At 66.9% G+C, this 57,671-nt stretch carries 48 protein-coding genes, 1 pseudogene and 1 riboswitch (1 of these 50 cut by a window edge); of the genes and pseudogenes, 41 read left to right on the forward strand and 8 right to left on the reverse strand.

What is annotated here, in order from left to right:
- Positions 1–155 precede the first annotated feature (155 nt).
- The 14 genes and pseudogenes from ACCQ13_RS02600 (at position 156) to ACCQ13_RS02665 (ending at position 14,799) form a co-directional block, all read left to right on the forward strand.
- Positions 156–2,033, forward strand: a pseudogene (locus ACCQ13_RS02600) (S8 family peptidase).
- Positions 2,034–2,163: 130 nt separating this feature from the next.
- Positions 2,164–3,891 carry a type II secretion system ATPase GspE gene (gene gspE / locus ACCQ13_RS02605; protein ID WP_167526817.1) on the forward strand — a complete coding sequence of 576 codons (1,728 nt, stop codon included), beginning with the start codon at positions 2,164–2,166 and terminating at the stop codon, positions 3,889–3,891.
- Between the two features lie 175 nt (positions 3,892–4,066).
- Entirely contained in the window at positions 4,067–5,284 is a 1,218-nt protein-coding gene (gene xpsF / locus ACCQ13_RS02610; protein WP_159406588.1) for a type II secretion system protein XpsF, read from the forward strand.
- 129 nt (positions 5,285–5,413) lie between these two features.
- On the forward strand, positions 5,414–5,845 hold the full coding sequence (gene gspG / locus ACCQ13_RS02615) for a type II secretion system major pseudopilin GspG (protein ID WP_104602293.1): 432 nt from the start codon (positions 5,414–5,416) through the stop codon (positions 5,843–5,845).
- A gap of 10 nt (positions 5,846–5,855) precedes the next feature.
- On the forward strand, positions 5,856–6,365 hold the full coding sequence (xpsH, locus tag ACCQ13_RS02620; protein WP_104602294.1) for a type II secretion system protein XpsH: 510 nt from the start codon (positions 5,856–5,858) through the stop codon (positions 6,363–6,365).
- Positions 6,362–6,778, forward strand: coding sequence for a type II secretion system protein XpsI (gene xpsI / locus ACCQ13_RS02625; protein ID WP_159406589.1), 417 nt, complete (start codon positions 6,362–6,364; stop codon positions 6,776–6,778). The genes xpsH and xpsI overlap by 4 nt, the downstream gene beginning before the upstream one ends.
- Positions 6,775–7,410 (forward strand): type II secretion system protein J, encoded by a 636-nt coding sequence (locus ACCQ13_RS02630; protein WP_104602296.1) that lies wholly within the window; start codon positions 6,775–6,777, stop codon positions 7,408–7,410. The genes xpsI and ACCQ13_RS02630 overlap by 4 nt, the downstream gene beginning before the upstream one ends.
- The gene (locus ACCQ13_RS02635) at positions 7,407–8,258 is read left to right on the forward strand and encodes a type II secretion system minor pseudopilin (protein ID WP_159406590.1); all 852 of its coding nucleotides are present in this window, start codon (positions 7,407–7,409) and stop codon (positions 8,256–8,258) included. Before ACCQ13_RS02630 ends, ACCQ13_RS02635 begins: the two co-directional genes overlap by 4 nt.
- Positions 8,255–9,376, forward strand: a complete 1,122-nt coding sequence (locus tag ACCQ13_RS02640) for a PilN domain-containing protein (protein ID WP_104602298.1) — start codon at positions 8,255–8,257, stop codon at positions 9,374–9,376. The genes ACCQ13_RS02635 and ACCQ13_RS02640 overlap by 4 nt, the downstream gene beginning before the upstream one ends.
- Entirely contained in the window at positions 9,360–10,007 is a 648-nt protein-coding gene (gene gspM, locus ACCQ13_RS02645) for a type II secretion system protein GspM (protein ID WP_159406591.1), read from the forward strand. The genes ACCQ13_RS02640 and gspM overlap by 17 nt, the downstream gene beginning before the upstream one ends.
- Positions 9,997–10,791 carry a type II secretion system protein XpsN gene (gene xpsN, locus ACCQ13_RS02650; RefSeq protein WP_159406592.1) on the forward strand — a complete coding sequence of 265 codons (795 nt, stop codon included), beginning with the start codon at positions 9,997–9,999 and terminating at the stop codon, positions 10,789–10,791. Before gspM ends, xpsN begins: the two co-directional genes overlap by 11 nt.
- A complete protein-coding gene (gene gspD / locus ACCQ13_RS02655; protein WP_159406593.1) occupies positions 10,788–13,112 on the forward strand; it encodes a type II secretion system secretin GspD in 2,325 nt (774 codons plus the stop codon). Before xpsN ends, gspD begins: the two co-directional genes overlap by 4 nt.
- Before the next feature lie 145 nt (positions 13,113–13,257).
- Positions 13,258–13,914 (forward strand): hypothetical protein, encoded by a 657-nt coding sequence (locus ACCQ13_RS02660; RefSeq protein ID WP_159406594.1) that lies wholly within the window; start codon positions 13,258–13,260, stop codon positions 13,912–13,914.
- Positions 13,915–13,965: 51 nt separating this feature from the next.
- Complete coding sequence (locus ACCQ13_RS02665) at positions 13,966–14,799, forward strand: glycosyltransferase family 2 protein (RefSeq protein ID WP_372372401.1); 834 nt, start codon at positions 13,966–13,968, stop codon at positions 14,797–14,799.
- Between the two features lie 94 nt (positions 14,800–14,893).
- Here the strand turns inward: ACCQ13_RS02665 and ACCQ13_RS02670 are convergent, their stop codons facing one another.
- The 4 genes from ACCQ13_RS02670 to ACCQ13_RS02685 form a co-directional block, all read right to left on the reverse strand.
- Positions 14,894–15,622, reverse strand: a complete 729-nt coding sequence (locus ACCQ13_RS02670; RefSeq protein WP_159406595.1) for a UTRA domain-containing protein — start codon at positions 15,620–15,622, stop codon at positions 14,894–14,896.
- Positions 15,623–15,727: 105 nt separating this feature from the next.
- On the reverse strand, positions 15,728–16,303 hold the full coding sequence (pnuC, locus tag ACCQ13_RS02675; RefSeq protein ID WP_159406596.1) for a nicotinamide riboside transporter PnuC: 576 nt from the start codon (positions 16,301–16,303) through the stop codon (positions 15,728–15,730).
- Between the two features lie 253 nt (positions 16,304–16,556).
- Positions 16,557–18,725 carry a TonB-dependent receptor gene (locus ACCQ13_RS02680; RefSeq protein WP_159406597.1) on the reverse strand — a complete coding sequence of 723 codons (2,169 nt, stop codon included), beginning with the start codon at positions 18,723–18,725 and terminating at the stop codon, positions 16,557–16,559.
- A gap of 29 nt (positions 18,726–18,754) precedes the next feature.
- A complete protein-coding gene (locus tag ACCQ13_RS02685) occupies positions 18,755–19,915 on the reverse strand; it encodes a phosphotransferase enzyme family protein (protein WP_159406598.1) in 1,161 nt (386 codons plus the stop codon).
- Positions 19,916–19,992: 77 nt separating this feature from the next.
- On the opposite strand from ACCQ13_RS02685, the gene ACCQ13_RS02690 reads away from it, so the two are divergent.
- The 13 genes from ACCQ13_RS02690 to ACCQ13_RS02750 all read left to right on the forward strand — a co-directional run bounded on the left by ACCQ13_RS02690 (position 19,993) and on the right by ACCQ13_RS02750 (position 39,331).
- Complete coding sequence (locus tag ACCQ13_RS02690; protein ID WP_158251430.1) at positions 19,993–20,139, forward strand: hypothetical protein; 147 nt, start codon at positions 19,993–19,995, stop codon at positions 20,137–20,139.
- Positions 20,140–20,350: 211 nt separating this feature from the next.
- Positions 20,351–21,190: a glycosyltransferase family 2 protein gene (locus tag ACCQ13_RS02695; protein ID WP_159406599.1), complete on the forward strand. Its 840-nt coding sequence runs from the start codon at positions 20,351–20,353 to the stop codon at positions 21,188–21,190.
- A 267-nt stretch (positions 21,191–21,457) separates the two neighbouring features.
- Positions 21,458–22,342: a hypothetical protein gene (locus ACCQ13_RS02700; RefSeq protein WP_372372337.1), complete on the forward strand. Its 885-nt coding sequence runs from the start codon at positions 21,458–21,460 to the stop codon at positions 22,340–22,342.
- A 12-nt stretch (positions 22,343–22,354) separates the two neighbouring features.
- Positions 22,355–24,262 carry a glycosyltransferase family 2 protein gene (locus ACCQ13_RS02705; RefSeq protein WP_159406601.1) on the forward strand — a complete coding sequence of 636 codons (1,908 nt, stop codon included), beginning with the start codon at positions 22,355–22,357 and terminating at the stop codon, positions 24,260–24,262.
- A gap of 49 nt (positions 24,263–24,311) precedes the next feature.
- Complete coding sequence (locus tag ACCQ13_RS02710) at positions 24,312–25,568, forward strand: hypothetical protein (RefSeq protein ID WP_208800570.1); 1,257 nt, start codon at positions 24,312–24,314, stop codon at positions 25,566–25,568.
- Positions 25,550–26,518: a glycoside hydrolase family 113 gene (locus ACCQ13_RS02715; RefSeq protein ID WP_167526818.1), complete on the forward strand. Its 969-nt coding sequence runs from the start codon at positions 25,550–25,552 to the stop codon at positions 26,516–26,518. The genes ACCQ13_RS02710 and ACCQ13_RS02715 overlap by 19 nt, the downstream gene beginning before the upstream one ends.
- Positions 26,519–26,728: 210 nt before the next feature.
- Positions 26,729–27,928, forward strand: coding sequence for a nicotinate phosphoribosyltransferase (pncB, locus tag ACCQ13_RS02720; protein WP_159406603.1), 1,200 nt, complete (start codon positions 26,729–26,731; stop codon positions 27,926–27,928).
- Positions 27,929–28,098: 170 nt separating this feature from the next.
- Positions 28,099–28,554, forward strand: coding sequence for a cellulose biosynthesis protein BcsD (gene bcsD / locus ACCQ13_RS02725; protein WP_104602310.1), 456 nt, complete (start codon positions 28,099–28,101; stop codon positions 28,552–28,554).
- Positions 28,555–28,582: 28 nt separating this feature from the next.
- Positions 28,583–29,050 (forward strand): hypothetical protein, encoded by a 468-nt coding sequence (locus ACCQ13_RS02730; RefSeq protein ID WP_104602311.1) that lies wholly within the window; start codon positions 28,583–28,585, stop codon positions 29,048–29,050.
- Positions 29,051–29,140: 90 nt separating this feature from the next.
- Positions 29,141–31,285, forward strand: coding sequence for a UDP-forming cellulose synthase catalytic subunit (gene bcsA / locus ACCQ13_RS02735; RefSeq protein WP_104602312.1), 2,145 nt, complete (start codon positions 29,141–29,143; stop codon positions 31,283–31,285).
- A 44-nt stretch (positions 31,286–31,329) separates the two neighbouring features.
- The gene (bcsB, locus tag ACCQ13_RS02740) at positions 31,330–33,630 is read left to right on the forward strand and encodes a cellulose biosynthesis cyclic di-GMP-binding regulatory protein BcsB (RefSeq protein WP_104602313.1); all 2,301 of its coding nucleotides are present in this window, start codon (positions 31,330–31,332) and stop codon (positions 33,628–33,630) included.
- A complete protein-coding gene (bcsZ, locus tag ACCQ13_RS02745; protein WP_104602314.1) occupies positions 33,627–34,808 on the forward strand; it encodes a cellulose synthase complex periplasmic endoglucanase BcsZ in 1,182 nt (393 codons plus the stop codon). Before bcsB ends, bcsZ begins: the two co-directional genes overlap by 4 nt.
- Positions 34,790–39,331 (forward strand): cellulose synthase subunit BcsC-related outer membrane protein, encoded by a 4,542-nt coding sequence (locus ACCQ13_RS02750; RefSeq protein ID WP_159406604.1) that lies wholly within the window; start codon positions 34,790–34,792, stop codon positions 39,329–39,331. Before bcsZ ends, ACCQ13_RS02750 begins: the two co-directional genes overlap by 19 nt.
- 194 nt (positions 39,332–39,525) lie before the next feature.
- Here the strand turns inward: ACCQ13_RS02750 and ACCQ13_RS02755 are convergent, their stop codons facing one another.
- A complete protein-coding gene (locus tag ACCQ13_RS02755) occupies positions 39,526–41,184 on the reverse strand; it encodes a PA domain-containing protein (protein ID WP_159406605.1) in 1,659 nt (552 codons plus the stop codon).
- Positions 41,177–41,599 (reverse strand): post-PEP-CTERM-1 domain-containing protein, encoded by a 423-nt coding sequence (locus ACCQ13_RS02760; protein WP_104602317.1) that lies wholly within the window; start codon positions 41,597–41,599, stop codon positions 41,177–41,179. Before ACCQ13_RS02760 ends, ACCQ13_RS02755 begins: the two co-directional genes overlap by 8 nt.
- Before the next feature lie 442 nt (positions 41,600–42,041).
- Between ACCQ13_RS02760 and def the strand changes: the two genes are divergently transcribed.
- Positions 42,042–42,557, forward strand: coding sequence for a peptide deformylase (def, locus tag ACCQ13_RS02765; RefSeq protein WP_104602318.1), 516 nt, complete (start codon positions 42,042–42,044; stop codon positions 42,555–42,557).
- A 95-nt stretch (positions 42,558–42,652) separates the two neighbouring features.
- Here def and ettA read toward each other — a convergent pair whose 3' ends face one another.
- Entirely contained in the window at positions 42,653–44,314 is a 1,662-nt protein-coding gene (gene ettA, locus ACCQ13_RS02770; RefSeq protein ID WP_039408257.1) for an energy-dependent translational throttle protein EttA, read from the reverse strand.
- A gap of 226 nt (positions 44,315–44,540) precedes the next feature.
- Between ettA and ACCQ13_RS02775 the strand changes: the two genes are divergently transcribed.
- From ACCQ13_RS02775 to ribD, 5 genes are all read left to right on the forward strand, one after another.
- On the forward strand, positions 44,541–45,053 hold the full coding sequence (locus ACCQ13_RS02775) for an RcnB family protein (RefSeq protein WP_104602373.1): 513 nt from the start codon (positions 44,541–44,543) through the stop codon (positions 45,051–45,053).
- A 187-nt stretch (positions 45,054–45,240) separates the two neighbouring features.
- A complete protein-coding gene (gene glyA / locus ACCQ13_RS02780) occupies positions 45,241–46,494 on the forward strand; it encodes a serine hydroxymethyltransferase (protein ID WP_104602319.1) in 1,254 nt (417 codons plus the stop codon).
- A 94-nt stretch (positions 46,495–46,588) separates the two neighbouring features.
- The gene (gene nrdR / locus ACCQ13_RS02785; protein ID WP_104602320.1) at positions 46,589–47,113 is read left to right on the forward strand and encodes a transcriptional regulator NrdR; all 525 of its coding nucleotides are present in this window, start codon (positions 46,589–46,591) and stop codon (positions 47,111–47,113) included.
- Positions 47,110–47,595 carry a GNAT family N-acetyltransferase gene (locus ACCQ13_RS02790; RefSeq protein WP_159407920.1) on the forward strand — a complete coding sequence of 162 codons (486 nt, stop codon included), beginning with the start codon at positions 47,110–47,112 and terminating at the stop codon, positions 47,593–47,595. The genes nrdR and ACCQ13_RS02790 overlap by 4 nt, the downstream gene beginning before the upstream one ends.
- 41 nt (positions 47,596–47,636) lie before the next feature.
- Positions 47,637–48,701 carry a bifunctional diaminohydroxyphosphoribosylaminopyrimidine deaminase/5-amino-6-(5-phosphoribosylamino)uracil reductase RibD gene (gene ribD, locus ACCQ13_RS02795; protein WP_104602374.1) on the forward strand — a complete coding sequence of 355 codons (1,065 nt, stop codon included), beginning with the start codon at positions 47,637–47,639 and terminating at the stop codon, positions 48,699–48,701.
- An 87-nt stretch (positions 48,702–48,788) separates the two neighbouring features.
- Here ribD and ACCQ13_RS02800 read toward each other — a convergent pair whose 3' ends face one another.
- Entirely contained in the window at positions 48,789–49,412 is a 624-nt protein-coding gene (locus tag ACCQ13_RS02800) for a hypothetical protein (RefSeq protein WP_104602322.1), read from the reverse strand.
- A gap of 220 nt (positions 49,413–49,632) precedes the next feature.
- A riboswitch (FMN riboswitch) is annotated at positions 49,633–49,803 on the forward strand.
- Between the two features lie 167 nt (positions 49,804–49,970).
- Here ACCQ13_RS02800 and ACCQ13_RS02805 point away from each other — a divergent pair.
- From ACCQ13_RS02805 to kdpB, 8 genes are all read left to right on the forward strand, one after another.
- Positions 49,971–50,573 (forward strand): riboflavin synthase, encoded by a 603-nt coding sequence (locus ACCQ13_RS02805; protein ID WP_104602323.1) that lies wholly within the window; start codon positions 49,971–49,973, stop codon positions 50,571–50,573.
- Entirely contained in the window at positions 50,570–51,709 is a 1,140-nt protein-coding gene (gene ribB, locus ACCQ13_RS02810; protein ID WP_104602324.1) for a 3,4-dihydroxy-2-butanone-4-phosphate synthase, read from the forward strand. The genes ACCQ13_RS02805 and ribB overlap by 4 nt, the downstream gene beginning before the upstream one ends.
- Before the next feature lie 219 nt (positions 51,710–51,928).
- Positions 51,929–52,393, forward strand: coding sequence for a 6,7-dimethyl-8-ribityllumazine synthase (ribH, locus tag ACCQ13_RS02815; RefSeq protein ID WP_104602325.1), 465 nt, complete (start codon positions 51,929–51,931; stop codon positions 52,391–52,393).
- Positions 52,390–52,869: a transcription antitermination factor NusB gene (gene nusB / locus ACCQ13_RS02820; RefSeq protein ID WP_104602326.1), complete on the forward strand. Its 480-nt coding sequence runs from the start codon at positions 52,390–52,392 to the stop codon at positions 52,867–52,869. The genes ribH and nusB overlap by 4 nt, the downstream gene beginning before the upstream one ends.
- A gap of 115 nt (positions 52,870–52,984) precedes the next feature.
- Positions 52,985–53,959: a thiamine-phosphate kinase gene (thiL, locus tag ACCQ13_RS02825; protein WP_159406606.1), complete on the forward strand. Its 975-nt coding sequence runs from the start codon at positions 52,985–52,987 to the stop codon at positions 53,957–53,959.
- 461 nt (positions 53,960–54,420) lie between these two features.
- Entirely contained in the window at positions 54,421–54,513 is a 93-nt protein-coding gene (locus tag ACCQ13_RS02830; protein WP_006452907.1) for a potassium-transporting ATPase subunit F, read from the forward strand.
- 15 nt (positions 54,514–54,528) lie between these two features.
- Entirely contained in the window at positions 54,529–56,316 is a 1,788-nt protein-coding gene (gene kdpA, locus ACCQ13_RS02835; RefSeq protein ID WP_372372338.1) for a potassium-transporting ATPase subunit KdpA, read from the forward strand.
- Between the two features lie 9 nt (positions 56,317–56,325).
- Positions 56,326–57,671, forward strand: partial view of a potassium-transporting ATPase subunit KdpB gene (gene kdpB / locus ACCQ13_RS02840; protein ID WP_104602329.1) — the 5' portion only. Its footprint extends 703 nt past the window's final position; 1,346 of the gene's 2,049 nt are visible here — the first part of the coding sequence; its start codon is at positions 56,326–56,328; its stop codon lies off the right edge, out of view.

Raw genomic sequence — 57,671 nt, forward strand, 5'->3', positions numbered from 1 at the left:
GCAGGGACCGTGGCTAGGCCAGCCAACGGATCCGCATGCAGGGACGGCCGTATCAGGAGCGATCGACAAGACCCAGCGGGCCGCGCGGCGGCCGTGCTGCGCCTTCGACGCTGCTCCAAACCTGATTGACGAAAAAACACGAAGAGGACTTCACCGTGACCGACAAGACGTTCCGCCTTACCCCGCTGACCGGCGCCATGTTGATGCTGGCGTTGGGTGCCTCCGGCACCCTGGCCGCCGCACCCACCGTGCTGGTCAAGGAACCGAGTCAGGCCGCCCCGACCGGCGCTGCCTTCAGTAGCCGCCTGATCGTCCGCTACAAGGAAAATACCGCTGCTGCGACCGATCGCAGCAGCAAGCTGGGTGCGGTGCAGGCTGCGGTGGGCCGGGTTGGCGCCAGCAGCGGCGCACGCAGCAGTGCCGCCGCCAAGGCGACCTATGTGCGCAAGCTGGGCATCGGCTCGGACCTCGTCAAGCTGTCCAGCACCCTGACCGCCGCGTAGGTGGACAAGGTGGTGGCCGAGCTGAAGCAGGACCCCTCGGTCGCCGATGTGCAGATCGACCGCATGCTGCGTCCGGTGGACATCAAGCAGAGCGCCGCCACCAATGTGAGTCCGCAGCTGGTTCCCAACGACCCGCTGTACGCGCAATACCAGTGGCACCTGAGCAATCCCACCGGTGGCATCAACGCACCGGCGGCATGGGATCTGTCGCGGGGCGCCGGCGTGGTGGTGGCAGTGCTGGACACCGGCATCCTGCCGGGTCATCCGGATTTTGCCGGCAATCTGCTGCAGGGGTATGACTTCATCAGCGATGCCGAAGTCTCGCGTCGCCCGACCGATGCGCGCGTGCCGGGCGCACTGGACTACGGCGACTGGGAAGAAGCCGACAACGTCTGCTACGCCGGTTCGGTGGCGACGGAAAGCTCCTGGCACGGCACCCATGTGGCGGGCACCGTGGCCGAAGCGACCAACAACGGCGTCGGCATGGCCGGCGTGGCGCCCGGGGCGACCGTGCTGCCGGTGCGCGTGCTCGGCCGCTGCGGCGGTTACACCTCCGACATCGCCGATGCGATCGTGTGGGCCTCCGGCGGTACGGTCGAAGGCGTCCCCGCCAATGCCAATCCGGCCGAGGTCATCAACATGAGCCTGGGCGGCGGCGGTGCCTGCGATTCGGCCACCCAGCTGGCGATCAATGGCGCGGTGTCGCGTGGTACCACCGTGGTGGTGGCGGCCGGCAACGATGGCGACGATGCGGCCAACCATTCGCCGGCCAGCTGCAGCAACACCATCACCGTCGGTGCCACGCGCATCACTGGCGGCATCGCCTACTACTCCAACTACGGCAGCAAGGTGGACCTGGCCGGCCCGGGTGGCGGCGGCAGCGTGGACGGCAACCCGGGCGGCTATGTCTGGCAGGCCGGCTACACCGGCAGCACCACGCCGACCTCCGGTTCGTACAGTTACATGGGAATGGCGGGTACCTCGATGGCCTCCCCCCACGTGGCCGGCGTCGTGGCCCTGGTGCAGAGTGCGGCCATCGGTCTGGGCGAGGGCGCGTTGACCCCGGCGGCAAGTGGAAACCCTGCTCAAGCAGACCAGCCGCCGTTTCCCGGTGACTCCGCCGGCCAGCACCCCATCGGCAGCGGCATCGTCGACGCCAAGGCCGCACTGGAAGCGGTGCTGGAAGCACCCTGCGATCCGGCGACCGAGAACTGCGCACCGACCGCCATCGCGCTGACCAATAAAGTGCCGCTGGCCGGCCTGAGCGGCGCCGAGGCCAGCACCACGCTGTACAGCTTTGACGCCAAGGCCGGTGCAGTGCTGAGCTTCATGACCTACGGCGGTACCGGCGATGTGTCGGTCTATGTCAGTCACGAAGCCGAACCCAGCGCCACCCGCTTCGATGCCAAGTCCACGCGTCCGGGCAACAGCGAAACCGTGCGTTTCACGGCGCCCAAGGCCGGGACTTACTACATCAAGTTGGTCGGCGCGGCAGACTACGCGAAGCTGACGCTCGTCGCACGACAGTAAGTGCAGGCAATAGTGTGACCGATGCCCCCGGCCAATCACCGGGGGCATCGTTTTTCAGGGTGATTCAGAGGCGTACGGTTGATCGCCGCGGCAAACTGCTACAGTCGGCGCCGGACCAGTGGAGACGAGTGTGAACGCGGTTGCCGTCGATCCAATCGAGCATCGAAATGCCCAGGCGCGCATCGTCGACGCATTGCTTGAACGCCGTCGTCTGAAGGACACCGATTTGCTGCGCGCGCGGCAGCTGCAGGCCGAATCGGGCATGGGCTTGCTGGCCCTGCTCGGCCGCCTGGGCCTGGTGTCCGAGCGCGATCATGCCGAAACCTGCGCCGACGTGCTTGGCCTGCCGTTGGTGGACGCGCGCCAACTGGGAGATACCCCACCGGAAATGCTGCCCGACGTGCAGGGACTGTCGCTGCGCTTCCTCAAGCAATTCCATCTGTGTCCGGTGGGTGAGCGCGATGGCCGGCTGGAGCTGTGGATCGCCGACCCGTACGACGATTACGCCATCGATGCGGTCCGTCTTGCCACCGGCTGCGCGTTGTCGCTGCAGGTTGGCCTGCGCTCGGAAATCGACGATCTGATCGAGCGCTGGTATGGCCAGGGCCGCAGTGCGATGGGCACCATCGTCGAAACCGCCGACGGCGATGCCAACAGCAGCGACGATATCGAAGCCTTGCGCGACCTGGCCTCCGAAGCACCGGTGATCCGGCTGGTGAACCTGGTGATCCAGCACGCGGTGGAACTGCGCGCCTCCGACATCCATATCGAACCGTTCGAAAGCCGGCTCAAGGTGCGCTACCGCGTGGACGGCGTGCTGGTGGAAGGCGAAAGCCCGCCCGCCAAGCTCACTGCGGCGGTCATCAGTCGCATCAAGATCATGGCCAAGCTCAACATCGCCGAGCGCCGCCTGCCGCAGGATGGACGCATCATGCTGCGCGTGCAGGGCAAGGAACTGGACCTGCGCGTGAGCACCGTGCCCACCGCGCATGGCGAAAGCGTGGTGATGCGCCTGCTGGACCGTGAAACGGTGGTGTTCGACTTCTACAAGCTCGGCTTCACCGAAGAATTCCTGCCGCAGTTCCGCAAGGTGCTGGAGCAACCGCACGGCATCATGCTGGTCACCGGCCCCACCGGCTCGGGCAAGACCACTACGCTGTACACCGCGCTGAGCCAGCTCAACACCGCCGACGTCAAGATCATCACCGTCGAAGACCCGGTGGAATACCAGATCGAAGGCATCAACCAGATCCAGGCCAAGCCGCAGATCGGGCTGGATTTCGCCAACGCCTTGCGCAGCATCGTGCGGCAGGACCCGGACATCATCATGATCGGCGAAATGCGCGACCTGGAAACCGCGCGGATCGCGATCCAGTCCGCGCTTACCGGCCACCTGGTGCTGTCCACGTTGCACACCAACAACGCCGCCGGCGGCATCACCCGCCTGCTGGACATGGGAGTGGAGGATTACCTGCTCACCTCCACCATCAACGGCATCCTGGCGCAGCGCCTGGTGCGCAAGCTCGATCTGGCCAACGCCGAACGCTATGCCGCATCGCCGGAGGAGATCGAACGCTTCAACCTGCGTCGCCTGCAGCCCGATGGCGAGATCTTCCTGTATCGTCCGCGTCCCTCGGCGGCGGCGCCGACCGGGTACCTGGGACGCACCACCATCGTCGAATTCCTGGTGATGAACGACGAGCTGCGGCGCGCGGTGATGCGCCGCGCCGGCATGGGCGAGATCGAACAACTGGCGCGCCAGGCCGGCATGCGCACCATGTACGAAGACGGCCTGTCCAAGGCCTTGCGCGGCGAAACCACCATCGAGGAAGTATTGCGCGTCACGGAGGATGCGTGAGCGTCAATGGGGCAATAGTGAGCATGGGATGCTCGGGATCGGAAGATAAGCAGGGCAATGTCCCGGCAACGCGTCGCGCACGCGCAAAGCTGCGCCCGGTGGCGCCAACGCAGCGCAGGATCCTGCTTTTCCCGATTCCCGATTCCCGAATCCCGAATCCCGGCCGTCCAGCCTGATGCCCCTCTACCGCTACAAAGCGCTCGACGCCCACGGCGAAATGCTCGACGGCCAGATGGAAGCGGCCAGCGATGCCGAGGTGGCGCTGCGTCTGCAGGAGCAAGGCCATCTGCCGGTGGAAACGCGCCTGGCCACCGGCGAAAGCGATTCGCCGTCGTTGCGCATGCTGCTGCGCAAGAAGCCCTTCGACAACGCGGCACTGGTGCAGTTCACCCAGCAGCTGTCCACCCTGATCGGTGCCGGGCAGCCGCTGGATCGCGCCCTGTCGATCCTGATGGATCTGCCCGAAGACGACAAAAGCCGGCGCGTGATTGGCGACATACGCGACACCGTGCGCGGTGGCGCGCCGCTGTCCTCGGCACTGGAGCGCCAGCATGGGTTGTTTTCCAAGCTGTACATCAACATGGTGCGCGCCGGCGAGGCCGGTGGCAGCATGCAGGACACCTTGCAACGGCTGGCCGACTACCTGGAGCGTAGCCGCGCGCTCAAGGGCAAGGTCATCAATGCGCTGATCTACCCGGCGATCCTGCTGGCGGTGGTGGGCTGTGCGCTGTTGTTCCTGCTCGGCTACGTGGTGCCGCAGTTTGCGCAGATGTACCAAAGCCTGGATGTCGCCCTGCCGTGGTTTACCCAGGCGGTGCTGAGCGTGGGCCTGCTGGTGCGCGACTGGTGGATCGTGCTGGTGGTGGTGCCGGGCGTGCTGGGAGCGTGGCTGGATCGCAAGCGACGCAACGCGGCATTCCGTGCGGCATTGGATCACTGGCTGTTGCGGCAGAAGGTGATCGGCAGCCTGATCGCGCGGCTGGAAACCGCAAGGCTCACGCGCACGCTGGGCACCTTGTTGCGCAACGGCGTGCCGCTGCTGGCGGCGATCGGCATCGCGCGCAACGTGATGTCCAATACCGCGCTGGTCGAGGACGTGTCCGCCGCTGCCGACGACGTCAAGAACGGCCATGGCCTGTCGATGTCGCTGGCGCGCGGCAAGCGGTTCCCGCGGCTGGCGTTGCAGATGATCCAGGTGGGCGAAGAATCCGGTGCCCTGGACACCATGCTGCTGAAGACGGCCGACACCTTCGAGCTGGAAACCGCACAGGCCATCGACCGTGCATTGGCGGCGCTGGTGCCCTTGATTACCCTGGTGCTGGCCTCGGTGGTGGGGCTTGTCATCATTTCGGTGCTGGTGCCGCTGTATGACCTCACCAATGCGATCGGCTAGGCGCGGCTGGCCCGGCAGTTTCGACACCTGTTTTCGGCCACTGCCGGGCAACCGGCGGGAACCATTGCACTGCCCGCCCGGTCTTCAGTGGGTGTCGGCATCCTTCATCGACATGCAAGGAAATCGTTCATGAGTAAGCGTTCCATCACTCGCAGTCCGTCGCGCGCAGGCCAGGCCGGCATGAGCCTGCTGGAAATCATCATCGTCATCGTGCTGATCGGCGCGGTGCTCACCCTGGTCGGTAGCCGCGTGCTGGGCGGCGCCGATCGCGGCAAGGCCAACCTGGCCAAATCGCAGATCCAGACCCTGGCCGGCAAGATCGAGAATTTCCAGCTCGACACCGGCAAGCTGCCCGGCAAGCTCGACGACCTGGTCACCCAGCCCGGCGGCAGCAGCGGCTGGCTGGGGCCGTACGCCAAACCGGCCGAACTGAACGACCCGTGGGGCCACACCATCGAATACCGCGTCCCCGGCGATGGCCAGCCATTCGACCTGATGAGCCTGGGCAAGGACGGCCGCCCCGGTGGCAGCAGTTACGACGCGGACATCAAGTACCAATAAGTTTCAGGTCATGCGCGTTGCGCCTCCGCCGTTGCGTTGCCCGTCCGCCGTGTTCGGCCCTGGCGGCGGAGGCGTGCGTGGTACTTCGCTGCTGGAAATGCTGCTGGTGATCGCGCTGATCGCCATGGCCGGCGTGCTGGCGGCCGCTGCCTTGAACGGCGGCATCGACGGCATGCGCCTGCGCACCGCCGGCAAGGCGATTGCCTCGCAGTTGCGCTACACCCGCACCCAGGCCATCGCCACCGGCACCCCGCAGCGGTTCCTGATCGACCCGTTGCAGCGCCGCTGGGAAGCGCCCGGCGGCCATCACGGCGATCTGCCGTCCTCGCTGCAGGTGCGCTTCACCGGCGCGCGCCAAGTGCAGTCGCGGGAAGATCAAGGCGCCATCCAGTTCTTCCCCGATGGCGCCTCTACGGGCGGCCGTATCGATCTGCAGGTCAAGGACGCGCGCTGGCGCGTGGACGTGGGCTGGATCACCGGCGAGGTACGTTCGGGCCCATTGCGGACGCCGGTGCCATGAAGCGGCAACGCGGCTACTCCCTGATCGAGGTGATCGTCGCCTTCGCGCTGCTCGCCCTGGCGCTGACCCTGCTGCTGGGATCGTTGTCCGGTGCCGCACGCCAGGTGCGTGCAGCCGACGAAGGCACGCGCGCGGCGCTGCACGCGCAATCGCTGCTGGCCGTGCAGGGCGTGGAGAAGCCGTTGCTGCCCGGGCAGCAGCAGGGCAGTTTCGAAAACGGGCATTTCCGTTGGTCCATGGAGGTGCGCCCGTACGACGAACCGCGGCGCAACCCGCAGGCACCGGTGGCCCCTGGCGGGCCCACGTTGCTGCAACTCACCCTGGTGGTGCGGTGGGGCGAGGCGGCCAACCAGATGCTGCAATGGCGCAGTTTGCGGCTGGTGACGGCCACCGCGCAGGAGGGGGCGCGATGACCCGTTCGCGCAGCGCCGGCTTCACCCTGATCGAGGTGCTGCTGGCCACCATGCTGCTGGTCGGCGGGCTGGCGCTGGCGTTTGCCACCTTGCGCTCTGCCAGTGCGGTGAGCCAGCGCGGCGAGGCCATCGCCCAACGTAGCGAGCGCATGCGTGCAGTGGAACAGTTCCTGCGCCAGCGGCTGGCGGCCGCTTTGCCGTTGGCCATGGGCATCGATCCGCAGAGCCAGCAACCGATGCTGTTCGTCGGCGAGCCGCAGCGCATGCGCTTTGCTGCCGACGTGCCGGATTACCTGGGCCGTGGCGGCCCGTATCTGCACGACCTGTCGGTGGCTGGCGAGGGCGAGCAACGCCGCCTGCAGATTGCGCTGACCATGCTGCAATCGGGCAAGTCGATCGAGGAAGGCACCGCCTTGCCGCCGGAGACGCTGGCCGACGGCGTGCAGCAGGTCAGCTTTCGCTATCGCGGCATGGACCCGCAGAACGGCCGCCTGAGCGCATGGTTGCCGCAGTGGGAATGGCACGACCGCCTGCCGCTGCTGGTGCGCATCGACATCCGCAGCGAAGATGCGCCCTGGCCGCCGGTGGTGGTGGCCCTGCCGCAATCCAGCAACCCGGGGGCAGGACAATGAGCCGGGCGCGCGGGGCCGCGCTGGTGCTGGTGTTGTGGTTGATCGCCTTGCTCACCGCGATGATCGGCGCATTCGCGTTGAGCGCGCGCGTGGAGGCGCTGCAGGGCAGCATGCTGCGCAATGGCACGCAGGCGCAGGAATACGCACGTGCCGGCCTGGAATACGCCTTGTTTCGCTTGCGCAGCGCCGATCTCCAGACACGCTGGCGCGCCGATGGCCGGCGCTATCGCTGGCAGATGGACGATGCCACGGTGGAGATCCGCATCACCGATGAAAGTGGCAAGGTGGATCTGAACATGGCCGAGCCGGCGCTGCTGGCCGGGTTGGTGCGTGCAGTCGGCGGTGAACAGGGCCGCGACACGCGCATTGCCGGCGCCATCGTCGATTGGCGCGATGGCGACTCGTTGAGCCAGCCCGGTGGCGGCGCGGAAGACCGCGATTACGCCGATGCCGGCCTCCCATACGGCGCCAAGGACAGCCCGTTCGAAACCCTGGGCGAACTGCGGCTGGTGTTGGGCATGGACAGCGAGCTGTATCGCAAGCTGTTGCCCAACATCACCTTGCACAGCGGCCGTTCGCGGCCGGAAGCGCGCTTTGCACCTGGTCCGGTGTTGATCGCGATGGGCCTGGACGCACGGCAGCTGCTGGCCCAGCGTGACGCGCCGCCGGGTTTGCCGGGCAGTGACGCGACGGTCGGTGGCTCGGACACTTATAGTATCGAGAGCCGGGCGCGACTGAGTCAGGGACGCGAGGCCGTATTGCGCGCGGTGGTGTCCACCAGCGCGTCTGCCTTGCCGGGATCGGCCTACACCGTGTTGCGTTGGGAAGAGGGAGCAGCAGTGCAATGACCGCATGGCGGGACACCTTGGGCCGTATCGGCGTACGCGCCATGCCGGGCGCCGGAGGCTTCTGGCGTTGGTGGCAGCAATCGCTGCTGGCATGGTTGCCGCAGCGCTGGCAATGGCAGCTGGGCCTGTCGCAGGCGCGCCTGCTGTTGCAGCTGGACGGGGAGACCTTGCAGGTGGTGCGCCAGCGCGATCACAGCCGCGAGGCGATCGCCAGCCTGCCGTGGCCGCTGCAGCCGCAGGAAGTCAATGCGGTGCTGCCGAGCGCATTGGACGGCTTGCCGCGCCACTGGCTGTTGCCGGCCACGCACACGTTGCGGCGGCCCTTGCGCCTGCCGGCCGCCGCCGCGGCGCGGCTGCAGGATGTGGCGCGCTTCGAGATCGACCGGCAAACCCCGTTCACCGCCGACCAGGTGTATTTCGATGCACGCGTGCTCGAGGTGCGCGAAGACGGCCAGCTCGATGTCGAACTGGTGGTGGTGCCGCGGCGCATGATCGATGGCCCGGCCGGTGTGCCCGATGCCTGGGCAACGGCGCTGTCCGGCATCGACGTGGCCGATGCGCAGGGCGCGCCGCTGGGCGTGAACCTGCTGCCGCCGGCACGTCGCCTGCGCCGCAGCGACCCGATGCAGCGCTGGAACCTGTTGCTTGCCGCCACCGCCGTGCTGCTGCTGGCGGTGGCCGGTTGGCTGCTGCTGGACAATCGCCGCCAGGCCGCCGACGACCTGCGCGCCAAGGTGCAGGCCAATGCCGCGCGCGCGCGCCAGGTGGCCGCCGAACGCCAGCAACTGATGGACCTGGTCGAAGGCGCCAACTTCTTCCAGCAACAACGTGCCACGCGCCCGACCTCGGTGGAGATCTGGGACGAGCTGAGCCGGCGTCTGCCGGGCGGCACCTATCTGGAAAAATTCTCGGTCGAAGGTGGGCAATTGCAATTGATCGGCTTGAGCAACGAAGCCTCCTCGCTGGTGCGGCGCCTGGAAGGCTCGTCGCTGTGGCGCACGCCCTCGCTGACCGGCGTGCTGCAAAGCGATGCCGGCCGCAATGTCGATCGCTTCACCATCACCGCCGAGCTGGCGGGCCCGGGTGCGAAGGAGGCCGCCGATGCCACGCAGCGTTAAGCGCGACCGCTGGATCGCCTTGGGCCTGCTGCTGCTGGTGCTGGGCGTGGGGTATCTGGTGTTGGTGCACCCCTGGTTCACCCAGCCGATGATCGCCGCACAGGACGACCTGCAATCGCTGCGCGAGCGCGAGCTGCGCGTGCGCGTGCAGCTGCAGCAGGCACCGGAAGTCAGCAAACGGCTGCAGCAGGCGCGCCAGACCCTGGAAAGCCGCCCCGGCTTCCTGCCGGAAACCTCCGCCGAGCTGGCCTCGGCCGGGCTGGTGCAACGGCTGGAGCGCGCGGTGGTGGAGGCCAGCCCCGGCAACCGTAGCTGCGCCATCAGCAACCGCTCGCCCTTGCAGCCGGAAAGCAAGGCCCGCTTCACCCGCGTGGCAGTGCAGGTGCGCCTGCGCTGCGGCACCCCGGAGCTGGCCTCGGTGCTGTACAGCCTGGAAAACGGCACCCCGCGCCTGTTCGTGGACAACCTCAACGTGATGGCGCAGCGCTACCAACTCTCGCCCAACGAAAGCGGCAACGGCCTGGATATCGCCTTCGAACTGGCCGGCTATCTGCGACCGGGCGCCAGCGCCGCGCCGTTGAACACCGATGCAGCACCCGCGGCCGCCGGGGAGGCCAGCAATGCGCCCTGACCTGATCGGCCTGCGCACCTGGCTGCTGGCCGCCGTGGCCGGCTGGGCGTTGCTGGTGTGCACCCTGGCCGTGGCCGGGCTGGGCAAGCGGGTGGAACTGCTGCCGGACGACCCGGCCCTGGTACAACGCCTGCCCACCTTGCCGGCGCCGGCACCGGAGCGCCTGGGCGCCTTCGAAAAATATTCGGAGATCGCCGCGCACCCGGCCTTCGCCGAAGACCGCCTGCCGCATCCGTTCTTCCTGTCCGGCAACGACGGCAGCGGCGCTGCCTCCACGGTGCGCCTGACCGGCGTGTTGCTGACCGAGACCTTCAAGATGGCCACGCTGACCCTGGACCCGCGCGATTCGGTGCGCGTGCAGCTGGGCGGCGACGCGGTCAAGGGCTGGCGCCTGCTGGCGCTGCAGCCGCGCAGCGCCACCATCGAAGGCCCCGGCGGCACCCAGACCCTGGAATTGCATGTATTCAACGGCCAGGGCGGGCAGCCACCCACCGCCAATGCCGCCGCGCGCGGCGCTGCCGGCAGCACCCCGCCATTGCCGGTGCCCGATACCGGCGCGGCCGTGCAACCGCCGCAGCAGCCGCCGCAACCGACCACGCCGCCGCAGCAGCAACCCGGCGGGCAGGCACCGCCCACGGTGCCGCCGCAGCGCAGCGATGGTGCGCAGGAAGCCCCACGCCCCTCCGACGATCAGATGCGTGCCATCCGCGAACGCATCGAAGCCCGACGCCGCCAGCTGCAACAGCAGCGCCAGAGCGGCTCACCCCCCGGTCAGACCCAATGAGTGAACGCATGACGCCGCGCCTGTTTCCCGTGTCCCTGCTGATTGGCCTGCTGGCCGGTTGCGCCACCACTCCGCCCCCGGACGTGCGCCGCACTGCGCGCCTGGATCCGCAAGTCGGCGCCGCCGGCGCCACCCAGACCGCTGCCGAGCAGCGGGCCGACGCCAATGCCGACGCCAAGCCCAGCCCGGTGATCCGGCGCGGCAGCGGCACCATGATCAACCAGAGCGCCGCGTCGGCGCCGTCGCCCACGTTGGGCATGGCCAGCAGCGGCAGCGCCACCTTCAACTTCGAAGGCGAATCGGTGCAGGCGGTGGTCAAGGCGATCCTGGGCGACATGCTCGGGCAGAACTACGTGATCGCGCCCGGCGTTCAAGGCACCGTGACCCTGGCCACGCCCAACCCGGTCTCGCCCGCGCAGGCGCTGAACCTGCTGGAGATGGTGCTGGGCTGGAACAACGCCCGCATGGTGTTCAGCGGTGGCCGCTACAACATCGTGCCGGCCGACCAGGCATTGGCCGGCACGGTCGCGCCCAGCACTGCATCGCCCTCGGCCGCACGCGGTTTCGAAGTGCGCGTGGTGCCGTTGAAGTTCATTTCCGCCAGCGAAATGAAAAAGGTGCTCGAGCCCTACGCACGGCCGAATGCCATCGTCGGCACCGACCCGGCGCGTAACGTCATCACCCTGGGCGGCACCCGCGCCGAGCTGGAAAACTACCTGCGCACCGTGCAGATCTTCGACGTGGACTGGTTGTCGGGCATGTCGGTGGGCGTGTTCCCGATCCAGTCCGGCAAGGCGGAGAAAGTCAGCGCGGATCTGGAAAAGGTGTTCGGCGAACAGAGCAAGACACCCAGCGCCGGCATGTTCCGTTTCATGCCGCTGGAAAACGCCAACGCGGTGCTGGTCATCACCCCGCAGCCGCGCTATCTGGACCAGATCCAGCAGTGGCTGGACCGCATCGACAGCGCCGGCGGCGGCGTGCGGCTGTTCTCCTACGAGTTGAAGTACATCAAGGCCAAGGACCTGGCGGATCGATTGTCGGAAGTGTTCGGTGGCCGCAGCAGTGGTGGCGATTCCAATGCCTCGCTGGCGCCGGGGGCCGAGAGCAGCGTCCTCGGCGGCCAGCTGGGCAATCGCGATAGCAGCATGGGTGGCAGTTCCGGCATGACCGGCGGCAGCATCGGCGAAAGCAGTGGCAGTAGCGGCACGGTGGGCGGTGAGTCCGGCGGCGGTGGCATGGGCGGTAACAGTGGCGGCGGCCTGGGCAACGGCAGCCTGCAGTTGTCCCCGCGCAGCAACGGCAATGGCGCGGTAACGCTGGAAGTGCAGGGCGACAAGGTGGGCGTATCGGCAGTGGCCGAAACCAACACCTTGCTGGTGCGCTCCACTCCGCAATCCTGGGCCTCGATCCGCGACGTCATCGAAAAACTCGACGTCATGCCGATGCAGGTGCATATCGAAGCGCAAATTGCGGAGGTCAATCTGACCGGCGAGCTACGTTACGGCGTGAACTGGTACTTCGAAAATGCGGTCAACGCACCTGGCGCCGCGACCGATAATGGCGTAACGAATGGAACCGGCATCGGCCTTGGTGCTGGCCTCGCAAATGCGGCTGGACGTAACATCTGGGGTGATATTGCCGGCAAAGTTGGCAGCGGTGGGCTTGCTTGGAGTTTCCTTGGTAAAAACGCTGCTGCAATCATCAGCGCGCTGGATACTGTGACCAATGTACGTTTGCTGCAGACCCCGTCGGTGTTCGTGCGCAACAACGCAGAAGCGACGCTCAACGTGGGCTCACGCATTCCGATCAATTCCACCTCGATCAATACCGGCCTGGGTAGCGACAGCAGCTTCTCCTCGGTGCAGTACATCGACACCGGCGTGATCCTTAAAGTACGTCCGCGTGTCACCAAAGACGGCATGGTGTTTCTGGATATCGTGCAGGAAGTCAGTAGTCCAGGCGATAGGCCAACTGCGTGCGCATCCGCAACGGCGACAGTTAATCAGGCCGCATGCAATGTGGATATTAACACTCGTCGTATTAAGACAGAGGCGGCAATTCAGAGTGGTGATACCATTATGCTAGCTGGACTAATTCAGGATAGTACTAGCGATGGCTCAGCAGGGGTTCCGTTCTTGAGTAAGCTGCCAGTTTTAGGTTCTTTGTTTGGGCAGAAGACCCAAAATAAGAGGCGCAGTGAAGTGATAGTTCTGCTGACTCCTAGTATTGTCCGGAATCCCATGGAAGCACGAAACCTCACGGATGAATATGGTCGTCGATTCGAATCAATGACGCCTATGAATAAGTCAAGCGGTAAGTGAGTAATTCCATCATGATTAATTGATGAATTTGCGACTGCCATCATTGTTTTTATAATTATTTTGATGAAAATTAAGTGGCGGTGTAATGCTTTTTGATTGGTATTAGACTTTTTGTGGTCTCATCACTTCCAGCGAGGGTAGTGCCATGTATAAAAAAAGTTATTCATTAGTTGTGGCTTCCATAACCATGCTCTTCTCGTTCAATGCGCTGTGCCAAGTTGTCAACGGAAGTTTCGACAGGCTTGGTAGTCCTTGGGCGTGGAGTTTTGCATCAGTCCAGGCAGGTGCATTTTCCAGCTGCGCAAATGCAAGTTACACGCAAGGTGGGGCTCGCCTGGGCGGGGCGACAGAGTCGCCCGCCGACGGCTACGTAGCGATCGTTTCTCTGGGGAATAGGGGTGATGTTGGGGGTTTTAACTTGTGCGGCCGAGTGTCTCAAACGTTTGTGGTTCCAGTTGCTGCGAAATTAAGCTTTGCTTACAAGATAGGCGATATTTTTCAGCATGCATACACGCCGAGAACATTCAGGGATGGTTCTCTTTACGTGACCGTACGTGATTTGGCTACGGGGCAGGTTGAATCTTTGGCTAGTTATAATGGTGCAAACAAGGAGGATCAGACTTGTTCAGCGTCGCGGACGTGCCCTAGGTTTGTTCAGGTGAGCGATATTGATTTTTCAAAGTATGCCGGAAAGCAGGTTGAGCTCACTTTCTCTGGCTACACTTCAAGTTTTGTCAATAGCATTGGTGAGCTCACAGCTGTTCCCTCTGAGGTTTATCTGGATAATGTTTATGTTAGATGACCGGCTAGGGTCGGAGCCTGCGTCTGAGGTTTCGCAAGCCTGATTACGGACATAATTCTTCCCGTCGTGCTGGTGCCGGTCGGCACCGACGACGAGGCGTTGGATGCCTGCCTGGGCGCGCTGGATGCCGCCACGCCGGCCGGCACGCGGGTGTGGCTGGCCGACGATGCGCAGGCCGGTCCGCGCGGACGCGCGGTGATCGAACACTGGTTGGCACGCACGCCGTTGCAGGCGCACCACACCCGTCGCCAGCGCATGCTGGGCGAGGTGGCGCATCTGGATGAAATGCTCAGCGCCTGCGGCGATGCCGATGTGGTGGTGCTGGGCGTGGATGCCTGCCCGCTAGCGGGCTGGCTGGGCCAGTTGAGCGCATGCTTCGCGCGCGATGCCGCCATCGCCACGGCCACCCCGTGGAGCAATGTGGGCGAAGCCTGTAGCTGGCCGCGCCTGGGCGAACTCAATCCCCTGCCGGAGGCACCGGAACGGCTTGCCGCCGCCTGTGCGGCGATGCCGCCGCTGCATCCGGAGCTGCCATCGGCGGTCGGCCATGCGGTGTTGTTGCGCGGCACTGCACGGCGCAAGGCCGGCGGCCTGGATGCCAGCAGTTACGGCTCCTGGTATGCCGCGCTGGTGGACCTGAGCCTGCGCATGGGCGGGCTGGGCTGGCGCAACGTGCTGTGCGACACCGCCTTCGTCGCCTCGCCGCATGAAGGCCGCCCGGCCGATGGCGACATGGACGCGCTGGCCACCCGCTGGCCGGCCTGGCACGCGCGCCTGGCCGGCTTCCTCATGCACGACCCACTACGTGCCCAGCGCGAGCAGCTGAGCCAGCTGCTGGCCGAGCTGCCGCCGCCGGACCCGCAGCGGACCTTGTTCGGCCCGTAGCTGCCTTGCAACGAAGATGGCAGCGCAGCACGCTCGTCACCGATTCCCGATTCCCGATTCCCGATTCCCGATTCCCGATTCCCGATTCCCGGCGCTACAGCGCCGAACGCGCCGGTGCCTGCGTGTGCACCACCACGTCCAACGCATCGTGGCGCCAGGATTCGATATCCAGCTCCACCGCGCTGCCGTCCTCGGCAAAGCTCACCCGCTGCAGGCGGAAGCACGGGGTGCCGGGGGTGGACTGCAGCAGCACCGCCTGCGCTGCATCCAGCCCGGCCGGATGCATGGACAACTGACTGCGGCTCAGGAACAGGCCCAGCTTCTGGGTGAACACGTTCGATAACGAGCCGGCCAGGTCGTGTTCCAGCAGGCCCGGCGCCCACGCGGCGCGCACGACATTGGTTTCCAGCAGCACCGCACGCCGATCGATCCAGCGCCGACGCTGCAGCACGAAGACCTGCTCCTGCGGGCCGTGCAGGCGCAGCGCGGCGGCAAACTGCGCACCGGCCGGTTGCAGGCTGGCGCTCAACAACTCGGTGCGCGGTCTGCGCCCCTGCGCAGCCACGTACTGCATGAACCCGGCGATGCTGGTGGGGTCGTAGCGCACGCGCGGTGCACTGACAAACCAGCCACGGCGATTCTCGCGGTAGATGCGGCCTTCGGCTTCGAGCTGCTGCAGTGCTTCGCGTAGCGTGATCCGGGTGCAACCGAAGCGCTCGGCCAGCGCGCGTTCCACCGGCAGGCGATGGTCCGGGCCCCAGGCGCCGGCTGCAATCTGCGCGCCGATGGCATCGGTGATGGTGGCTTGGCGTGAAACGTTCATGCGGCGATCCGCCGCGAGGTGACACACAGCATGTGCAAGGTGATGACCAGAAACCGGCAAGGCCACGATGGTAAAGAAAGACCGCGGCCGCAAACCGGCCCTGACTCACGCTGCGGGCATCGGGCCCCGCGCGCGTTGGGCGTTCCAGCTGCGCCAGCCGTACACGGCCAGCACCACGAAGCCGGCGTAGAGCAGGGCGGTGGGATACAGCCCCTTGTAGACGAACACGCCGACGTAGACACAGTCCAGGACGATCCACAAAACCCAGTTGGCGATGCGCTTGCGCGCGGCCCAGACGCTGGCGACCAGGCTGAAGCTGGCCAGCGCCGCATCCAGCCATGGCAGCACGGCGTCGGTGCGATGGTGCATGTACGCGCCCAGCGCGGCGGCGAACGCGGCGCCGATGCACAGTGAGCGCCACAGCTCCGGCGGCGGCATCGGCAGCGGGCGGATGCGTGCCTGCATGCCACTGCTTTGTCGCCACTGCCACCAGCCATACAGCTGGGTCAGCACGTACACGCCCTGTAGCAGCATGTCCGAATACAGCTTCCACTGGTAGAACAGCCAGGCGTACAAGGCCACCGCCACGATGCCTACCGGCCAGCACCAGCGGATGCGTCGCGCGGTCAGCCACACGCCCAGCAGGTTGATCACGACAGCGATGGATTCGAGCAACGACATGCACTGCCTGATGGAAAGTGGAGAGCGGGGGAGAGGTGCAGCACAAGCAAAGCCGTGTTGCAGTTGTCAGTGGATGCTGCGCGATGCCCCGAGTCTGCGTGCGATGGAAACACGCCAGCGCCTTCGCCGCGGAATAAGCTGCTGCTGCCTTCAGCCGGTGCCTGAAACACGCCCAATCACAAGTGACTCGCTTCGACTCCCTTCTCCCGCTTGCGGGGGAAGGTGCCCGAAGGGCGGATGGGGGCCGCAGGCCTCAAAAATCCATCTGCACCGTCAGGCGCGCGGTGCGCGGCGCGCCCGGGAACAGGTACGCATCGCCCTGGTATTCGCCCGAATCGCGCCAGTAGCGCTTGTCCAACAGGTTGTCCACGTTCACCCGCCAGGTGGTCGCCAGGCCACCGACGGTGGTGGCATAGCGCGCGCCCAGATTGGCCACGGTATAGGCCGGCACGCTGGCGTTGCCGAGCCGGTCGGCGAATTTGCGCCCGCTGTACTGCAGGCCTGCCAGCACGGCCAGGCCATCGACGCCAGGCACGCGGTAGTCGGCCTGCAGGCTGGCACGCAGCTTGGGCACGTTGATGGCCTGGTGGCCTTCGATGTCGGGGATGCCGGTGTCTTCGGCGCGCGCGCGGATGGCCGCAACGCTGGCGAACAGGCGCAGCTGTTCGGTCGCCGCCCCGTCGGCCGACAGTTCCAGCCCACGGTTGTGCAGGCGGCCCTGCTGCACGAACCGCAGGCCGCCGTCGGCCTGCGGCTGGGTGAATTGATAGGCCTGGCGGATATCGAACAGCGCCGCGCCCAGGCGCAGGCCCTCCAGCGCGAGCTTGGCCCCGGTTTCCAGCTGATAGGCGTTGGTGGGTGGCAGGATTTCATCGGCGTTGTCGGCAAACCATGGCGCGGTGCCGCCGGCGGCCAGGCTCTTGGCGTAGCTGGTATACAGCGACAGGTTCTGTTGCGGCTTGAACAACAGCGCCGCCTGCGGCAACACCGCGTCCTTGCGCGTGCGTCGCTCCAGCAGGCCGTCGCGGTCGAAGGTGCGCTCGTCCAGGCGCACGGCGCGTGCGCCCAGTGACAGTTCCCACAGGGCTCCCAGGCCGATGCGGTCGGCCAGCACCAGCGCGCGCTGGCGACTATCCAGGCGGCGTTGTTTGGGGTCCAGTGCCACATCGGTCTGCGCAAAGACCTCCGGGTCGCGGTCGATACGGCCGCTGCCGACGAACGCGTTGACCGACCCGAAGCGGTCGATGGTGCGGCGCAGCCAGTCGCCGCCGATGCTCAGGTGATGCTCCAGCGGACCGGTGACCAGGCGGCCTTCCAGCGTGGCGCGTAGCTGATCGTGCACGCGGGTGTCGTCGGGGCTGCGATAGTCGTAGATGTCGTACTCGCCCTGCGCGCTGAAGAAATTGGGCGTGGCGATGTCGGCGCAACTGGTGGCGCCATAGCAGCCCCAGGCGAACGCGGAGAAATCGTTGATCGCCGAACGGCTGCGCGATGCCTCGGCGGTGGCGCGCCAGTCGTCGTTGAACTGGTAGGCATAGCGCAGTTGCGCGTTGATCGACGCCATTTCCACCGGGCGCGCCCACGGCTGGTAGCCGAGCAGGCGGCGCACGTCGATCTCGCGTGGCACCTGCGTACCGCCCAGCAACTGATAGCCGGGCACCGAGCGCTGCTGACGATGCTGGTATTCCACGTCCAGCTGCAGCAGCGATTGCGGGGTGATCTTCCAGTCGCCGGCCAGCGACAGAAAGTTGCGATAGCCATCGGCATGATCGACGTAGCTGTCGATGTCTTCGCGCGCAGCATTCACGCGCAGGCCCAGCGTGCGTTCGGCACCGAACCAATCGCCCAGGTCGGCGGCGATATAGCGCGAGCCCTGCTCGTCGGTGCCCAGGGTCAGGCTGCGCACCTGCTCTGGCCGCTTGGTGCGGTAGTCGATCAGCCCGGCCGGTTCGTTGACGCCCGATTGCAGCCCGGACAAGCCCTTGAGCAGTTGCACCTGCTGCTTGTTCTCCAGCGCGATCGATTGCTCGCCCACCGCGCTCAGCCCGTTGATGCGGTAGCTGTTGGCGGCATTGAGCGAATAGCCGCGCACTACGAAGTTTTCGTAGTAGCCGATCGGCGCATACGCATCGCCGGCCGAGGCATCGGCACGCAGCACCTCGCTGAGCACGCGCGCCTGGCGGTCGAGCAGTTGCCCGCGCTCGATCACGGCGATCGAGGCGGGTGCATCGAGCAGGGCGGTGGCGTCAAAGCCGCCCAGTGCGGTGGCGGTGTCTCCACGTTCGCCGCGTACATTCACCGCGTCCAGTTCCACCGCGTCGGCATCGGGGCGTTGCTGTGCCAGCGCGGGCGCTGCCAGGCAGAGCGTCAAGGCGAGTGTAAGCGGGCAGCGGGAGAACAGGGTAGGGCGCAATGCAGGCATGCAAAAGACTCGAGAGGAGGAGGAAGCGTTCATGGCGAGCGGCGCGCGCGCGCGTGCAGATGCGCGAGCAGGTCCTGGCCATCGGCACTGGCGAACCAGTCCGCATGGCCCAGCAGGTAGCGGTGGTAGGCGATGTCCACGTTGTCGGCGGAGCGGGTGATGCCGGCGAAGTATTCGATCTCGCTCAGCGCAAAATCCGCATGCACGATCGGCAACAGCGCCGCCAGGCAACGCAGCTGCGCGCCCGTTAACGGCCGGTGCAGGGCGTAGCCATCCAGCAAGGCATCGAGTTGGGCGAGCTGGGGCCGCGCGCGTGCGCCGGCATCCAGCTGCAGCCAGGGCACCAGGTTGCGTTCGATGGCGGTGGCCAGATCGAACAGCGCGCTGTTGCAATCGCTCAGGCCGAAGTCGAAGATCGCGCTGACCCTGACGTGGCCGTCGGCATCTGTGGTCCAGAGCAGGTTGGACGCATGCCAGTCGCCATGCGTCCACAGCGGCGGCATCGCACCCGGCGCAGACAGCAGCGGCCAGGCCTTGGCATGCCAGGGCAACAGATGGGTGGTCAGGTCGCGTTGCCATGCAAAGCGCTGCAGGGCCGCCGCCAGGAGCGGCCGCGTCGGCAGCGTGCGCTGCAGCGCCAGCAGTGGTTCTGCCTGTGCGAACAGCTGCAGGTTGGCGACCAGCACGCTGGTGGAGCGCGGCGGCGCATCGAAGCCCTGCGCGGCGCGGTGCACCTGTGCCAGCGCCTCGCCTGCCGCCTGCGCATGGACGCAGTTGGCGAACGGCGTCCACGACAAGGCGTCGCGATACAGGTCCTGGCCGGCACCGACGCGTTGCACCTCATAGACCCATGGGTCCTGCGCCAGCGCAGTCTGGCCGCCGGCCGCATGCAGGACCTCCACCACCGGTGCGCCGGCCCAGCGCAGATGCGCCATGAAGCCGTGTTCCTCGCGCAAGGCTGCGGCACTGCGCACGCGGCGATGGTGGCGCTTGACGATCACCGGCCCGCTGGCGGTTTCGACCAAGGCGGCTGCGGAGAACGGACGCGCGCTATGCCAGCGCACCACCTCGCCACCGCCGATACCGACGAACTGCTGCAGCACCTGCTGGATTTCGTCCACGGTCAGCGCTGGCCAGTCCGGCAGCGCCAACGCCAGGCTCATGCCGTGGACCTGATGGATGGCACTCATCAGGCAATCCCGGACAGACGACTGCTGGTGACGCGAACCGCTGGTGGTATAGACCAACTAGATGGGAGCGCGTTTGCATGACCGGTGCGCAGGCCGGCGAAACCAAGGACGGCGCTGCCGGGCCGTCGTTGCCGCGCTGGCCGCATCAGGCCGCCGCGAGGCAAAAGGTGAAAAGGCAGCGGCAAACCACGCGGTTGCTGGCTGTCATCACGGAGATCGAGTGAGGGGGGCGCCGCGAACGGCACCGATGCATGCCGCTGGGCGGCCGTCGGGCGCGCAGTATGCCCGCTGCGGTTGCCGGCCGCCACGCTGGACCGGTATCGGTGCTCAAGACGCTCGCCGCCCGCGTGTGGTTTTCGCCCGCTGCGCGAGCGCTGGATGCCGGACGTGCGCCTGCGATGGCGCTGCGAGGCCTGGCCACCGGATAATGCGCCAATGACTCCTGTCCAGATCGCCGCCGTCGTCGTGACCTACCAAAGCAGCAGCACCATCGATGCGTGTCTGTCGCGGCTGCGCGCGGCCGAGGGCATCGACGAGATCCGGGTGGTGGACAATGCCTCCAGCGACGACACCCTGGAGCTGGTGCAACGGCATGCCCTGGCCGACGCCCGGGTGCACTTCATCGCCAATCCCGACAATCCCGGCTTTGCCACCGCCTGCAACCAGGGCGCCCGCGATTCCACCGCCCCGTGGCTGGTGTTCATCAACCCCGACCTGATGGTCGAAACCGACACGCTGGTGCAGTTGTGCACCCGCGCCGCCGGGCACGCCGCCGTGCTGCTGGGGGTGGAGCAGGTGGACGAACAGGGCCGGCCGGATGCGGCGGTGCGGCGGCGCGACCCCGACTTTGCAGCGATGCTGCGCGCGCCGCGTGCTGCCGCGCAACTGGCGGTGCCGGCCGACCCGTGCATGTCGCTGCAACCGGTGGATGCCATTTCCGGTGCGTTGATGCTGATGCAGCGCAGCCTGTTCGACCGGCTGGGTGGCTGGGATGGCCGCTACCGGCTGCATGCCGAAGATCTGGACCTGTGCCGGCGCGCGCGCCAGGCCGGCGCGCTGGTGGCCGTGGCCAACGATCTGCAGGTGGTCCATGTGCGCGGCGTCTCCAGCCGTGCGCGCCCATTCTTCGTGGAGTGGCACAAGCACCGCGGCCTGTGGCGGTATTTCCGCAAGTTCGAGGCGGGCCAGCGCGACCTGCCGACCCAGCTGGGAGTCTGGCTGGCGATCTGGACCCACGCGGCTGCCCAGGTGCCCAGATTGTTGCGTTCGAAATGACCTCCGCGCGTTAAATTGATGGTAAATCTGTGATCGGGAATTGGTCTAAACTGTGATACGTTTCGCTTAGAAGTGTGACCTCATCCGTGCGTCCTGCCCCTAACGGGTCCCCCATCAGGAATCGTACAAATGTTTGCAAAGAACGACCCGCGCTCGCGGGTCCGTCAGGCGTGCCTTGTCTGCCTGCAGTCCAGTTCGGTTGCCCTGGCAGCCGTGTCCCGTCGCCGATCCTGCCGGCTGCCACTGGCTGCAATCTGCGCGCTTGCCATGGGCTGCTCCTTGTCGGCACTGCCGGGCACCGCCATGGCCGGTGCCTGGACCCAGCCGCAGGGCGACACGCTGGTGATCGTCAAGGCGTTGCATAGCGATGGAACCGGCTGGTTTGACGATGCGCATCGCCGCGGCGATTTCGCCAATAACGGGCGTAGCCGCCAGGACCAGCTCAACGTCTACGTCGAGCATGGCCTGAGCGACCGTCTGAGCCTGATCGGCAATTTTTATTTCACCGAAGTCGGTTTCAACAACGACGAGCCGGTCGACGGCGTGCCAGCTCGTGCGCGTCGCAGCACCACGGGGTTCGCGGACCAGGAAATCGGTCTGCGCTACGCACTGCCCGCTGCGCAGGACGATGTGTGGCGCAGCGCCATGCAGGCATTGGTGAGCATTCCCGCTTACGGCCGCAGCAAGACGTACCACCCGGGCAATCCCGGACCTGATCCGGCATTGGGCCTGGGCGATTACGGCCTGGAGCTGCGCTATAGCCGCGGTCGTGGTTACACGCTGGGTGGCCACAACGGTTATGTCGACCTGGGCGGCGCGGTGCGTTTGCGTGGCAGTGCCGCGTCGGACGAAGTGCGGGTGGATGCGTCCACCGGCTTGAGCCTGGCTCCGAACTGGTTGCTACTGGGCGAGCTCAACGTCATCCAGGGGCTGGGCAATGGGCGCAATGATGCGTTTGTCATCAGTTCCAGGCCTGGCGATACCGGCTTCGTCGCCACCGGCACCAACTACGACCTCACCAAGCTGCAGCTGTCCTCGCTGTACACCGCGCCGGGCGGCAGCCAGTGGCAGCTGGGCTATCAGCAGCCGGTGATGGGCCGCAATACCGGTGCCGCAGGCGGGCCCTTCGTGGCGGCCTGGTGGCGGTTCTAAGGACGCCACGCCATGACGGTCACCTGTGAACTGGATGCGCTGGGACGGGCGCCGGACATCGGCCGCGAACGCGGGCTGCTGGGTCGTGCGCTGGTGTCGGCAGGCGTCATCACCGACGAGCAACTGGGTGCGGCGCTGGCACTGCAGCAGCGCTGGAACTCGCGCCTGGGTGATGTGATTCTGGCCCAGCGCGGCGTGCCGGCGCAGCGTTTCTACGCCATCGTGGCGGCGCACTTCGGGCTGGAATTCATCGACCTGGTGCAGCAGCCGCCGGATCCGGCGCTGCTGGTTCCCGGAGATCTGGACAGCTATGCACAACGCCTGCTGCTGCCGTGGCGGCGCGAGAACGACGTGCTGGTGCTGGCAGTGGCCGACCCGGACCCGGCGCTGTTTGCCTGGGCGCGCGCGCACTACGGCGAAGAGGTGCGCTTTGTCGGCACCGCCAAGTTCGACATCATCTGGAGCCTGCAACGCCACGCCGACGAGCAGCTCACCGACAACGCGCTGAACCTGCTCGCCGCGCATGCGCCGACCTATTCGGCGCGCCAGGTGGTGACGCACAGGCAGAAGATCACGCTGTGGGTGCTGGCCGCCTTGCTGGTGGTAACGCTGGTGGTGTTTCCGGTGCCGGCGCTGATTGCCGTCAACATGCTGGTGGCGCTGGGCTTCCTGGCCACCTTCGGCCTGAAGCTGTTGCTGGTGTGGTTTGGCTCGCGTCATCGCATCGACATCAAGGTCACCGAAGGCGAGGTGGCTGCGCTGCGCGATGACGACCTGCCGGTCTATACCGTGCTGGTGCCGATGTACAAGGAGCCGGAAGTCCTGCCGATCCTGGCTAACGCACTGCGCAAGCTGGATTACCCGATCAGCAAGCTCGACGTGAAGCTGGTGCTGGAAGCCGACGACGTGGAGACCATCGAGGCGGCCAAGAAACTCGGCCTGGAAACGTTCTTCGAAATCATTCGGGTGCCACCGTCGCAGCCCAAGACCAAGCCCAAGGCCTGCAACTATGCGCTGCATTTCGCGCGTGGGGAGCTGCTCACCATCTACGACGCCGAAGACAAGCCCGAGCCGGACCAGCTCAAGCGCGTGGTGGCCGCATTCCGCAAGGCGGAAAAAGACGTGGTGTGCATCCAGGCACGGCTGAATTACTACAACGCCGACGAAAACTGGCTGACACGGATGTTCACGCTGGAGTACACGCTCTGGTTCGACTTCTACCTGCCGGCGCTGGAATACCTGCGCATCCCGATTCCACTGGGTGGCACCTCCAATCACTTCCGTCTGGATGTGCTGCGGCAGGTGCGCGCATGGGACCCCTACAACGTCACCGAAGACGCCGACCTGGGCGTGCGCCTGATCCAGAACGGTTACCGCGTCAACGTGGTCAATTCCACTACCTTCGAAGAAGCCAACGTCAGCATCCCCAACTGGATCCGGCAGCGCTCGCGCTGGCTCAAGGGCTACATGCAGACCTGGCTGGTGCATATGCGCGACCCGGTGCATCTGTACCGCAGTACCGGATTCAAGGGGTTTTGGGGCTTCCAGTTCTTCATCGGCGGCAATTTCTTCATTGCGCTGGGCGTGCCGGTGATGTGGGCGTTGTGCCTGATTAGCGTGGTGAGCGGTGCGCGCGTGTTCGATGCGATCTTTCCGCCGTGGCTGGCTGCGATCTCGCTGGTGAATCTGCTGCTGGCCAACGCGTTTTTCATCTACATCACGCTGGTGGCTGCGTTCAAACGCGACTACTTCAAGCTGGCACCGTACGCGCTCACGGTGCCGCTTTACTGGGTATTGCAGTCGATCGCCGGCTACAAAGGTCTTTGGCAGCTGATCCACAATCCTTTCTATTGGGAGAAGACCACGCATGGCCTCAGCAAGCATTCGGAAAACGAGCGCCGTGCCGCACTCGAAGAATGAGCCGGCTGCCGTGCGTCGCGACCGCGTTCTGCCGGCATTCCTGGTGGCGGTGGTAGCGCTGTCGCTGTTGAGTCAGCCCTTGCTGGTGCAGTCGTTGGGCGGCGCCGCACCGGTGGCCGCCCCCGGCGTGGGCGTGCCGGCGACGGGTCTGTTGACCTGGGCGGTGGAGCGGGCGCTACATCGCTGGGATCTGCCGTTCCTGGTCTGGCCGTTTCTGGCGGTGGCGGCCAATGCCGTGTTCCTGTCACTGCTGTGGCGCGACCTGGCCGGTGTGTTCGGGCGTGGCTGGGCCAGCGGTTTGACCCTGTTGGTGGGCTGCAACCCGCTGTTCCTGCTGCCGATCACGGCCGGCGGCAGCCAGGCGGTGGGGCTGCTGGCGTTCTATGGCTTGTGCCGTACGCTGCGCCGCCTGCAGGCGCCGGTGGAGGCGTTTACCTACCTGCGTATCGCTGGCTGGCTGTGCCTCTTGCTGTGCCTGGATGTGCAGACGCTGGCACTGTCGACAATGGTGGCGCCGTGGCTGTTGCTGGTGATCCCGCCGCAACTGCGGCGCAAGGCGCCGGGGTCGTTCTACCTGGTGTGTTATCTGCCGTTCGTGTTTCTGCTCGGCATATGGGCGTACGTCAATCTGACCGTGTTCCATGCGCCGTGGCCGGCACTGTCGAACATCGCGCAGGGCGCGCACTCGCTGCCGTTGCCGCTGGCCGCGCAGGCGCAGGGTTGGTTGCCAGCGGTGCGTTGGGGCGTGGCTGCGGCGGTCTGCTTCCCGGTGCTGGCGCTCGTGCTACGTGCGCGCAGCGCGGCGCTGGCGCGTGGCGTGATCGCCAGCGCCGGGACCGTGATCTGCGCGGCAGCGCTGTCGTTCGCCTTCGGCTGGGCCGGGTTCGATGCGCTGGTGCTGCTGTGGGTGCCGGCCGCGTTGCTGCTGCGCGCTTTGCAGCCGGACCAGCGCAGCCAGGCGGCCGGCTTGCTGCTGCTTGGCCTGCTCGGTGCAGCCTGGGTGCAACCGCAGGGCTGGGGGAGCTGGCTGCGCGCGGTGCCAGCCACCCACGCACGGGCATTGGTGAAGGGTGAGGCGGTGGTGCTGCCAGCGAATGCGCCAGTGGCATGGCAGGGCCGAGTGCAGACGCAAGCCGTGCTCGGTGCATCCACGCCCGCCAGCGCTCCTGACGCGGCCGTGGGCCCAACCACCGGCACCATGGCGCCGCCCGACACGACACATGCGACCCTGGGCACGACCCGCTGCGTGCAGGGCACGGCAGCGTCGACCAGCGAGGCAGCGGCTGCATGTTCAAGCGCGTTCTGACCCTTTTTGCGGTGCTGGGTGTGTGCCTGCTGGCCAATGGCTGCAATGCCGCCGCGCCGATGTGGATGGGCGCCAACGTCAAGGTTTCGGCCAACGCGCCCTGGGAAAGCCCGGCTGCCGCGCAGTCGCTGGAGGCCTTGGCCGCCACCGGTGCGAGCAAGGCGTTGCTGGTGGCGTTCGTGTGGCAGGCAACCCCACATTCCAACGACCCGGTGCTGGGCAGCGACAGCCGCCTGGAGGCGCTGCGGGCGGCGCTGCGCCAGAGCCATCGCGCCGGCCTGAGTCCCACGCTCAAGGTGCATGTCTGGATCCCCGGGCACTGGGCTGGCGAGGTGGCGCCCGACGATCAGGCGGCCTGGTTCGCCGCGTATCAGAAGGCGTTGTTGCCGCTGGCACAGCTGGCCGAGGACGAACACGCCGAGGCGCTGGTGGTCGGCACCGAGCTACGTAAGCTGCAGGACGCCCCGCAATGGCCCGGGCTGGTGGCGGCGGTGCGCCAGGTCTATCGCGGCAAGCTGTTGTACGTGGCCGATGGCATGGAGCACGCGGAGAGCTTCCGTTACTGGTCGCTGTTCGATGCGGTGGGCACCAGCCTGTATCCGCGTCTGTCCGAAGCAGCCAAGGCACGCACGCAGGAAATGCAGGCCGCCGCGCAGCGGCTGCAGCAGCTGGGGCAGCGCGTGGGCAAGCCGGTCTGGGTGGCCGAGCTGGGTCTGCGCTCGGCGCGCGGCAGCCTGGCGGCGCCGTGGGAAAGCCCGGAGCAACGCACCGCAGCGGTGGACACCCATCTGCAGCGGCAGGTGCTGCAGCAATGGCGCACGGTGTTGCAGGCACACGGCATGGACGGCATCGCGCTGTGGTGCTGGTACACCGATCCCACGGCTGGCGGCCCGGACGACAGCGACTTCACCGTGCAAGGCAAACCGGCGCAACAGGTGCTGGCGCGCTGAGGGCGCGGTGGGGCAGGGGACAGCGATGCCGCTGCCGGCGGCCCATCCATCTGGGGGGGGGCATCGCTGGAGATATGCGGAGGCGGGGCGGTAAGATCGCCTCGCACGTCGATGTGCGCGCGTCATCGGCCGCCTACTGCGCCCATGGCTGCGGCGCAGCGCGCGCCGCGACACATGCAGGCGGCGGCGTGGCGGGCATAATCCAGCCGCATGATTATCCATTCATTGCTCGATACCGACCTCTACAAGTTCACCATGATGCAGGCGGTGCTGCACCAGCACCCGGCCGCGCAGGTCGAGTACCGTTTCAAGTGCCGCACCCCTGGCGTGGACCTGGCGCAGTTCATCGATGAGATCGCGCGCGAGATCGATGCGCTGTGCCGGCTGCGCCTGCGCGAGGACGAGGTGGACTATCTGCGCGGCCTGCGCTTCATCAAGCCGGACTTTGCCGACTTCCTGGCGCTGTTCCATCTGGATCGCAAGTACCTGCAGCTGGCGGCATCCACCAGCGCGCCGGGTGAGATCGAGCTGACCATCCGTGGGCCGTGGCTGCACACCATCCTGTTCGAGGTGCCACTGCTGGGGATCATCAACGAGGTGTGGTTCCGCAACACCTCCGAGCCGGATTTCGAGGAGGGCCGCTGTCGCCTGCGCGAGAAGATCGCCAGCCTGCGCAGTATGCCGGCTGGCTGCAAGATCGCCGATTACGGCACCCGGCGGCGCTACTCGCGGCACTGGCACGGCGAGCTGCTGCCGTTGCTGCGCGATGGGCTGGGCGAGCAGTTCGTGGGCACCAGCAATGTGTACTTCGCCAAGCATTACAGGCTGACACCATTGGGCACGATGGCGCACGAATACCTGCAGGCGTTCCAGGCGCTGGGACCGCGGCTGCGCGACTCGCAGGTGGCCGCGCTGGAATCGTGGGCGCGCGAGTACCGCGGCGATCTGGGCATCGCGCTGTCGGACGTGGTGGGGCTGGACGCCTTCCTGCGCGATTTCGACCTGTACTTCTGCAAGCTGTTCGACGGCATGCGCCACGACTCCGGCGACCCGTTCGAGTGGGGCGAGCGCGTCATCGCGCACCTGCAGGCGCACCGCATCGACCCCCGCAGCAAGGTGCTGGTGTTCAGCGACGGCCTCAACATCGACAAGGTGATGCGGCTGTACCAGCACTTCCACACCCGCTGCCGGCTGGCCTTCGGGGTCGGCACCAGCCTGACCAACGACCTGGGGCCGACGCCGCTGCAGATCGTCATCAAGATGGTCCGCTGCAACGGCCAGCCGGTGGCCAAGCTCAGCGATTCGCCCGGCAAGCGCATGTGCGAGGACGTTGGCTACCTGCGGTACCTGCGCGATGTATTCGGCCTGCCGCCCCTGTCCGACGAGGTGACTGCGCGCGACAGGGAATGACGCAATCGGGCACAAACTGCCCGGACGGAAAGGCTGCCTTCGGTGAATACGCTGAAAAGTGAGATGCATCTCTCAATTGGCAGTTTGCGCGCGTTAACATTGGCATCACGCTTGCATCACTTCTGGTGCATCTGTCGTATGTGGTGTCCCTCCATCGCGAAACCCGCCGAATGTCAGCACTGGACCCGTTGTCGCTCTACCGCACCCGCAGCTGTTCCCGGCAGTGGCTGGGATTTGTGCGTGCAATGGCCGAGGAGTTCGGCGCCGAGCTGCCCGAGCACGATCTGGCGACGTTGATGGCGCGTATCGGCCGCCGCTTCGCGCAGGCGCATCGCTTGCTGCCGTGCGCGACGCTGGAAGAGATGCAGCAGGCCGCCAACGCGGTCTGGGACGACTGCGACTGGGGGCGGTGCGCGTTGGACGAGCAGGCCGACCATGTGTGGATCCGGCATGCCGGCGCGCCGTTGGGCGTGGTGCTGGATGGCGCGGCGTGGAGCGACGGGTTCTTGCAGGGTGTGTATGAAGGGTGGTTCCAGCAAGTGGGGATGCTGGCAGGCCTGGCGGTGCAGACCGTTCCGGGCGAAACCGTGGATCTGCGTCAGTTCGTGCTGGCGCGGGCGCAATGAGCATGTGTGACCGGGCAAGGGGACTGTGATGGCACCGAAGAACACCAAGAATGCACCTGAGCACGACGATGTCTCGGGCCTGTTCGCGCGTCTGGGGACGCAGGCGAGCGAGGGGTATCACGACTTCGCCTACACCCAGCTGCCGCCACGCAAGCCGGAGGTGGTGCCGGCCGATGTGCCTGCGCCCGCCGAGACAGCACGGCCCGCACCGGAAGCGCTGACGCCGGCTCTGCCGATACCGGCGCCCGCGCCGCGTGGGCCGATCGTGCAGGCGGCCGTCGCCGCGACGCCGGCCGGCGACCCTGGCGAGGTGCCGCCGGCCGATGCGCTGGCACCGCTGCGCAAGCTGCGCCAGCTCGACGAACCAGGGCCGCGCGGCCTGCCGGCGCCCGGACGACTGGCGCACACACCGCTGGAGCGTCTGTTCCAGCGCCTGTCGCAGGCCGATGTGCGCAGTTCGGCACAGAGCCCGCTCAGGCGGCTGCGGTCGCGTTGACCCGCTTGACTGAATGATCCACGGCAAGCGCCCGCGCGCTTGTCAGTGCCTGTTCTGCCGCATGCCGCCACGCCTGAAAGGATTTTCCCGATGACCGCTGCCCGTATCCGTTCCGCATCACCGCTGCCAAGGCTGGCGACCTGGGCGCTGTGGTCGCTGGGTGCGTTGCTGCTGGTGTTCGTGGTGGCCGTGCCGATGGACGTAACCCAGCAGCTGGTGTTTTCCGGCGTGCTGTTCGCCGTGGCACTGGCGGTGCGCAACCGGGGCGGGCGCGTGGTCATCCTGATGATGATGGGCATGTCGCTGGCGGTGTCGTGCCGCTACATCTGGTGGCGCATGACCCAGACCATGGGCGTGGGCAGCGCGGTGGATTTCATTCTTGGCCTGGGCCTGCTCGGCGCCGAGCTGTATGCGTTCGTGATCCTGGTGCTGGGCTATTTCCAGGTGCTGTGGCCGCTCAACCGCAAACCGGTGCCATTGCCGGCCGACCAGAGCCTGTGGCCGAGCGTGGACGTGTTCATTCCCACCTACAACGAGCCGCTGTCGGTGGTGCGTACCACCGTGCTGGCCGCCAGTGTGATCGATTGGCCGGCCGGCAAGATCACCATCCACCTGCTCGATGACGGCCGCCGCGACGCGTTCCGCGAGTTCTGCGCCGAGGTCGGCATCAACTATGTCACCCGCACCAACAATGCGCACGCCAAGGCCGGCAACATCAACGCGGCGCTGAAGAAGTGCAGCGGCGAGTACGTGGCGATCTTCGACTGCGACCACATCCCGACCCGCTCGTTCCTGCAGGTGGCGATGGGCTGGTTCCTGCGCGACACCCAGCTGGCGCTGGTGCAGATGCCGCACTATTTCTTCTCGCCCGATCCGTTCGAGCGCAACCTCGACACCCACGGCAAGGTGCCCAACGAGGGCGAGCTGTTCTACGGCCTGCTGCAGGACGGCAACGACCAGTGGAATGCCACGTTCTTCTGCGGCTCGTGCGCGGTCATCAAGCGCACCGCGCTGGAAGAAGTGGGCGGGGTGGCAGTGGAAACCGTCACCGAAGATGCGCACACCGCGCTCAAGCTGCAGCGCCGCGGCTACCGCACCGCGTACCTGGCGGTGCCGCAGGCCGCAGGGCTGGCGACCGAGAGCCTGTCCGGCCATGTGGCGCAGCGCATCCGCTGGGCGCGCGGCATGGCGCAGATCGCGCGTATTGACAACCCTTTGTTGGGCCGTGGGCTCAAGCTGTCGCAGCGGCTGTGCTATCTCAACGCGATGCTGCACTTCTTCTACGGGGTGCCGCGCATCATCTATCTCACCGCGCCGCTGGCCTATCTGTTCTTCGGCGCGCATGTGATCCAGGCCTCGGCGTTGATGATCCTGGCCTATGCGTTGCCGCATATCCTGCAGGCCAACCTGACCAATCTGCGCGTGCAGAGCCGGTTTCGGCATCTGCTGTGGAACGAGGTCTACGAGACCACGCTGGCCTGGTACATCTTCCGCCCGACGCTGGTGGCGCTGCTCAACCCCAAGCTGGGCAAGTTCAACGTCACCCCCAAGGGCGGTCTGGTGGCGCGCAGCTATTTCGATGCGCAGATCGCCAAGCCCTACCTGTTCCTGCTGCTGCTCAACGTGGTGGGCGTGGTGGCCGGCGTGCTGCGGCTGATCTATGTGGGCGGCAGCGGCGAGCAACAGACGATCTGGTTCAACCTGGCCTGGACGCTGTACAACATGGTGCTGCTGGGCGCCACGATCGCCACTGCCAGCGAAACCCGCCAGGTGCGTAGCGCCCACCGCGTGCCGCTGGATATCCCGGTCAATCTGTACCTGCCCGATGGCAACGTGCTGGCCAGCCGTTCGTTGAATTTCTCCACCGGCGGCATGGCGATCATGCTCGATCAGCCGCAGCCGATCGAACCCGGCATGCAGGTCCAGATCGGCCTGAGCCATCGCGGCATCGAACAGACCCTGCCGGCGGTGGTACGGCAGGATCGCGATGGCCAGGTCAGCATCCAGTTCACGCAGATGTCGATGGAACAGGAACGCTGGCTGGTGGCGTCCACGTTCGCGCGTGCCGATATCTGGCTTTCGCAATGGGGCCAGCACGACCGTGATTCTTTCTGGCGCTCGATGGGCCAGGTGCTGGAAGCCAGTGCGCGCGGATTCGGGCGGTTGGGCCGGCATATGGTGGACAGTGCGCGGCAGGGCTTTCGCCCGGCGCGCCCGCTGGATCTGGAGTCGTGAGTGCGATGCGTGCTGTGTCCCTTTCCCTTGCCAAGAATCGATTGATGCGAATGTCCCCCGCCGTGTTGACCTGCGCGCTTACCCTCCTGGCCGGTCTGGCACAGGCGCAGCAGGCCGCGCCGACGGCGCCCGCAGCCGATGCGCAGGCCGCCGCGGCAACCGTGCCCGAGGCGCCGCTGCCCGCCGGCAGCGCGCGCGTGGCCACGCTGCGCGATCTGGGCATCGATTACGAAATCACCTTGCGCGGCGTGCAGGGCAGTGCCGGGGTGCCCTTCAGCGTGCGCAGCGACGAGATCGTCACCGCCGCCACGCTCAATCTCAAATACAGCTATTCGCCGTCGCTGCTGCCGGACCTGTCGCACGTCAAGGTCACCATCAACGGCGTCACCGTGGCCACCTTGCCCACCGACAAGGCCAACGCGGGCAAGCTGCTCTCGGCCGATGTGCCGATCGACCCGCGCCTGATTACCGACTACAACCAGCTCAACCTGCAGCTGATCGGCCATTACACGCGCGAGTGCGAAGACCCCGACCACAGCAGCCTGTGGGCGAACGTGGACGCGGCCACCAGCCTGTCGCTGACCACCACGCCGCTGGCGCTGGCCAACAACCTGGCACTGCTGCCGGTGCCGTTCTTCGATGTGCGCGACACGCGCCGGCTGGAGCTGCCGTTCTATTTCCCGCAGCAGCCGGACATGGACACGTTGCAGGCGGCCGGCACGGTGGCCTCGTGGTTCGGCACCCTGGCCGGGTATCGCGGCGCGGTGTTCCCGGCATCGACCACGGCGCTGCCGGCCAGCGGCAATGCGGTGGTGTTCGCCACCCCGGCCACCTTGCCGGCGCAGTTCGCCACCGCCGACAGCGGCGTGGCCGATATCCGTGGCCCCACCGTGGCGGTGGTGGTCAACCCCACCGATCCCAACGGCAAGCTGCTGCTGGTGCTCGGTCGCAATACCGATGACCTGCAACGTGCCGCCGCCGCACTGGCGCTGCGTGCGCCGTTGACCGGTGCGGTAGCCCGCATTGGCGAGATGTCCGCGCCGGCGCCGCGCCAGCCCTATGACGCGCCCAAGTGGGTCTCCAGCGAACACCCGGTGCGTTTCGGTGATCTGGTCACCCAACCCGGCGCGCTCAATGTCACCGGCTACCACCCGGACCTGATCCGGGTCGGCCTGCAGCTGCCGCCGGACCTGTTCGTGTGGGAGCGCGAGGGCATTCCGGTGGCGCTGAAATACCGCTACACGGTGCCGGAGGTGGACAACAAGTCCGCGCTCAACGTCAGCATCAACGAGTCGTTCGTCACCACGCTGCCGCTGACCGGGCGCCCGTTCGCCGAGTCCACCCCGATGCGCTGGTGGAACAGCCTGGGCGCGCGCGGCAGCATGCCGGTGCACCAGGACCTGACCTTGCCGGTGGGCGCGTTTTCGGCCAATAGCCAGCTGCGCTTCCATTTCTTCTTCGATCGCCCGCAGGACGAGGAATGCAAGAACAGTTTCCCGGACGTCTCTGGCGCCATCGATGCCGATTCCACCATCGACCTGAGCGGCTTCCATCACTACATGGCGATGCCGAACCTGGCCGCGTTCGCCAACGCCGGCTATCCGTTCACGCGGCTGGCCGACCTGGCCGAATCGACCATCGTGCTGCCCAACAACCCGGGCGACCAGGATCTGGGCAATGTGCTGACCTTGCTCGGGCGCTTCGGCGCATCCACCGGCTACCCGGCGTTGCATGTGCAGATCATCGGCCCCAGCGCGGTGCAGCAGCACGCCGATCGCGATCTGCTGCTGCTGGGCAGCGCCACCTCGCAGCCCTTGTTCAAGCAATGGCAGGCGCAGTTGCCGTTGAGCCAGGACGGGCAGGGCCGGCGCATCGACCTGAGCGACTGGCTGTTCGAGAAACTGCCCGCCTTCCTGTCCTTCGACGCGCGCCGCACCGACCTGCCCACCACCGCCGAGATCGCGCTGCAGCCGCAGCCGGATGACGTGCTGCTGATGGGCTTCGAATCGCCGCTGGCATCCGGCCGCAGCGTGGTCGCGTTCCAGACCGAAGACCCGGCCAACATGAGCCGCCTGTTCGATGCCTGGTTCGACCCGGCCCTGCTCAAGGACTTCCAGGGCAGCGTGGTCTTGCTGCAGCAGAAGAAGGTCACCAGCCTGGTCGGCAACCAGACCTATTACGTGGGCCACCTGCCGCTGCCGACCTGGTTGCGCTGGTACTTCTCGCACCACCCGGTGTGGTTGGCGTTCACCGTGGTGCTGCTGGCGCTGTTGCTGGCCCTGGCCGCCCGCGTGCTGCTGCGCCGGCACACTGCGGAGCGACTCAACGAAGGAACGAGCACATGAGCGCACATCCCACCGCCAGCGGCATGATCCGCCGCCGCCTGCTGCGCGCCGGCGCGCTGGCTGGCCTGGCCGCGGTGCTGCCGGCGGGCGCCAAGCCGGCACCGGCGCAGTGCGGCAGCTGGCCGTTGTGGAATGCCTTCGTGTCCAGGCACATCCAGCCCGATGGACGGGTGGTGGATTACCTCAACGCCGACCAGCGCTCCACCTCCGAAGGCCAGTCGTATGCGCTGTTCTTCGCACTGGTGGCCAACGACCAGGTGCTGTTCGACAAGGTGCTGGGCTGGACCCGGCACAACCTGTGCGGCGGCCGCCCGGACCTGAACCTGCCGGCCTGGCTGTGGGGCCGCGACGAGGGCGGCAACTGGCGGGTGCTAGACCCCAACACCGCCAGCGACGGCGAGTTGTGGATCGCCTACGCCCTGCTGGAAGCCGGCCGGCTGTGGAACCGCCCCGGCTACGTCAAGGCCGGCCAGCAGATCCTGCAGCTGATGCGTGCGCAGGAAGTGGCCACGCTGCCCGGGATCGGCCCGATGCTGTTGCCCGGCCGCAGCGGATTCGCGGACAACGGCCGCTGGACGCTCAACCCCAGCTACCTGCCGATCCAACTGCTGCGTCGCTGCGTCGTTGCCGATCCCAAAGGTCCCTGGGCCGCCATTGCCGCCAACAGCGCGCGCGTGCTGCGCGAGAGTGCGCCGGTGGGGTTCGCCCCGGACTGGACGGTGTGGGACGGCACCCGCTTCAGCGCCGATCCCAAGCGCGGCACTGTCGGCAGCTATGACGCCATCCGCGTGTATCTGTGGGCCGGCATGCTCGATGCTGGCGAACCGCTGCGCGCCAGGTTGCTGCAGGACCTGTCCGGCCCGGCCGACCTGCTGGCAGCAGGCACCGGTTTCGCCGAAAAGATCGACACCGCACGCGGCGTGGGCACCGGCCCGGTGCCGGTGGGGTTTTCCGCTGCGCTGCTGCCGTACCTGAGTGCCCTGGGCCAGCCCGCATTGCTCAAGGCGCAGGCGCAGCGCATTCCCGCCGCCGCCCAGCCTGCGGCCGCCGCCCTGCCGTACTACGAACGCACGCTGGCCCTGTTTGGACAGGGCTGGCTTGAGAACCGCTACCGCTTTGCCGCAGACGGGCGCCTGCTGCCCGCCTGGAGAACGCCTGCATGCTCCGCAAAAACCTGACGCCGCTCTACCTCGCCGGCATGATCGACCTGTGCCTGCTCGCCTCACCGGTGCATGCGCAGACCGGCGCCACCCAGCAACTGGTCGGGCAGGGCAATTACTGGCATGACCAGGGCCGCGACGACCTGGCCGCCGATACCTGGAAAAAGCTGCTCGGCATCGACCCGGACCAGCCCGACGCCTTGCTCGGCCTGGCCCAGATCGACCTGGCGCAGGGCCGCCAGTCCGAAGCGCGCAAGCGCCTGCAGCAACTTGAAGCCGCCCACCCGCAGTCGCCGCAGGCCCAGCGCCTGCGCGTGGCGATCGGCGCGCGCGGCAGCGCCGCCGCCGGCGAAGACCCCAATCTGCGCAACGCGCGCCGCGCTTCTGCCGCCGGGCGGTATGTCGAAGCCGCGCGCAGCTACGAGGCCGTGTTCGCCGGCAAGGCACCGCCGCCGACCCTGGCGCTGGAGTACTACCAGTCGCTGGCCGGCACGCCCACCGGCTGGGAGCGCGCCCGTGACGGTCTGCGCAAGCTGCAGGCCAGCGAACCGGGCAATCCGTCGCTGCAGCTGGCGCTGGCCCAGGTGCTGAGCTACCGCGAACCCACCCGCCGCGACGGCATCGCGCAGCTGCGCACGCTGGCGCAGCGTGCCGACGTCGGCGGCCCGGCGCGCATCAGCTGGCGCCAGGCGCTGCTGTGGCTCAATGCCAACACCGCCGATGCGCCGCTGTACCAGGCGTTTCTGGCCGGCACCCCGAACGATGCGGACGTCACCGCCAAACTCGGTCAGCTGAGCAACCGCCGCAGCGCCGAGACCACGCCGGCCGATCCCAATGGCATTGCGCTCGGCGAAGGCTTCCGCGCGCTCAACGCCGGCAACCTGGGGGTGGCCGAACAACGCTTCACCCAGGTGCTGCGTGCGCGTGCGCGCGACCCCGAGGCACTGGGTGGGCTGGGCTCGGTGCGTCTGCGCCAGCAACGTTTCTCCGAAGCGCAGGAGCTGCTGCGCCCGGCGGCGGCCAGCAATGGCAAATGGAAACCTGCGCTGGATAGCGCGCGCTATTGGCAGCAGTTGCAGCAGGCCGAGGCCGCGCGTGCGCGCGGCGATCTGGCGCAGGCACGCCAGTTGGTGGAACAGTCGGTGCAGTTGCTGCCCAACGAGCCGGCAGGCCATGTGGCGCTGGGCGGATTGCAGGCCGCCGGCGACCCGGTCGCGGCCGAGGCCAGTTATCGCAAGGCGCTGTCGCGCGATGCCGACAATGCCGGCGCCCTGCAGGGCCTGGTCGGGCTGTACAGCCGCCAGGGCCGCATGCAGGAAGCCACCGAGTTGTTCAACCGCCTGCCGGCCGCCGAACGCGCCAAGTCCGGGGGACAGGCCTTGCTGCGTTCCAACGTGCAGCGTGCGCGTGCCCGCCAGTCGCTGGATGCCGGCGATGCGGTCAGCGCGCAGGCCGAGCTGGAAGCGGCCATGGTCGAACGCCCCGGCGATGCCTGGATCCGCCTGGATCTGGCGCGTCTCTACCAACAGGCCGGCCGCCCCGATCAGGCGCGCAGCGTCATGGACGGCCTGCTTGCCGTGCATGCCGATCAACCCGAAGCGCTGCATGCCCATGCCTTGTTCGCCCAGGAAAGCGGCGACTGGCAGGGCGCCTACGACAGTCTGGATCGCATCCCGGTTGCAGCGCGCACGCCGGAGATGACCCAGCTGCGCACCACCGCCTGGATCGAACTGCAGGCACGCCAGGCGCGCAGGCTGGTGCAGCAGGGTCGGGTGGGCGAGGCCCAGCAACTGCTGGCGCGTACCGAAACCGCGCTCGGCAATCAGCTCGACGACCCGCAACTGCTGGCCGCGCTGGCCGGTGCACATGCCGACGCCGGCAACACCCCGCGCGCGCTGGTGCTGGCACAGCGCCTGGTCACCGGCGCCAACCCGCGTACCGAAGACCGCCTGCACTATGCCGACGTGCTGCTACGTGCGCAGCAGGACGCCGAGCTGTCGGCGGTGCTGCGCCAGCTGCAAGCCACCACCATGACGCCGGAACAATTGCGCCGCTATCAGACCCTGCGCAGCGCCTACACGCTGCGCCAGGTGGATGCCTTGCGCGAGCTGGGCAATCTGGAAGGCGCCTTTGACGCACTGTCGCCGATCCTGGCGCAGCAACCGGACAACCGCGACGCGCAGGCCGCGCTGGCGCGGCTGTATGCCGCCGCCGGCGACCAGCCGCAGGCGCTGGCGCTGTATCAACAGATCCTGCAGCGCCATCCCGACGACCTGGACACGCTCACTGCCGCCGCCAACAGCGCCGCCGCGCAGTCGGATCTGCGTAGTGCCGAGGGTTATCTGCAACGCGCGCTGGCGCAGGCGCCGGAGTCGCCGGACGTGCTGGCCGCGGCCGGCCGGGTGTATCGCAGCGCCGGCAAGAACCGCAAGGCCGAGCAGTATTTCCGCGCCTCGCTGGCCGCCCAGCAGCGCCAGGCCGGCCAACTCGATAACGGCCTGCCTTCGGCACGCGGCCCCGCCATGGTGGCCTCGTCCGGTCGCCCGCTCAATCCGTTCTCCGGCATGACCGGCGGCATGCCGCGCTCACCGGCGGTGCTGTCCGAGCGCATGGACGCAGGCAACGCCTACGCGCAGACCGCGCTGGCGCCGCTGCCCGCGCAACCGGCCGCTGCCCGCTTCGCTGCGCCCGTCCCCGCGCCTGTCACTGCCGACGCGTATGCCTACGCCGGCAATAGTGCCGATCCCTTGCCGCCGCCGGTGAGCGCCAGCGCCGCGCCGGCGGTGCTGCCAGCGCCGGCCAGCCGTTCGCGCCTGCCCGCACGCAGCGTGCCCGCACGCAGCGTGCCGACGCTGGCACCGGCCGACGACCTGCGCCCGCGCGGCGTCGCGGCGCAGGCACTGCCCCCGGCCAGCAGCGGCAACAGCGTGCTCGACGAACTGCGCGCCGTGCAGTCGGAAAACAGCGACAACCTGGCCGGTGGCGCGCTGTACCGCGCGCGCGATGGCGAAGACGGCCTGGGCCGCCTGGATGACATTGAAATGCCGGTGCAGGCCGAATTCGCGGTGGGCGAAGGCAAGCTCGGCGTCACGTTGACGCCGACCGTGGTGGATGCCGGCACCCTGACCACCGATTACGCCACCGCCAGCCGCTTCGGCACCGGCCCGCAGACGGCGGTCAACGACGCGCTTGCCGCTGATCGCCGCCCCATCGACGCGCTGACCAGCTCGTCGGTGTATCAACTGCTCGCCACCGAAGGCAACACCGCCGCCACACGCGAACGCCTGCGTCGCTATGCCTTGAATACCGGCCTGTTCGGCGAGCTGCTCACCGAGAATAACAACAGCACGCCGGCGGCGTTGGCCGCGCTGGCCAATGAACCGTTGCCTGCGTACCTGCTCAGCGTCAATGCGTCCAACACGCCGATCGCGCAGCTGGCGCGCGATATCCTCAGCAACACCGCCATCAGCGAACAGCTGGCCGCCGGCGACGGCGCCGCGTTGCAGGCATTGGCCAGCAGTTCCGCCGCCGCGCAGCAGACGCCGACCTCGCTGGCGGCCACGCTCAACAGCATGGCCGCCACCGGCAACGGTGCGCGCCGGCTCAGCCAGGACGACACCGGCGTCGGCGTCGGTGTGCGCTATCGCAACGGCGGTTTCAGCGCCGATGTCGGCAGCACGCCGATCGGATTCCAGGAGCAGAACATCGTCGGCGGGGTCGGCTATCGCGGCGAGCTCGGCGAGACGGTGAGTTGGTCGGCCGATGCCTCGCGGCGCGCGGTCACCGACAGCGTGCTGTCGTTCGCCGGCGTACAGGACGGCCGCAGCGGCCGCGAATGGGGCGGTGTCACCAGCAACGGCATCGCGCTGTCGGCCACTGCCGACAACGGCCTGCTCGGTGGCTACGCCAATCTCGCCGCACACCGCCTGACCGGCAACAACGTGGCCGACAACGACCACCGTCAGGCCGACCTGGGTTTCTACGTGCATGCGCTGGAAACCCGCAACCAGTCGCTGACCGCCGGCGTCAATCTGACCGCCATGCAGTACGCCAAGAACCTCAGCGGCTTCACCTACGGGCACGGCGGTTACTTCAGCCCGCAGGAGTATGTGGACCTCGGATTCCCGGTGCATTGGAGCGGCCGCAGCGTCGGGCAGAGCGTCAACTGGAAGGTCGATGCCAGCATCGGCGTGCAGCACTTCAAGACCGATCCCACGCCGTATTTCCCCACCGACCCAACCCTGCAGCAGGCTGCCTACGATGCCGCGTCGCTGGCGGCGCTGCTCGGTTTGGTCGACCGCTACACCGACCCGGTGTACGCGGGCGAAAGCCGCACCGGGGTGTCCTACAACCTCAGCGGCGCGGCCGAGTGGCAGGTGGCGCCGCAGTTGTTCCTGGGCGGGCGCCTGACCTTCAACAACGCACGCGACTACAACCAGTTCAGCAGCAATCTCTATCTGCGTTTCGTGATGGATCGCCTGGGCGCCGCGCTGGGCCGCGCACCGCAGGTGCTGACCTCGCCGTACGCGGCGGATCGCTGAGGCAATCGCGGCACTGCCGGTTCGCTACGCGGCGGGTAGTTGCCGCGGCGTGGCCGGCCGGCGCGCGGCGTGGCAGGTGGCATTGCTACCTGCCACGCCGCGTGCAGCGATGCCGGTGACGGCAGGCGGCATCACACAAACGAACGGCGCCTTCCGGCGCCGTCCGCATCCCCATCACCTGGTACACGCTTGCCTTACGGGCGAACCTTGGTGGCGCAGACGAACGTGGCCGCCTGTTGCACGCGGCTGATCGCACCCTGGTCTTCCAGCTCACGCAGATGGTCGTTCATGCAGCTCAGGTAACCGAGGCGGTTGCCTGCATTCTGGGTCTTGCACAGGCTGTTCTCGGCGGTGAGGTTGGCGCCGACGATCAGGCCGCCAGTCTCCACGGTCGGTACCAGCGTATTGCAGTTGCCCAGCCGGGTCAGGCCACGGTTCAAGGTCCAGCCGATGTCGGCAAACATCGCCGGGGTCAGGTCGATGTTCAGCTGCGCCTGCACTTCCGGCGTATCGAACGGCTCCATCAGCGCGTTCGGCTGCAGGTCGGTGTCGAAGTGCGAGAACGTCGAACCGCCGGCCACCACGCTGGGTGCATACAAGCGCGTGCGCCCCGCGCTGTCGGTGCCCTGCAGCAGCTCTGGATCCTCGTACAGCCCGGCCACGACCCCGGTGCTGCCCTTCAGGCGCGCGCCATCGACCTGCGACACCATGATCGCGGGGATGGTGATGTCGGTGATCGGCGGTGCGGCATTGCCCATGGTCTGCACGCCGGCGGCGTTGTTGGCCACGATCACGCCCACTGCGCCATTGAGCTGGGCGTTCTTGGCCTTGATGGCGAAGGCGCAGGTGCCACGGTCGATCAGCGCCACCTTGCCGGTCACCTCGGCGGCGTTGGCGAATGGCGTCTCACAGCCATCGGTGGCCGAGGCGGCCGCAACGCCATCGTTGACGGTCACCACCGCGCGGGCGGGGAAATTGCTGGCGGTCGCCAGCGGCCCGAAGCTGGCAAAGCCCACTTCGAACTTGCCGGCAGCGCTGCTGGGTGCAGTGACCTGCAGCAGGGTGCGCGGATCCAGGACCAACGCCGCCTCGCGGTTGACCCCCGAGCCGGCCCACACCGTGCGGCCCGGCGTGCGCATCGCCTCGGCACGCAGGGCATTGGTCATGGCCGGGTCGTCGAAGCGCTTGTTCTGCACGTTGTCATAGGCCTGCGAGGTGTAGACGTCGGTCAGCCCGCTGCCCGAACCGAGTACGCCGGTGGTCTTGTTGAGGAAGCCGGCAGCGCCCAGCCCGTGGCCGATCTCGTGCATCACCACGTTGAGGAAGTTGATCTGGCCCTGCGGCGTCTTGCCGTCCAGGCCCAGGTACCAGCCCGAGCCGGCCAGGCAGTCGTCCTTGCCCAGGTCGCCGTTGAATTGCGAGAACACGTCGGCCGGATCGGCCGGATCCGGTACCAGGTCCTGCCCGGCGATCGCATCGCCCAGCGCAGACGGGTACAGCGTATTGGGCTTGGCGCCGGGGAAGTTGTTGACGATCCAGTTCGGGCCGGCCTGGCCCAGCGTGCCGCCGGTGGCGGTACAGGTCAGCCGCGCGAACGAGGCGTAGACCTTGATCTCCACAGTGCTCTGCAGCACCGCGCCCCACAGGTCCATGGCGTACTGGTAGGCGATACGACGCTGCTCGCCCACCGAGCGCCCGGGATTGCCACCCAGCGGGGCAGTGGCGGTCGGGTCGTTCAAGCCGACGACGGTGCCGGCATCGCCATTGATGAGCGTGACGGTGGCAGCCGACGCCTGCGCCGTCGCGAGTGCCGCACCCACCGCAAGGGACAACAGCAACAAGGGCTTATTCATGCGGCAGCGCCCCGTGCTCGGCGTGGGCGGGTTGGGTGTCGGCGTCATCGCCGTGTTCGATCACGATGCGGCCATCGGCCTGGCGGGTGGCGGTCAGCGAACTCATTTGCGTGGCCGGCAACTTGCGCGCCACGGTGCCGTTGGGCAGCCGACGGACACTGGCCAGGGCGGCGGCTTCGTTCTGTGGCAGCGCGGCGGGGGTCGCCCGGCCGGTGGCGCTGCGGGCGGCGGCAGAGGCGGCCTGCTGATCCAGCGCCGCGCTCTCGGCGTCGGTCAGCGGGCGCAACTTGCCGGTGGCGGGATCGATACCGACCTTGGAGCTGGCGGCGACATCCTGCGCTGCGGCAATTGCCGGCAGGCAGGCCAGACACAGCGCACCGGACAACATCCATCCAGGCTTGCGAAAGCTCATCATTGTTGGGGTTTCCTTGGGTCCAACGGCAGAAAGAAAGTGGTGCGAGGGAGCGGTGTTCGGGTGGATCCTTCCGTTTTAGTCTGTTGATGACTGAATCATGAATCCGTGATTTGTGTCAACATTTTGACGGGAAGGGAGTAAATGGCGAATCGATGTGCTGAAAAAGTCAGTTCTGTGGATGCGTCCGGCTACCCGTTCACCAGGGAGTTGCCTTTTCACTGGTGCCTAGCCGGGAATTTGACGCGGCTGCTGCTGGCCGTTGCGTGTCGCCCGCGCCGTCTTGCCGCTGGCCTGGCGCGTCGACATGGCCGTGCGCAGCTGTCCAGTGGCCGGCTTCGGCCAGGCGCCCAGCCTGTCTCGACACGGCGCCGGCCGTTTCGCTCACCGCACGGTCTGGCCCCACGTCCTAAGATCGCGGCATCGTTTTTTCGGGAGCATCGGCATGATTCGCGAGATCATCCGCATGGGCGACAAGCGCCTGCTGCGCGTGGCACCTGTGGTGACCAACCTGGGCAGCGCGCAATTGCAGGCGCTGGTGGCCGACATGTTCGACACCATGGACGACGCGCGCGGCGTGGGGCTGGCGGCGCCGCAGATCGCGGTGAACCTGCAATTGATGGTGTTCGGCTTCGAGGCCAGCGAGCGGTATCCCGAGGCGCCTGCCGTGCCGCGTACCGCATTGGCCAATGCGCAGATCGAGCCGCTGTCGGAAGAGATGGAGAACGGCTGGGAGGGGTGCCTGTCGATTCCCGGGTTGCGCGCGGTGATTCCGCGCTATCGCCGTATCCGGTACCGCGGCTTCGCGCCCGACGGCACGCCGATCGATCGCCAGGCCGAAGGCTTCCACGCGCGCGTCGTGCAGCACGAATACGACCATCTGGTCGGTCGCCTGTACCCCTCACGCATCGAGAACTTCGACACCTTCGGTTTCGAAGACGTGTTGTCGTACGAGCTGTAGCGCCTGGCGACGACCGCCGCGTGCCGTCTACCCGCACGCTAATCACAAACAGACAGGGCGCCTGATGGCGCCCTGTCCTTGCTGCTGCAACGCCCTTACTTCAGCGCCTTGAAACGCAGGCGCTTCGGGCCGGCATCGTCGCCCATGCGGCGACGCTTGTCTTCTTCGTACTCGCGGTAGTTGCCCTGGAAGAACTCCACGTGCGAGTCGCCTTCGAACGCCAGGATATGCGTGGCGATACGGTCCAGGAACCAGCGGTCATGCGAGATCACGAAAGTGTTGCCGGGGAACTCCAGCAACGCATCTTCCAGTGCGCGCAGCGTTTCGATGTCCAGGTCGTTGGACGGTTCGTCCAGCAGCAGCACGTTGCCGCCCTGCAACAGCGTCTTGGCCATGTGCAGGCGACCGCGCTCACCGCCGGACAGCGAACCGACCATCTTCTGCTGGTCCTGGCCCTTGAAGTTGAAGCGGCCGATGTAGGCGCGCGACTGGATCTCCACGCCATTGATGTTGAGGATGTCCAGGCCGCCTGCGATTTCCTGGAACACGTTGTGGTTGCCTTCCAGCGCGTCGCGGCTCTGGTCCACGTAGGACAGCTGCACGGTCGGGCCGACCACGATCTCGCCGGAATCGGGCTTCTCCTGGCCGGTGATCATCTTGAACAGGGTCGACTTACCGGCACCGTTGGGGCCGATGATGCCGACGATGGCGCCCGGCGGCACGATCATCGACAGGTTGTCGATCAGCAGGCGGTCGCCGAACTTCTTGGAGACGTTCTTGAATTCCATCACCGAGTTGCCCAGGCGCTCGCCCGGCGGGATGAAGATTTCATTGGTCTCGTTGCGGCGCTGGTAATCCACCGACTGCAGCTCTTCCAGGCGGGCCAGACGCGCCTTGCCCTTGGTGCGGCCGCCCTTGGCGTTCTGCCGCGACCATTCCAGTTCTTTCTGGATCGCCTTCTGGCGTGACTTTTCCTGGTTGTCTTCCTGCTTGAGGCGCTCGTCCTTCTGGGTCAGCCAGTCGGTGTAGTTGCCCTTCCACGGAATGCCGCGGCCGCGGTCCAGTTCCAGGATCCACTCGGCGGCGTTGTCCAGGAAGTAGCGATCATGAGTGACTGCCACCACGGTGCCGGTATAGCGCGCCAGGAACTGCTCCAGCCATTCCACCGACTCGGCGTCCAGGTGGTTGGTGGGTTCGTCGAGCAGCAGCATGTCCGGCTTCTGCAGCAGCAGGCGGCACAGCGCCACGCGGCGCTTTTCGCCACCGGACAGCTTGCCCACGATGGCCTCCCATGGCGGCAGGCGCAGTGCATCGGCGGCCACGTCCAGCTGGTTTTCCAGGGTGTGGGCATCGCCGGCGGCCAGGATCGCCTCCAGGCGCTCCTGTTCCTTGGCCAGCGCGTCGAAATCGGCGCCTTCCTCGGCATAGGCCAGGTACACCGCATCCAGCGCGGCCTGGGCCTGCAGCACGTCGCCCACGCCTTCTTCGACCGCTTCGCGCACGGTGTGCTCGGGATTGAGCTGCGGTTCCTGCGCCAGGTAGCCGACCTTGATGCCGGCCTGCGGGCGGGCTTCGCCTTCGAAATCGGTATCCACGCCGGCCATGATCTTCAGCACCGTCGACTTGCCGGCGCCGTTCAGACCCAGCAGGCCGATCTTGGCGCCCGGGAAGAAGCTCAGCGAGATGTCCTTGATGATCTGCCGCTTGGGCGGGACTACCTTGCTGACGCGGTTCATGGTGTAAATGTATTGCGACATTGGGGCTCCGTGGACGCAGGCAGCCCGCCGGCCGAGGCCGGAGGCAGCGGAAAAGGGATGACCTCGATTATACGGGCAAGTGGCGGAGGCCGCGGCACGCCGAGCTGCAGCTAAATGGCAGCCTACCTATGACCTGAATAGGGATTTTCGTAACCGATTCCAGAAAGAATGCATTAAGGCGGGCAGCGTCTTAATGAAATTGCGACATCGCGAACAGCAGCTGGTCATGAACCGCAAACGCATTGTTACCGCCGTGCTTTCCTCCATCCTGCTGCTGGGTTCCGTAGCTCCGGCCGCTGTTGCCGGGGACTGGGACCGCGACCGTGATCGGCGCGGCCCTGACCGCGACTGGCGCGACTGGCGTGATGACCGCCGGGCCGATCGTCGTGAATGGCGCGATGATCGCCGGGCCGACCGCCGCGAGTGGCGCGATGACCGTCGCCACTACAACAGCGGATACCGCGAGGGCTATCGTGACGCGCGCTACCAGGATCGCCGCTACGGCAACCGGGTGTATGTCTACGACCGTCCGGCCTATTACCGCGCCGGCCCGCCGCCGCGTCCGTACTGGGCCCGCGGCCAGCGCTATCACGGCCCGGTCTACGTCATCAACGATTACGACCGCTACGACCTGCGTCGCCCGCCGTACGGCTACCGCTGGCAGCGCGATGACCGCGGCAATCTGCTGATGGTGGCCATCGCCACCGGCATCATTGCCGACCTGGTGCTCAACCACTGACCCGGCGCCAGCGCCTGGCCGCGACCGGGCAATCGCGCCGGTCATCACACAAGGCGCACCTTCGGGTGCGCCTTTGCCATGTCTGCCGCGCAAGCGCACCGCCCAGGTGATCCGCGCGATTGGTCACCCGTGCGGCAGGGGCTTACAATCGGCGGCCCTACTGGCTGCAGCTGCCCCGGAGCTTTGCATGTTCTCGCGCGACGTCCGACTGGAAACCTACGACCCCGAACTGGCCAAGGCCATCGCCGCTGAAGCTGGCCGCCAGGAGGATCATGTCGAGCTGATCGCCAGCGAAAACTATTGCAGCCCGCTGGTGATGGAAGCGCAGGGCAGCCAGCTGACCAACAAGTACGCCGAAGGCTACCCCGGCAAGCGCTACTACGGCGGCTGCGAGTACGTGGACATTGCCGAGCAGCTGGCAATCGACCGTATCAAGCAGGTGTTTGGCGCTGACTATGCCAACGTGCAGCCGCACAGCGGCTCGCAGGCCAACCAGGCGGTGTATCTGGCGCTGCTGCAGCCCGGCGACACCATCCTGGGCATGAGCCTGGCCCATGGCGGCCACCTGACCCACGGCGCCAAGGTCAATGTGTCCGGCAAGCTGTTCAACGCGGTGCAATACGGCGTCAACGCGCAGGGCCTGATCGACTACGACGAAGTGCAGCGTCTCGCCACCGAGCACCAGCCGAAGATGGTGGTGGCCGGTTTCTCTGCCTACTCGCAGAAGATCGACTGGGCGCGCTTCCGCGCCATTGCCGACAGCGTCGGTGCGTATCTGTTCGTGGACATGGCCCACGTCGCCGGCCTGGTGGCCGCTGGGGTGTATCCCAGCCCGATGGAGCATGCGCATGTGGTCACCTCGACCACCCACAAGACCCTGCGCGGCCCGCGTGGCGGCATCATCGTCGCTAAGGGGGCGAGCGAAGAGCTGCAGAAGAAGCTGCAGTCGATCGTGTTCCCCGGCATCCAGGGCGGCCCGCTGATGCATGTGATTGCGGCCAAGGCAGTGGCGTTCAAGGAAGCGCTGGAGCCGGCGTTCAAGACCTACCAGCAGCAGGTGGTGAAGAACGCCCAGGCCATGGCCAACACGCTGATCGCACGCGGCTACAAGATCGTCTCCGGTGGCACCGAAAATCACCTGATGCTGGTGGACATGATCGGTCGCGACGTCTCCGGCAAGGATGCCGAAGCCGCGCTCGGCAAGGCCCACATCACCGTCAACAAGAATGCGGTGCCCAACGACCCGCGCTCGCCGTTCGTCACCTCCGGCCTGCGGCTGGGCACCCCGGCCATCACCACGCGTGGCTACAAGGAACAGGACAGCATCGACCTGGCCAACTGGATCGCCGACGTGCTGGACGCCCCGAGCGACGAAGCCGTGCTGGCCAAGGTGCGCGACGCGGTCACCGCGCAGTGCAAGCAATTTCCGGTGTATGGCTGATGCGGGAATCGGGAATCGGGAATGGTAAAAGCAACGCTGCAATAGCTCTGCTGTTCCGATTCCCCATTCCCCTCTCCCTATTCCCGGACGTCTGATGCACTGCCCCTTCTGCCAGCACAACGACACCCGCGTGATCGATTCGCGCGTGTCCGAAGACGGAACGACGATTCGTCGGCGCCGCGAGTGCGAGGCGTGCGGTGAGCGTTTCAGTACCCTGGAAACGATCGAGCTGAAGTTGCCGACCGTGGTCAAGAGCGACGGCGGGCGCGAGGCCTTCGATGCGCGCAAGCTGCGTACCAGCTTCGACCGCGCGCTGCAGAAGCGTGCCGTCGCCGAAGAGCAGATCGAAGCGGCGGTGCGTGCGGTGGTGCACCAGCTGCGCATGTCCGGCGAACGCGAAGTGGGCTCGCTGCGGGTGGGCGAATACGTGATGGTCGAGCTGCGCAAGCTCGATCATGTGGGCTATGTGCGTTTTGCGTCGGTCTACCGCAGTTTTCAGGACGTGGCCGATTTTCGCGAGGAAATCGAAAAGCTCGAACGCGAACTTCCGGTTGGCAGCGAGCAGCTGCCGTTGCTGGAAGCGGCGCTGGAACGTGCCGGCAAACCCGGCAAGCGCTGAGCGCAATGCGCATCGCCTGCGTGGCGGAAACGCCGGAGCATCTGCCGGCCATTGCCCGGGCGCACTTGCAGGCGTTCGGGGCATTGTCGCCCGACTGGACCTTGGACGAAGCGTTGGACGAACTGCGCAGCCACACCCGCGACGACCGCATTCCCACGACCTGGGTTGCGCATGCCCGCTCGCACTGGCTGGGCTCGGTGAGCCTGCTGGACAGCGATGACGCCGGTCTCGGGCAATGGTCGCCCTGGCTGGCGTCGTTGTACGTACAGCCGGCCGCACGCGGGCAGGGCATCGGCAAGGCCTTGGTGGCGCACTGCGTGCGGGCCGCTGCAGGGTTGCGCATCCCTCTGCTGTATCTGTATTGCCAGCCGGTCCTGGTACCGTTCTATCGACGCCTGGGCTGGCAGACGCACACCGCGCTTTTACTAGGGCCGATGCAGATCGTGGTGATGTGCATCGTGCCGGAGACGACGCCCCCGTGACTGACACCCTCTACCTCGCCAGCGCCGCCGACCACCGCTGGATGGCGAACGCCCTGCGCCTGGCCGAACGTGGCGCCTACACCACGCGGCCGAACCCGATGGTGGGTTGCGTGATCGTGCGCGATGGCGTCTGTGTGGGCGAAGGTTTCCATCAACGTGCCGGTGGCCCGCACGCCGAAGTGTTCGCACTGCGCGCTGCCGGCGAACAGGCGCGTGGGGCCACCGCCTATGTCACCCTGGAGCCGTGCGCGCATTACGGACGCACGCCACCCTGCGCCTTGGCCTTGATCGAGGCCGGCGTGGCACGCGTGGTGGCCGCGATGGCCGACCCATTTCCGCAGGTCAACGGCGGCGGCTTTGCGCTGCTGCGCGAAGCGGGGGTCGCCGTGGTCAGTGGCGTGCTGCAGACGCAGGCGCGCGCACTCAATCGCGGGTTCCTGTCGCGGGTGGAGCGGGGCAGGCCGTGGTTGCGGGTCAAGCTGGGCGCCAGCCTGGATGGCCGCACCGCGCTGGCCAGTGGCCAGTCCAAATGGATCACCGGGAGCGACGCGCGTGCCGACGTGCAGCGCTGGCGCGCACGCGCCGGCGCGATCCTGACCGGCGCCGGCACGGTGCTGGCCGACGATCCATCGATGACGGTGCGGTTAGGCGACGAGACGGCGGTCGTCCCGCCACTGCGGGTCGTCCTGGATGCCGGCCTGCGGACGCTTGCCTGCAGCACCATCCGCCAGGGCGATGCGCCGACGCTGTATGTGCATGGCGAAGCGGTGATGCCGCCAGCGCTCGACGGTGCCGAATTCGTCGGGGTGCCACTGCACGACGGCCGTCTTGATCTGGAGGCCGTACTGGCCATGCTTGCCGGGCGCGGCATCAACGAGGTGCATGCGGAGGCCGGCGCCACCCTAAGCGGCGCGCTACTGCAGGCCGGGCTGGTCGATGAACTCTTGGTCTACCTGGCGCCGGTGTTGCTGGGCGATACCGCAAGACCGTTGTTGGCAGGTTTGCAGATCGAAACGCTGGCGCAGCGTCAGCAGCTGCAATTGCTCGATGTGCGTCAGGTGGGGCAGGATGTGCGCCTGCGTTATACGCCAATGCCTATCGGCTAGGTGTCGCGTCATGGCTTGGCTTGCAAGCGCCGAAAACAAAAAGGCCCCGCACGCGCGGGGCCCCTTGTCATCGCCGAGACGCAACGATCAGAAGCTTGCGCGCACGCCAACCTTGTACTGGTTGGCGTCGTTGATGAACTGCGCTTCGGCCACCAGGCCCCAGGTACGGGTGAAGTTGACCTGGCCACCCAAGGTGCCGACGAACTCGCCTTTGTCCACATCGCTGCCATCGATGTAGCCAGCCTTGACCCAGGCTTCGGTGCGCGGCGAGGGCTTGCCGCGCAGGCCCAGGTTGCCGAAGCCCAGGTTGGTGGCGTCGGACGCGTTGTCGATCGAACGGCCGCGCAGGCGCAGGTCGGAATCGACCTTGGTGCGCAGCACGCTGATGTCGGCAGTGAATTCGACGCGCTCGGTCATTTCCTGGCGGTACCCGATCCCAAGGTTGGCCTGCTGCAGGGTGCCTTCGATGACAAAGCCGCCGCCGAGGTTGTAATCCTTGCTGGCGCGGGTGTAGCCAGCCAGCAGGTAGACCGGCTGGGCAATCTGCCAGGAGCCACGGATGTAGCCGCCGTCGATCTCGTCGGAATCCTGATCGACACTGATGTGGGTGCGGTTCCAGCCGCCTTCGACGTAGCTGTAGCTCAGGCCTTCAGCAGATGCCGCAAACGGCGCGGCGGCCAGCAGGGCGGCCAGGATCAAGGTGGTACGCATTGAGTGGTCTCTCCGAATTGGATGTCCGTGTCTTCATCTCGAAGGCGGGACGAGTGGGCGACGTCTCCCGTCGCGGCGCGTAACTTAACAGAACCTTCACAATGCTGGCTATGGGGGATTTCCCGACATGACACAGCGTTCTGTCAGGCATGCCCTCCTGGGCAGGCATGGCGCTGCTGCAGCGCTGGTAGACTTGGCCTGCCGGTTTGCCGGCACTTACGAACGTCTTCAGGGCGGGGTGCGATTCCCCACCGGCGGTAGGCACGCGCAAGCGTGCGAGCCCGCGAGCGCTTGGCCGTCGATCCGCCCCTGTGAGGGCATGATGGCCAAGGTCAGCAGATCCGGTCCGATGCCGGAGCCGACGGTATAGTCCGGATGAAAGAAGACGGCCAACGTGCAGCCCTGCGGCTGCGCGCGCGCCTGTTTGCTTTGCCTGGTGGCGTTTTTCGCTCAACTCCTGCGAGAAACGACGATGTCTTTGCATCACCTGTTGCGCTTTACTGCACCCTTCCACCGCCCCACGTCCGCGCAGCGCTTGCTGCAGATGGGGGCGCGCTGATGTTCACCGGAATCATCGAAGGCGTCGGCCGCCTGGTCGCGCGCCAGCCGCAGGGCGGCGATGTGCGTTTCACCTTCGCGACCGGCAGCCTGCCGTTCGACGCCGTGCAACTGGGCGAGAGCATCGCGGTCAATGGCGTGTGCCTGACCGTGATCGCGTTCGATGCCACCAGCTTCCAGGCCGATGCGTCTACCGAAACCCTGTCGCTGACCACGCTGGGCGCGCTGCCCGAAGGCGCGGTGCTGAATCTCGAACGCGCACTGCGTCCCACCGACCGGCTGGGCGGCCATCTGGTCAGCGGGCATGTCGATGGCCTGGGGCAGGTGCAATCGGTACACGGCGACGCCCGCGCGCAGCGCTGGCGCTTTGCCGCATCGCCCGAGGTGCTGCGGTATGTCGCCAAGAAGGGGTCGATCTGCGTCGATGGCGTCAGCCTCACCGTCAACGCGGTGGACGATGCCGGCTTCGAGGTCGCGCTGATCCCGCATACCGTGGCCAACACGGCGTTTTCCGCCACTGCGGTGGGCGCGGCGGTGAATCTGGAAATCGACCTGGTGGCGCGTTATGTCGAACGCCTGCTTGGTACGCGGGGTGCGGCATGAACTTCGCACCGGTTCCCGAGCTGATCGAAGAATTGCGTGCCGGGCGCATGGTGGTGATCGTCGATGACGAAGACCGCGAAAACGAAGGCGATCTCATCATGGCCGCCGAGCTGGTCAAGCCGTCGGACATCAACTTCATGGTCACCCATGCGCGTGGCCTGGTGTGCCTGTCGCTGACGCGCGAACGCTGCGCGCAACTGGGGCTGGCGCCGATGGTGCGCAACAACACCGCGCAGTTCCAGACCAACTTCACCGTCAGCATCGAAGCGGCCGAAGGCGTGACCACCGGCATCTCCGCCTACGACCGCGCACACACCGTGCGCACCGCGGTGCGTCCGGATGCCAAGCCGCAGGATCTGAGCCAGCCGGGGCACATCTTTCCGCTGATTTCCCAGCCCGGCGGCGTGTTGACCCGTGCCGGCCACACCGAAGCGGCCAGCGACCTGCCGATGCTGGCCGGGCTGGAGCCGGCCGGCGTGCTGGTGGAAGTGCTCAACCCCGACGGCAGCATGGCGCGCCGCCCGCAGCTGGAAGTGTTCGCGCGCGAGCATGGGCTGAAGATGGGCTCGATCGCCGACCTGATCGCCTACCGGTTGGCCAACGAGCACACCGTCGAGCGCTTGGATGCGCGCGCGATCACCACCGAGTTCGGGCCGTTCCAGCTGGTGACCTACCGCGACCGCATCGCCCACGACCTGCATTTCGCCCTGGTGCGCGGCACGGCCGATCCGCACACGCCCACGCTGGTGCGGGTGCAGGTGGAGAACCCGCTGGCCGACCTGCTGCACTGGCAGCGCGAGGATTTCGGCGTGGCCGCTACCGACGCCTTGCGTGCCATCGCCGCCGAAGGGCAGGGCGTGATGGTGGTGCTGTCGGCCCCGCGCGACAGCGAATCGTTGCTGGCACGCTTGCGCCAGCAGCCGGAGGCCGCTGCCAACGCCAAGGACGTGAGCCAGTGGCGGCGCAACGGCGCCGGTGCGCAGATCCTGGCCGAACTGGGCCTGGGCAAGCTGCGCGTGCTGGGGACGCCGCGCCGTCAGGTCGGCCTGGCCGGCTTCGGGCTGGAAGTGGTGGAGTACCTGGAATGCCATCCGGGCGAAGGCATGCGCTCGGTACCGCCCGAGGCGGTGCCGTAAGCAACGCTTGCTGCGCCAGGGCCTGACCCTGGCGCAGTCCTGGAGCCCTCACGCCGGCCACCCTGCATTCCCGGCCATCGGCCGGTCGTGGTTATCCACGGCGTGGCCACATCTGGCACTCAGGCCGGGCCTGCTTGGGCAGGCCGTGCTGCGCCGCTGCCCGTCGGGGCTGACCCCGGCAGCTGTTAAACTTCCCGCCCCCTCGAGTTGCCGACCCGCATGACCCACTACGAAGGCGATCTTCGCCCCACCACCACGCGCTTTGCGATCATCGCCAGCCGCTGGAACGCCCGCATCACCGACGTCCTGGTTGCCGGCGCGCGCCAGAGCCTGGCCGGCAACGGCATTGGCGAGGACGCCATCGACGTGATCCGCGTGCCCGGCGCCTGGGAAATCCCGATCGCCGCCAACCGCGTGGCGCAATCCGGCCAGCATGGCGCGATCATTGCGCTGGGCTGCGTGATCCGTGGCGATACGCGCCATTACGAACACGTGGCCGACCTGTGCGCCGAAGGCCTGATGAGCGTGCAGTTGCAGACCGGCGTGCCGGTGCTCAACGGCGTGCTGGCGGTCGAGCGCGTGGAAGATGCCGAGGCGCGTGCCGGCGGCAGCCACGGCAACAAGGGCGAGGAATGCGCGCTGGCCGCGCTGGAACTGGTGAACCTGATGGAGTTGTTGCCATGAGCAAGTCCGGTGGACATGCCCGCCACGGCCGTCGCGACGGCATCGACCCGGTGCTGCGCTCGCGTGCGCGCCGCCGCGCCCTGCAGGCGGTGTATGCCTGGCAGATTTCCGGCGGATTCGCCAAGCAGGTGATCGCCCAGTTCGCGCATGAGCAGGCGCACGAAGTGGCCGATCTGGCGTACTTCGAAAGTCTGGTCGATGGCGTGATTGCCAACCGCGCCGAACTGGACACCGCGCTGGCGCCGTACCTGGACCGTGGCGTGGAAGAGGTCGATGCGATCGAGCGCGCGGTGCTGCGCCTGGCCGCCTATGAGCTGCTGTACCGGCAGGACGTGCCGTACCGCGTGGTCATCAACGAAGCGATCGAAACCGCCAAGCGCTTCGGCTCCGAACACGGCCACACCTATGTCAACGGCGTGCTGGATCGCGCTGCGGTGGAGTGGCGCAAGGTCGAGTCGGGCGTCAGCGGCGCCTGAGCGCCGCGGGAATCGGGAATCGGGAATGGAGAATCGGGAATCGTAAAAGCCTGCGTTTCCGCGATGTCCCGATGCAGTTGCGATTCCCCATTCCCGATTCCCCATTCCCGTCACCATGCCCGAATTCGATCTGATCGCCCGTCTGCGCGCCCGTATTGCCGCGCGCGCCGATGTGCCGTTGGGCATCGGCGACGATGCGGCGCTGGTGCAGCCGCCGGCCGGCGAGCAGTTGGCGATTACCGCCGATACGCTCAATGCCGGGGTGCATTTTCCGCGTGAGACGCTGGCCGCCGATGTGGGCTGGAAGACGCTGGCGGTGAATCTCTCCGATCTGGCCGCGATGGGCGCGCAGCCGCGCTGGTGTACCTTGTCGCTGTCGCTGCCCAGCGACGATCTGGCCTGGGTGGACGGGTTTGCCGATGGCTTCTTTGCGCTGGCCGATGCACATGACATTGCATTGGTCGGTGGCGACACCACGCGCGGGCCGTTGTCGTGCGCGGTGACCGCCATCGGCAGCGTGCCGCCGGGCGCGGCGTTGCGTCGCGATGGCGCGCGCGTGGGCGATGACGTGTGGATCACGGGGGCGCCGGGCGAGGCCGCCGCGGCATTGTCGCTGTGGCAGGCCGGTCGGCTGGATGTCACCCAGGTAGCAGCCGATCCATTGCATGAAACCTGGCGTGGCCGTCTGCTGCGCCCGCAGCCGCGCGTGCAGGCCGGTTTGCGTCTGCGTGGGCTTGCGCATGCCTGCGTGGATGTGTCCGATGGCCTGCTGGCCGACCTGGGCCACCTGTGCGAGCGCAGCGGCGTGGGCGCTCAGATACTTTCTTCAACGCTGCCGCCCATGTTGCACAGCGATGGCATCGATGCGCTGGCCTGTCTCGGCTGGCAGCTTGGCGGCGGCGACGATTACGAGCTGTGCTTCACCGCCGCCCCGCCGCAGCGCGATGCCGTGACGCAGGCGATGGCGATGGCCGGCGTGACCGCCACGCGCATCGGCCGGATCGTGGCCGCATCAGGCGTGGTGGTGCACGACGCCGATGGCAAGCCCTGGCAGCCAGCCCAGCGCGGGTATCAGCATTTCGTCGGCTGATACGTGGGGTGGGCGCGTGTGCAGCGTGGATGCTGCGGTGGGTCGCGGTGCGTTGGAGCGCTGTGTTGAGACGGTGCCGCAGAGCGAATCACTGGGTGCGCTGCAGCTGAGGCGGTAGCGCCTGGTTTGACGTCGGGCCGATCTTGCATCCGCGCACGACGGCTGCCCGCATCCGCCCTTCGGGTGCAGCGGCTAATCCGCCGTCGAGCGGCTTTTATGCAGAATTTACGCACTGCCCACGGCAGGTCCTAGCGACTTTACGCAGCACGGGAAGACACTGCGCGAGTTGGCGGAGCGGTTCCGCCGTGGACGATCCCGATGCATCCCTTGACCAGTCTGCTCCACCGGCGCTGCGCGCGCGGTGCGGCAGCGCCTTGCCCTGTTGTCATGCCCCGGCTGCCTGAATGCGCGGGCCGTCTCACTTTTTCGCGCCGTTGCGCGCGTTCCGGGGAGTAAACGACATGCCTGCCTGGTTGTCCCTGCTGTGCGGCGTGGCCGTACTCGTTGCCGCTGCGTACCTGCTGTACGTGGTATTGCGACCCGAAGACTTTTGATGCGAGTGCGCTGCAATGACTGAGACCTTTCTTGTTTACGCGCTGGCCATCGTGCTGGCGTGGCCCGCAGGCCGGTATCTGGCGGCGGTGATGCGTGGTGCCCCCATGCGGGGCGATGGCGTGTTCGGGCTGATCGAGCGGCCGTTGTACGCCTTGCTCGGCACCCGTCCGCAGCAGGGCATGTCCTGGCGTGGGTACGCCGTGGCGTTCCTGGTCAGCAATCTGGTGGTCGGCCTGCTGACCTGGGGGGTGTTCATGACCCAGGCGTGGCTGCCGTTCAACCCGGATGGCATTGTCAACATGCGGTGGGATACCGCGCTGCACACCATGGTGTCCTTCGTCACCAACACCGACCAACAGCACTACTCGGGCCAGGCTCAGCTGTCGTACCTGTCGCAGATGACCGGCATCGTCGGTCTGCAGGTGGTGACGCCGATGATGGGCCTGGCGCTCGCGGTGGCGACGCTGCGTGCGTTGTTCGGTGGGCGAGCCGCTGGGGTGGCATCGGAGACCAGCGGCCAGGCAACCACGGCCGGGCTCGGCGATGCAAAGGCGCTGGCGCGCCAGGGTCGTCAGCCGTCGGTTTCCCGCGCAGAGGCGCTGCCCGAAGCGGACGTCGGTAATTACTGGGCCGATGTCATCCGGGCCAGCGTGCGCGTGTTGCTGCCGCTGTGCCTGCTGTGGACCGTGCTACTGGGCTGGCAGGGCGTGCCGTCCACCTTCCAGGGCGCCACTACCGCCACGCCGCTGGACAGCCGCGCCGGCATGGCCAAGCAGACCATCCCGGTAGGCCCGGTGGCGGCCATGGTGGCGGTCAAGCAGCTCGGTACCAATGGTGGTGGCTGGTATGGTCCCAACAGCAGCGTGGCGCTGGAAAACCCCACGCCGTTGAGCAATTTTCTCGAAACCCTGGCGATCGTCCTGCTGCCGATGAGCGTGGTGTTCATGGTCGGCTATCTGACCGGACGCAAGCGGCTCACCGCCTTGGTATTCGGCACCATGCTGACACTGTCGGCCGCCAGTACGGGGCTGCTGCTGTGGTCCGAATCGCATGCGGGCAGTGTCGCCTCGCCGGCTTTGATGGAAGGCAAGGAAGTACGCATTGGTGCCGATGCCTCGGCGCTGTGGGCGGCGTTGACCACGCAGACCTCCAACGGGTCGGTCAATGCGATGCACGACTCACTGGCGCCGTTGAGCGGCCTGGTCACCCTGGTGAACATGCTCATCAATGCCATCTGGGGCGGTATCGGCTGCGGCCTGCAGCAGTTCGTGGTGTATCTGTTGCTGAGCGTGTTCCTGGCCGGCCTGATGACCGGGCGTACGCCGGAGCTGTTCGGCCGCAAGATCGAAGCGCGGGAAGTACAACTGCTGGCGTTGCTGATCCTGTTGCAGCCGCTGGTGATCCTGGGCTTCACTGCGGTGGCCTTGGCGGTGCCTGCGGTCACGGCCAACTCCAATCCCGGCTTCCATGGCATCAGCCAGGTGTTCTACGAGTACACCTCGGCGTTCGCCAACAACGGTTCGGGATTCGAAGGGCTGGGCGATGCCACGTACTGGTGGAACCTGAGTTGCTCGCTGGTGCTGGTTCTGGGCCGTTACCCGGCGTTGATCCTGCCGTTGATGGTGGCCGCGCGTATGGCGGTGAAGCGGCGCGCGCCCGAATCGGCCGGCAGCCTGCATGTCGAAACGCCCACCTTTGCGTTGACCCTGATGGCGATCGTGCTCGTGCTGACCGTGCTGCAGTTCATGCCGGCACTGGTGCTGGGCCCCATCGCTGAACATCTCGCCCTGGCGGCGTCCTGAGACTGAGCAATGTCTACGATCAATACAATGGAAAAACGCGAGCGCGGTGACATCGCGCTGTTCGATGCGGCGGTGCTGGCCTCGGCGATGCGTGCGGCTTTCGTCAAGTTGTCGCCACGGCATCTGATCCGCAGCCCGGTGATGGCGGTGGTGATGGGCGGTACGCTGCTGTCGGCGGTCATTACCGCCAGCGGGCATGGCCATGCCGGCTTTGGCTGGGCGGTGACTGCGATCCTGTTCGTGACGGTGCTGTTCGGCAATTTCGCCGAAGCCATCGCCGAAGCGCGTGGCCGTGGCCAGGCGGCATCACTGCGCCGTGCACGCAAGGACCTGGTGGCGCGGCGTGTGGAAACCGCATTGGGCGGCCGCGAAACGCGGGTGCCGGCGGCCGAGCTGCGCCCCGGCGACTACGTGATGGTGTCCGAGGGCGAATTCGTCCCGGCCGATGGTGAGATCGTGCGCGGTCTTGCCACCATCAACGAAGCGGCGGTGACCGGCGAATCGGCACCGGTGCTGCGCGAAGCCGGCACCGACCGCAGCGGCGTGATAGGCGGCACGCGGGTGCTGTCCGACGAGATCGTGTTCAAGGTGACGGCCGAGCCCGGCCACAGCTTCCTGGACCGCATGATCGCGCTGGTGGAAGGCGCCAACCGGCAGAAGACGCCCAACGAAATCGCCTTGACCCTGTTGCTGGCGGCGATGACGTTGACCTTTCTGATCGTGGTGGCTTCGCTGCCGGCGATTGCGGGCTTTGTCGGCGTCACGCTGGATCCGTTGCTGCTGATCGCCCTGCTGGTGTGCCTGATTCCCACCACCATCGGTGGCCTGCTGCCGGCGATCGGTATTGCCGGTATGAACCGTGCGCTGTCGGCCAATGTGCTGGCCAAGTCCGGCAAGGCCGTGGAAGTGGCCGGCGACGTGGACGTGCTGCTGCTCGACAAGACCGGCACCATCACCTACGGCGACCGCCAGGCCACCGTGTTCCATCCGCTGGCCGGCATCGACCGGGCTCAACTGCGTGATGCGGCCATGCTGGCCTCGCTGGCCGACCCCACGCCGGAAGGCAAGTCCATCGTCAAGCTGGCGCGCCAGCAGGGTGCGGTGGGCGTGGAGCCGGATGGCGCGCACTTCATCGCCTTCAGCGCGCAGACCCGCATGTCCGGCGTGGATCTGGGCGGTCGCAGCATCCGCAAGGGTGCCGGCGATGCGATCGTGGCGTATGTGCAGGCGCAGGGCGCCACGGTGTCGCCGGAACTGCAGGGCCGCATCGAGGAAGTCGCACGCGGCGGCGCCACGCCGCTGGTGGTGGCCGAAGGCCGGCACGTGCTGGGCGTGGTCGAACTGAGCGACGTGGT

Source organism: Xanthomonas sp. NCPPB 1638, assembly GCF_041475635.2.
Classification (GTDB): domain Bacteria; phylum Pseudomonadota; class Gammaproteobacteria; order Xanthomonadales; family Xanthomonadaceae; genus Xanthomonas; species Xanthomonas cucurbitae.

Coding starts and splice junctions, on each gene's coding strand:
- xpsI (WP_159406589.1), top strand. CDS start 6,362: ATGAAGCGGCAACGCGGCTACTCCCTGATCGAGGTGATCGTCGCCTTC.
- bcsB (WP_104602313.1), top strand. CDS start 31,330: ATGCGAATGTCCCCCGCCGTGTTGACCTGCGCGCTTACCCTCCTGGCC.
- ACCQ13_RS02640 (WP_104602298.1), top strand. CDS start 8,255: ATGACCGCATGGCGGGACACCTTGGGCCGTATCGGCGTACGCGCCATG.
- ACCQ13_RS02830 (WP_006452907.1), top strand. CDS start 54,421: ATGCCTGCCTGGTTGTCCCTGCTGTGCGGCGTGGCCGTACTCGTTGCC.
- gspG (WP_104602293.1), top strand. CDS start 5,414: ATGAGTAAGCGTTCCATCACTCGCAGTCCGTCGCGCGCAGGCCAGGCC.
- ACCQ13_RS02705 (WP_159406601.1), top strand. CDS start 22,355: ATGACGGTCACCTGTGAACTGGATGCGCTGGGACGGGCGCCGGACATC.
- ribD (WP_104602374.1), top strand. CDS start 47,637: ATGGCGAACGCCCTGCGCCTGGCCGAACGTGGCGCCTACACCACGCGG.
- ACCQ13_RS02680 (WP_159406597.1), bottom strand. CDS start 18,725: ATGCCTGCATTGCGCCCTACCCTGTTCTCCCGCTGCCCGCTTACACTC.
- ribB (WP_104602324.1), top strand. CDS start 50,570: ATGAACTTCGCACCGGTTCCCGAGCTGATCGAAGAATTGCGTGCCGGG.
- ribH (WP_104602325.1), top strand. CDS start 51,929: ATGACCCACTACGAAGGCGATCTTCGCCCCACCACCACGCGCTTTGCG.
- gspD (WP_159406593.1), top strand. CDS start 10,788: ATGAGTGAACGCATGACGCCGCGCCTGTTTCCCGTGTCCCTGCTGATT.
- ACCQ13_RS02695 (WP_159406599.1), top strand. CDS start 20,351: ATGACTCCTGTCCAGATCGCCGCCGTCGTCGTGACCTACCAAAGCAGC.
- nrdR (WP_104602320.1), top strand. CDS start 46,589: ATGCACTGCCCCTTCTGCCAGCACAACGACACCCGCGTGATCGATTCG.
- pnuC (WP_159406596.1), bottom strand. CDS start 16,303: ATGTCGTTGCTCGAATCCATCGCTGTCGTGATCAACCTGCTGGGCGTG.
- ACCQ13_RS02660 (WP_159406594.1), top strand. CDS start 13,258: ATGTATAAAAAAAGTTATTCATTAGTTGTGGCTTCCATAACCATGCTC.
- ACCQ13_RS02690 (WP_158251430.1), top strand. CDS start 19,993: ATGACCGGTGCGCAGGCCGGCGAAACCAAGGACGGCGCTGCCGGGCCG.
- thiL (WP_159406606.1), top strand. CDS start 52,985: ATGCCCGAATTCGATCTGATCGCCCGTCTGCGCGCCCGTATTGCCGCG.
- ACCQ13_RS02800 (WP_104602322.1), bottom strand. CDS start 49,412: ATGCGTACCACCTTGATCCTGGCCGCCCTGCTGGCCGCCGCGCCGTTT.
- xpsN (WP_159406592.1), top strand. CDS start 9,997: ATGCGCCCTGACCTGATCGGCCTGCGCACCTGGCTGCTGGCCGCCGTG.
- xpsH (WP_104602294.1), top strand. CDS start 5,856: ATGCGCGTTGCGCCTCCGCCGTTGCGTTGCCCGTCCGCCGTGTTCGGC.
- ettA (WP_039408257.1), bottom strand. CDS start 44,314: ATGTCGCAATACATTTACACCATGAACCGCGTCAGCAAGGTAGTCCCG.
- bcsD (WP_104602310.1), top strand. CDS start 28,099: ATGTCAGCACTGGACCCGTTGTCGCTCTACCGCACCCGCAGCTGTTCC.
- ACCQ13_RS02775 (WP_104602373.1), top strand. CDS start 44,541: ATGAACCGCAAACGCATTGTTACCGCCGTGCTTTCCTCCATCCTGCTG.
- bcsA (WP_104602312.1), top strand. CDS start 29,141: ATGACCGCTGCCCGTATCCGTTCCGCATCACCGCTGCCAAGGCTGGCG.
- xpsF (WP_159406588.1), top strand. CDS start 4,067: ATGCCCCTCTACCGCTACAAAGCGCTCGACGCCCACGGCGAAATGCTC.
- ACCQ13_RS02730 (WP_104602311.1), top strand. CDS start 28,583: ATGGCACCGAAGAACACCAAGAATGCACCTGAGCACGACGATGTCTCG.
- ACCQ13_RS02685 (WP_159406598.1), bottom strand. CDS start 19,915: ATGAGTGCCATCCATCAGGTCCACGGCATGAGCCTGGCGTTGGCGCTG.
- ACCQ13_RS02670 (WP_159406595.1), bottom strand. CDS start 15,622: ATGAACGTTTCACGCCAAGCCACCATCACCGATGCCATCGGCGCGCAG.
- glyA (WP_104602319.1), top strand. CDS start 45,241: ATGTTCTCGCGCGACGTCCGACTGGAAACCTACGACCCCGAACTGGCC.
- ACCQ13_RS02755 (WP_159406605.1), bottom strand. CDS start 41,184: ATGAATAAGCCCTTGTTGCTGTTGTCCCTTGCGGTGGGTGCGGCACTC.
- ACCQ13_RS02750 (WP_159406604.1), top strand. CDS start 34,790: ATGCTCCGCAAAAACCTGACGCCGCTCTACCTCGCCGGCATGATCGAC.
- ACCQ13_RS02700 (WP_372372337.1), top strand. CDS start 21,458: ATGGGCTGCTCCTTGTCGGCACTGCCGGGCACCGCCATGGCCGGTGCC.
- ACCQ13_RS02760 (WP_104602317.1), bottom strand. CDS start 41,599: ATGATGAGCTTTCGCAAGCCTGGATGGATGTTGTCCGGTGCGCTGTGT.
- gspM (WP_159406591.1), top strand. CDS start 9,360: ATGCCACGCAGCGTTAAGCGCGACCGCTGGATCGCCTTGGGCCTGCTG.
- def (WP_104602318.1), top strand. CDS start 42,042: ATGATTCGCGAGATCATCCGCATGGGCGACAAGCGCCTGCTGCGCGTG.
- ACCQ13_RS02635 (WP_159406590.1), top strand. CDS start 7,407: ATGAGCCGGGCGCGCGGGGCCGCGCTGGTGCTGGTGTTGTGGTTGATC.
- pncB (WP_159406603.1), top strand. CDS start 26,729: ATGATTATCCATTCATTGCTCGATACCGACCTCTACAAGTTCACCATG.
- nusB (WP_104602326.1), top strand. CDS start 52,390: ATGAGCAAGTCCGGTGGACATGCCCGCCACGGCCGTCGCGACGGCATC.
- ACCQ13_RS02630 (WP_104602296.1), top strand. CDS start 6,775: ATGACCCGTTCGCGCAGCGCCGGCTTCACCCTGATCGAGGTGCTGCTG.
- ACCQ13_RS02715 (WP_167526818.1), top strand. CDS start 25,550: ATGTTCAAGCGCGTTCTGACCCTTTTTGCGGTGCTGGGTGTGTGCCTG.
- ACCQ13_RS02805 (WP_104602323.1), top strand. CDS start 49,971: ATGTTCACCGGAATCATCGAAGGCGTCGGCCGCCTGGTCGCGCGCCAG.
- kdpA (WP_372372338.1), top strand. CDS start 54,529: ATGACTGAGACCTTTCTTGTTTACGCGCTGGCCATCGTGCTGGCGTGG.
- bcsZ (WP_104602314.1), top strand. CDS start 33,627: ATGAGCGCACATCCCACCGCCAGCGGCATGATCCGCCGCCGCCTGCTG.